Genomic DNA, 57,671 nt, shown 5'->3' on the forward strand with positions numbered 1-57,671 from the left:
CGGGGAGCCCCTCGCCGGGACCGCCGGGCTCTCGGTCCGGCGCGGGCGTACCGAGGCGCTGCGCCGGGTGGACCTCACCGTGCGGCCCGGCGAGACGGTGGCCCTGATGGGCCGCAACGGCGCGGGCAAGTCGACCCTGCTGAACACCCTGGTCGGCCTGCACGAACCGGCGGGCGGCAGCGCCCGCGTCGGCGGTCTGGTCCCGCACCGCACCTCCCCGCGGGAGCTGATCCGCCGGGTCGGACTCGTACCGCAGGAGCCGCGCGACCTGCTGTACGCCGACACGGTCGCCGCCGAGTGCGCGGCGGCGGACGAGGACGCGCGGGCGGCGCCCGGCAGCTGCCGGGCCCTGGTCACCGGGCTGCTGCCGGGCGTCGCGGACCACACGCATCCGCGGGACCTGTCGGAGGGCCAGCGGCTGGCGCTCGCGCTGGCCGTGGTGCTGACGGCCCGCCCCCCGCTGCTGCTGCTCGACGAGCCGACGCGGGGACTGGACTACGAGGCCAAGGCCCGGCTCGTGGGCGTCCTGCGCGGGCTGGCGTCGGAGGGACACGCGGTCGTGCTGGCGACCCACGACGTGGAACTGGTGGCGGAGCTGGCGGACCGGGTCGTGATCCTGGCCGACGGCGAGGTGGTCGCGGACGGCCCGACGGCCGAGGTGGTGGTCTCCTCCCCGGCGTTCGCACCGCAGGTGGCGAAGATCCTCGCGCCGGAGCGCTGGCTGACGGTGCCGCAGGTCCGGGACGCGCTGGCCGGGCCCGGCCGCGCGGCCGGGGAGGGCTCCGCATGACCGGGCCCGGCGCCGCCGCCCGGCGGAAGCCTTCCGCGGACCGGCGGGCGCGGACGGACCGGCAGGCGCGGGCGGTGCGGCTCGGCCCGCGGTCCGTGGCGGCCCTGGCGCTGGTCGGCGCGGTCGGCGTGATGGCGTTCGGCTGGCCGCTGCTGGCCGATTCCGCGTCCGGACTGGCGCACTCCAAGGACGCGCCGTGGCTGTTCGCGGCGCTGCTGCCGCTGCTGGTGGCCGTGGTCGTGGCGACGATCACGGAATCCGGGCTGGACGCGAAGGCGGTGGCGATGCTGGGTGTCCTGGCTGCGGTCGGCGCGGCGCTGCGGCCGCTGGGTGCCGGCACCGCGGGCCTGGAACCGATGTTCTTCCTGATGGTCCTCAGCGGCAGGGTGCTGGGGCCCGGCTTCGGCTTCGTGCTGGGCGCGGTGACCATGTTCGCCTCGGCGCTGCTGACGGGCGGGGTCGGGCCGTGGATGCCGTTCCAGATGCTGTCCATGGGCTGGGTGGCGATGGGCGCCGGTCTGCTGCCCGGGCCGGACCGGCTGCGGGGGCGCCGGGAACTGCTGCTGCTCGCGGGCTACGGGGCCGTCACCTCGGTGCTGTACGGCACGGTGATGAACCTCCAGGGCTGGCCCTACATCAGCGGCCCGGGAACGGGGATCTCCTTCGTCCCCGGCGATCCGCTGAACGAGAACCTGGTGCGCTTCGCGGCGTACTGCCTCGCCACCTCGCTGGGCTGGGATCTGCCGCGCGCCGCGCTGACCGCCGTGCTGACGCTGACGCTGGGCGGCACGGTGCTCCGGTCGCTGCGCCGGGCCACCCGGCGGGCCGCGTTCGAGGCTCCGGCCCTCTTCGCGGACGCGGCGGACACGGGCACCGGCGCCGGTCCCGGCCGCTCCGATGCCGGTGCCGGTCCCGGGCCGCTCTGAGGTCGGCCCCGGTCCCGGGCGCTTCGGCACCGGCGCCGGCCCCGGCCACCCCGGCGCGGGTCCCGGGCACTCCGATGCCGGTGCCGGTCCCGGGCGCTCCGGCGCCGACCTCTCCGGTCCCTGCCGCTCCGGCCCCGGTAACGCCTGCTGCCGGCCGCCCTCCGAGGGCCCGACAGGCCCTTCCAGAGGCGGCCGCTGAGCCTTCCGGAAGACCTTCGCGCGGCACCCTTGCCAAGAGTTACTGGTGAGTTTTACCCTCGGTAACGCCACTGCACTTGGCATGCACTCTTCATTCACCCCGTGCGCACTTCTCGCGGTTTCCGCACGTCCGCAGCTCCCGTACGACCCGCACGACCCGCACCTCGTACGCCCTGCACGACCTGCACTCCTGCACCTCAGCACGTCACGCGCACCGCGCACGTCCTGCACCTCAGCACGTCGCACGCACCGCGCACGTCCGCGTCTCCGCACGTCGCACCGCGCAGGCACCACTCCCCGGCCACGGCCCCGCGCGGTCCGGCGGCGCAGCCCGTCACGCCCATCGACCGAGGGGAAACGATCATGAAGGACGCTCAGGGCGGACACGTCACCGGACGGGTCCGCTGGCGGAAGTTCGCCGCGCTGGCCGTCCCCGGCCTCGCCGTCACCGGGGCCCTCGCGGTCGCCCTGGCCAACGGGGCGCTCGCCGCCTCGTTCGCCGTGTCCGGCCAGCAGTTCAAGGTCTCCGCCGACAGCCTGGAGGGCGACGGGTTCGTCCAGTACGGCAGCGTCGACACCAATGTCCGCGGCGAGCTGCTGCCCGTCGCCGTCACCGGGGTGAAGAAGGCCGAGATCAGCAATCTCTGCCAGTCCGTGCTCACCACCCTGCCGGTCATCGGCGACATCTCGCTGAAGCTCTCCGCGGGGTCCGGCGGGAAGCGGGTCGAGGCCACCGATCTGCTGCTGGACGCCACCTATCTGGCCGGTGACGCCTCGTTCAACAACATCGAGATCGGCCGGGACGCCTCCACCCTCGACAAGGGGCCCGCCAAGGCCCGCGGCATGCAGGACATGTTCGCGCAGCAGGCGGACGACGTCCGGATGACCGGCATGAAGCAGACCGCCTGGGCGACGACCGCCGGCACCTTCCGGCTCTCCGGGCTCAGCATGAAGATCCACAAGGGCAGGACGGAGTGTTTCTGAGGTGCCGGACACCGACCGGAACACCCCCGCCCGGCCCGGTCCGGCACCGGACCGCACGGCCGGCCGCGAACGCGTCGGCCCGCGCGCCCGGTGGCGGCGCTGGCGGCGGAGCCGGCCCTTCTGGGGCGGGCTCGCCACCGTCGTCGCCGGTACGGAGATCTGCCTGATCCCGCTCGCGCCGGTCGAGGTGATGCTGCACCAGGGCATCGCGGGCCTGCCGTCCGTACTGCTCGCCCTGATCATGATCGTGCTGGGGCTGAGCGCCTGGTTCGCACCCCACTACCGCGGGCTCGCGGGCGTCGTCACCGTGCTGCTCGCCGCCGCCGCGCTGGTGATGTCCAATCTCGGCGGCTTCTTCGTCGGCACCCTGCTGGGCATCGCCGGCGGTTCCATGATCTTCGCCTGGCGGCCCGTGCCGTCCCGGGCGGAGGGGGACCCGGCCGGGGACCGGCCGGACGCACCGGGCCCCTCGTCGGGCACCGGCCCGGCCACGGCCACGGCCCCCTGAGGCGGCCGGGCCCGCCCCCGGGCCCGGCCGGTCCTCCGCACCCCCACCCGTACATCCACCCGACACACCCACCCGTACAAGGAGACCCCCATGACGCGACGCTCCTCAACGGCCCGTGCCCTCCTCGCCTGTGGCACCGTCGCCGCCACCGCGGCGGCCGTCGCCCTGACCGGCGCGAGTTCGGCCGGCGCGGCCCAGGACGCCGCCGCAGCGGCCCCCACCACCGTCTCCCCCGCCGGTGACCACTTCGCCGCCACCCTCAGCGGCGATGCCACCTTCACCGCCGGATCGGTGACCGTCACCTGCACCGTCTCCACCTCCGTGCCCACCGACCCCGCGGGCACGGACGCCAACAACCAGATCCCGGCCGCCCCGGGCAACACCAACGCGGACGGCCCGGTCGCCAGCACCATCAATCCGCCCACCTACAGCTCGTGCAGTTCCAGCCTCCCCGGGGTGAGCGTCACCGTCACCACCAGCGGCACCTGGGGCGTCTCGATGCAGCACGGCGACCCGGTCGGCGCCACCCTCACCATCCCGCAGGGCGGCTTCCTGCTGGAGACCAGCGGCCTGGCGTCCTGCACCGTGACGGCCGCCCCCGACGGGGACGCGCCCGTGGCGGCGACGTGGACGAACGGCGAACCGTCGCAGCTCGACTTCACCGACGCCGAGGTCCCGGTGACGGTGGAGGGCGGCTTCGGCTGCCCGACCAGTTCCGAGGTCTCGGTGTTCAACGCGGTCTACGAGGTCACCGATGTGACCGACCCGGCGGCGCAGATCACCGTGACCGGCTGATCCGGCACCTGGCCGGCACCGGTCGTCCCGCACCGGCTGTCCCGGACCGGCGGGCCTGTCGCCGGCCGGACCGTCACCGGCAGGACTGACGTCTGTCCGACCGTCACCGGCCCGACCGTCACCGGCCGGTCTCCGGCCGGCGGCGGTGCAGCACGCATCCGTACGGACCCGGCGCGCGACGGGTCCGTACGGGCGCCGGCCACCACCCCCGAACCTTGGACGCGAACGACGGACCGCGGACCACGGACCACGGACGGCCAACGGCCAACGGCCAACGGAGGACGGCGCGAAAGGAGGACGGCGAAAGGAGGACGGAGGTACGGCACCAGCCCGGTCGCCACACCCGGCCGCCCTCGCGCCCCACCGAACCGTCCCCGCGCTCCACCGACCGCCCTCGCGCTCCACAGACCGTCCTCATGCTTCACCGACCGCCGCCGCCGTATCAGCCGCGCACGGCGCCCCGGCCCACCCGGCCGGTGTCCCGCTCAGTCGTCCTGGCCCGTGGAGCTGCCGGCGAGTGCGGGCCCGGCCGGTGAGCCGGGACCCGGTCCCGCGTCACCCTCCGGCCTCGGTGCCGGGAGCGGCACGGGGCCGTCCGGCGAACGTCCGGGCCCGGACGCGCCCGGCGCGGGCTTCCGTACCGGTGCGGTCCCTGCACCCGCGGTCCCTCCCGGAGTACGCCCTGCCGGAGTACGCCCTGCCGGTGGTGTCCCGGCCCGTGGACCGGCCGTGAGCGGGCTGGCTGCCGTTGTGCCGCGCCCCGCCGAAGACGTCCCGCCCGGCCGGTGTTCCGTGCCCGGGCCGCCCGCGGCTCCGCCCTCCGCCGTACGGTCCTCCACAGCCCGGCCCTGCACAGCTGAGACCTCCACAGCCGGGGCCTCCGCAACCGGGGTCTTCGCAGTCCGGTCCGGCGTTCCGTCTCCCGCCGCCCGTTCACCCGCCGCCCGGTGGTCCCCCGGCGCCCGGTCCTCCGCCGTGCGGCCCGCGAGGACGTGGCGCAGGCCGAAACCCGCCGCCACGACCACCGCGCCACCGGCCGCGTCCAGCAGGTAGTGGTTCGCCGTACCGACGATCACCGCCGTGGTCAGCACCGGGTAGAGCACCCCGAGCAGCTTGCCCCACCAGGCGGGCGCCAGCCGCCAGACCACCACCGCACACCACAGGGACCAGCCGACGTGCAGCGACGGCATGGCCGCGTACTGGTTCGAAATGCCCGTCAGCGCCCCGAAGTCCGGGTTGGACAGGTCCTGCGGGCCGTGGGCCGTGTCGATGAAGCCGAGGCCCGGCATCAGCCTCGGCGGCGCCAGCGGATACGCCCAGAAGCCGATCAGCGCCAGCAGGGTCGCGACGGCCAGGGAGGTGCGCGCCCAGCGGTACATCACCGGGCGGCGCAGGTACATCCAGCCGAGCAGCGACAGCGGCACCAGGAAGTGGAACGTCGTGTAGTAGAAGTTCATGCCGGCCTCGAGCCAGCCGGTGCGCGCCACCACCTGGTTGAACCAGTGCTCGATGTCGATGCGCAGCGCCGCCTCGATGTCGAGGATCTGCCACCCGTGCCCCTCCGCGAGCGCCCGGCCGTCGGGGGCCTGGGAGCGTATGTAGGAGTAGACCCAGTAGCCGACGCGTATGAGCAGCAGTTCCAGCACCAGGTTGGGCCGGCTCAGCGGCTGCTTCCAGAACCGCAGCAGCGGCACATGGCGGAGCCGGGACGCCGGGACCGTGGCGTAGGAAGTGGGCACGGGGCGCCGCCACTCGGGCACGTCCCGGGTGAGGAACGGCACCGCGCAGGCGGCGGCCAGCGCGGCGAACAGCGGAGCGTTGTCGCCGAGGAAGCCGACCACCTGGAGGTTCGGCATCAGGGCGTCCCGGTGCATCGTCATGACCAGGATGACGAGCACCGGCCACACCAGCCGGTCGGCGCCGCGCCGCCCGACCCGGCCCACCGCGGCGAGCAGGATCCACAACTGCTGGTGCTGCCATGCCGTCGGCGAGACGGCGACCGCGACGCAGCCGGTGAGCGCCACGGCCAGCAGCCACTGCCCGTCGGCGGCGTAACGCGCGGCGCGGCGCAGCCCGAGCACCGCGACGGCCGCGGCGAGCGCCAGGAACAGCACGACCTCCACCGGGCCCTGGAGCCCGAGCCGGAGCAGCACCCCGTGCAGCGACTGGTTGGCGAGGTCGTCGGCGGGCGCGCCGAGTCCGGCGCCCGCGACATGGTGCAGCCAGTACGCCCAGGAGTCGTCCGGGGCCGCCGCCCAGGCCAGCGCCGAGCAGCCGGCGAAGGTGCCCGCCGCGACGGCCGCGGCCCGGCGGCGCCCGGTCAGCCACAGCAGCGGCGCGAACAGCAGCACGGTCGGTTGGAGCGCTGCCGCGGCGCCTGTGAGGAGGCCGGTGGTCCGGGCCGAGCAGCGCGGCAGGAAGGCGACGAGCACGAGCAGCACGGGGACGATGCCGGTCTGGCCGAGGGCGAAGGTGTTGCGGACCGGCACCGACAGCACGAGCAGCCCGATCACGGCCGGCACCGCGAACAGCGCGGCGCGCCGCGACGACGGCCCCGGCAGCATCCGCGCGGTGACCATTCCGAGGGCGGCGACCAGCAGCAGGGTGCCGAACGTCCACACCACGCCGAGGCTCTGCTCGGCGGCCCGGGTGAGCGGCGTGAACACCAGGCCCGCGAAGGGCGTTCCGGTGAAGGACCCCGTGTCGTAGAGCGGATCGCCGGCCCGCAGCACTCCGTTCTCGCCGATCCAGGTCGCCAGGTCCGTCAGCCGCTCCTCGGGCGGCAGCCGCAGCACCGCGGCGGCCTGCCGTACGGCCAGCAGCGCCACCAGGAGCCACAGCGCCCCCAGCGTGATGACCGTCCGGGATTCCGCGGGCTGCCACACCGGCCCGCGCCTCTGCGCATTCGCCACGCCCCGTCGCTCCCCCTCCGCCCGCGCCGGCGCGGGCCCACTGATGCGTCCCCCGGGCAGACGCAGGAAACCCTGTGGCCACCTGACTGCCGCCATCCTGTTGCTCGAAACCGAACATTAGATGTGCCGGGCCGGGAATCCCACCTCACCCCCGGGCACACCGCGGTGCCCGGCCGGGCCGGGGCCGTGGGGCAGGATGGGCCCATGAGCATCGTCAAGATCAACGTGCTGAGCGTCTCGGAGGAGCAGCGGGAGACCCTGGAGCAGCGCTTCAGTGCCCGCGCGGGGCTGGTGGAGGACTCCGACGGCTTCGAGTGGTTCGAACTGCTGCGCCCCGTCGAGGGCACGGACCAGTATCTGGTGTACACGCGGTGGCGGGACGAGGAGTCGTTCCAGGCCTGGATGGAGGGCCCGATGAAGTCCGCCCACCAGGGCGGCGGCGCGGGCGGGGAGGGCGGCCCGTCAGGGGAGCGGCCGAAGCCGGCGGCGCGGCAGTCGGCGCTGTGGTCCTTCGAGGTCGCGCACCAGGCGTCGCCGAAGACCTGAGCCGACGCGCCCGGCCGGGTCCGGCCGGGTCCGGCCGGGTCCGGTCCGGTCCGGTCCGGTCCGGTCCGGTCCGGTCCGGTCCGCAGCGGCATACGGGCCGGCCGGGAGCACGGGCCGCGCGTCCGCGGAGTCCTCGTCCTCGTAACCGGCGGCCCGCAGCGCCGGGACGACCAGCGGCGTCGGGCCCGGCACACGGCACACGGCACGACACACGACGCCCGGCGCCCCGCATCCGCGCGCCCGCTCGCCCGCGCGCCCCTCCGTCCGCCGTGACGGCAGGTCCCGTCGCATGCCCGCACAGGTCCCGTCGCATGCCCGCACAGGTCCCGCCGCATGCCGGCACGGGTCCCGGCGCGTACGGACAAGTGCCCCGCCCGGACCGCGGCGCCGGGCTGCCGGGCCGGGTCCACCGAGCGGTTCTGCCGCGAACGCGGAAGGGCCCGGCCGGGTGCACCGCCGCACCCCGGCCGGACCCGGCCTGTGTCGATCCGTCAGAGCCGCAGCAGCCGCTCCGTCAGATCGCGGTAGTCCCGCAGCGCGTTCCGCAGTTCCTCCGTCGCGGCGTTGCCGTCGCCGTTCCCGTCGTGGCCGTGCCAGGAGGCGCGGAGTGCCCGGCGCCGCTCGGTGAGCGAGTCGGCGAACCGCGCCGCCAGGTCGGCGAACAGCGCGTCGGCCTCCTCCACGGACCGCTGCGGGCTGTCGACGAACCCGGTGACCGCCTCCTGGAGGCGCTGCGTCGCCCGGTCCGACTCGTGCTGCGGCAGCACGGGCCCCGGCGCCACGACCGGCCCCGCGCCCGGGCCGCCCTGCACGCCCGGGCCGCCCGCATTTCCGCCACCGCCCGGGCCTCCGGCAGCACCCGGGTCTCCGGCACCACCCGCGCCGGACGCACCGGCCGGCGGGTAGGGCTCGCCGCCGGGCACCGGATACGGCTGCTGCGGCACCGGCCCTCCGGCCCCGTACGGCCCGGCGGCGGGCAGGTCACCGGCCGTTCCGGGTCCGGGCGGCGGCGGCGCCGGGGGCTCGGGCGGAGCGGCCGGAGGCGGAGGCGTCCCCGGCATGTCCGGCGTACCGGGTGCCGCGGCGCCGGGGGCGGGGGCGGGTGCACCCGTGTCCCGGGTGCCGGTCCGCTGCCGGGCGCCGAGGTCCCGGTTGCCCGGTGGCCGGGTTCCGGGTTGCGGGGTGCCGATCGGTGCCGTGGCGTCCGGCCGGGGTTCCCGGGCCGCGAGTTCGCCGGGGTGGGCGCCTTCGGCCCCTTCGACGCCGGACCGGCGGTCGCCCGTCACGCCGGGCTGTCCGGTGTGTTCGGTGTGTGCGGTGTGTTCGGTGTGTGCGGTGTGTGGGGCGCGGTCAGTGCCTTGGAAGTGTTCGGTGCGTTCGGTGGGTTCGTCGCGCCGCATCAGACACCGCCCCTCGGCGAGGTGTCCCGGTCCCGGTGGCCGGACGTCCACGGGGCGTGCAGCCGGTCGGACAGCCGCTTGTTGCCGCCCGTGGCGCCGGGCCGGGCGGCGGGGCGCTCGGCGGCGCCGTTGCCCGTACGGTCGCCGGCCCGGTGCCGGACGTTGTCCTGCGGGTGGGTGCCGACCAGGTCCTCGAAGAGCGCGCGGGCGTGCACCAGGACCTCGCGCAGCTCCTCCGTCCCGGCCCGGCCGGTGCGGGCCCGGGAGGCGACGGCGTGCACCTGGCGGTAGCCGTCGACGTGGTGGGTGTGGTGCACGGACAGGGCCGCGACCTGCTCGTCGTAGTCGTCGGCCGGGTAGCCGCGGTCGCGCACCAGCCGGCCCAGCAGCCGGTCCGCCTCGGCGACGGCCGTCTCGGGCGAGTCGACGAACTGCTCCTGCACGCCCGCCCAGAGCGCGACGTAGCTCTCGCGCGCCTCGGCCGTCAGGGGCCGGGCCCGGAGGTCGCCGTGGCGCCGCAGCCGCTCGGAGAGGTCCTTCTCCGCGGCCTGCGTGTCGCCGTCGTGCCGGGCCACGGTCCGGTCGTACTCGGGACCGAAGCGCTGCCGCAGATTCGTACCGCCGCTCTTCCTGACACGGGGGGCGAGAACGACCGCGACGATGATGACGACCGCCACGGCCAGAACGATGATGATGCCGGTGGACATGTCTTGCCTTTCGCAGAGGTCCTCTCGTGCGAGGCTGTCAACCCGCCGTTTAACCCGGCGACCGGACCGCAAACGCCGTCAGTTCCCCGCGGCCCGCGCACGGGACGGCGGTGCGCCGCGGCCCGCCTTCCCCGGCACGGCGGCCGCGGCCGCGAAACACGGAGGCGGCGCCCACGGAGCCGTAGCAGACTGTCCCCCATGACCAGCACACCCACCGGACGCCGCACCTGGACCGTCGCCCCCGAACCCGTCGGCTCCCCCGACTCCGTGGCGCTGCTGCGCGACTACTTCGCGGAGGTTGCGGGCCGTTACTGGGGCCGGCCCGCGACGGAGGAGGAGATCGACGACGGGGTCACGGGCGAGCACCACAGCGACGATCTCGTACCGCCCGACGGCCTGTTCCTCGTCGCCCGGTACGGCAACGAGCCGACGGGCTGCGCGGGCCTGCGGCTGCTGCGGCCGGGCACGGCCGAACTGAAGCGCGTCTACGTCCGCCCCGGTGCGCGGCGCAGCGGCGGCGGCTCCGCGCTGATGGCCGCCGCCGAGTCCGCCGCCCGCTCCCTCGGCGCGACCCGGATCGTGCTGGACACGCGGCGCGACCTGACCGAGTCGCACGCCCTGTACGCGGCGCACGGCTACGCGGAGATCCCGGCGTACAACCACGGCGTCTTCGCCGACCACTGGTTCGCCAAGGACCTCGGCACGGACTGATACGCCAACGGGCCCGGCGCGGGGCCCGACCGGGGCCGCGCACCCGCTCGCGGGGGCCGTGGCGCACGCCTGGCCGGTGCCCGGACCGGGCGGGCGCCCCCGGCTCGCGCGGCCCGCCGGACTACCGGCCCCGTCCGTCCACCGGCTCCGTCCACCGGCTCCGTCCGCCGGTCCCGACCGTCCACCGGCCCCGTCCGCCGACCCTGTCCGCCGACCCGTCCCGTCCGGCCACCGGACCGCCGCCGTCGCGACCGTGCGCGCGGCCCGCCGAAGCCTGCGCCCGCTCCCCGGGCGGAGCGCTGCGCCCGCCAGGCCACCGCTTCCGTGCGCCCGCCGGACCACCGGGTCAGCTGTGTCCGCCGGTCCGGCCGCTCAGCGCGTTCACGCACTCAGTGCCCTCAGTGCCCTCAGTGCGCTCAGCGGGCTCAGCGGGCTCAGCCGGGCTCAGGCATGGCACTCAGTGCGCTCAGCGGACTCAGTAGTGGTCCACCCGCGCCCCCGGGCCGTGCAGGTGCTGGTGCCCGTTGTGCGGTCGTTCGTCGTCCGAGCCGCACATCTCGGCGTTCAGCTCACGGACCAGTTCCACCAGGTCCCGGGGCCGCTCCGGCCCCCACCAGTCGCCGAGCAGCTCCGCCAGCGACTCCTCGCGGGCCTTCGCCAGATGCAGCGCGACCTCGTCCCCCTTGTCGGTCAGCACCAGCGGCAGCCCCTTCCGCACGGCCAGCCCGCGTTCCTCCACCTGCCGGGCGGCGAGCGTGATGATGCTCAGCGGCACGGTGCTGTGCTCGGCGAGCAGGGCGGGCTCGGCCGAGCCGTAGCGCCGGATGCGCAGCAGCAGCCAACTCGCCCCCGGGTGGAGGTCGTACCCGGCCCGCCGGGTGATGTCGGCGTAGACCTCGCGGCGGCCCTCCCGGCTGCCGAGGTGGGACAGGGCTCGGGCGGCCTCGTCGTGCGAGGAGCGTTCGACGGGGTTGCCGGCCAGGGTCTCGCTCATCTCGGGCGTCCGTACGGAGCCCCGCAGCGGGTCCTCCTTGAGGAACAGCGCGAGCACCAGGGCGACCAGCGCGACCGGTGTCGCGTAGAGGAAGACATCGGTGATCGCGGTCGCGTAGGCGTCGAGCACCCGTGGCCGGAGCGCGGCGGGCAGTTCGGCGACCGTCCGCGGGTCGGCCTCCAGCGTGCCCGGGTCGGCACCGGGCGGCAGCCGCTCGCCCGCGAGCGCGGCGGACAGCTTGTCACCGAGCCGTCCGGCGAAGACGCTGCCGAAGACCGCGACGCCGAACGAGGCGCCGATCGACCGGAAGAAGGTGGCGCCGGAGGTGGCGACGCCCAGGTCCTCGTAGCCGACGGCGTTCTGCACGGCGACCACCAGGATCTGCATCACCAGCCCGAGCCCGAAACCGAAGACCGCGAAGTACAGGCCCATCTCCCACTCGCCGCTCCTCCGGTCCAACTGGTGCAGCAGGAGCAGCCCGAGGGCGGTGACGGCGGTGCCCGCGACGGGGAAGACCTTCCAGCGTCCGGTACGGGTCACCAGCCGCCCGGAGCCGGTCGAGGCGATCAGCAGCCCGGCGACCATCGGCAGCATGTGCACACCGGACATGGTGGGCGTGACCCCGCGGACGACCTGGAGGAACGTCGGCAGGTAGGTCATCGCGCCGAACATCGCGAACCCGACGACGAAACCGATGACGGAGCAGAGCGTGAAGGTCCGGCTCCGGAACAGTTTCAGCGGCAGCACCGGCTCGGCCGCCCGCCGTTCCACGGCCACGAACGCGGCGGTGAGGACGACGGCGAGCACCGCCAGGCCGACGATCTGCCACGAGCCCCAGGCCCAGGTCGTGCCGCCGAGCGAGGTCGCGAGCACCAGGCAGGCGGCCACGGAGGCGATGAGGAAGGTGCCGGGATAGTCGATCCGGTGGCGCTCGCGGTACCGCGGGATGTGCAGCACCGTGGCGATCACCAGCAGCGCGACCAGCCCGACGGGCACATTGATGTAGAAGACCCAGCGCCAGCTCAGATGCTCTGTGAAGAGCCCGCCGAGCAGCGGTCCGAGCACACTGGTCGCGCCGAACACCGCGCCGAACAGCCCCTGGTACCGGCCGCGCTCGCGGGGCGGCACGATGTCGCCGACGATCGCCATGGACAGCACCATCAGCCCGCCGCCGCCGAGCCCCTGGAGAGCGCGGAAGGCGATCAGCTGCGGCATGTCCTGCGCCACCCCGCAGAGCACGGAGCCGACGAGGAAGATCCCGATGGCCGTCAGGAACAGCTTCTTCCGGCCGTACTGGTCGCCCAGCTTGCCCCAGAGCGGGGTCGCGGCCGTCGCGGCGAGGAGATACGCGGTGACCACCCACGACAGGTGTTCCATGCCGCCGAGTTCGCTGACGATCGTCGGCAGGGCGGTCGAGACGATGGTCTGGTCGAGCGCGGCGAGCAGCAGTCCCAGCAGCAGGGCGCCGATCGCCATCAGCACCGACGCCCCGGGTTCGTCCGGGTCGTGTCCGAGCCCGGCGGCTTTCCGCTGTTCAGGGGGCACGGAGTCGCCGGACCGGTCGGCGGGTGCCGTCGCGTCCTCGGCCATGACAGGCCTCCTCGGGTCGGGCTCTGCCGCTCTGGGTGCCCACGACGGCGGCTCCTATCCCACCCGGTCCGCCCCGGCGCTCCGGGACCTCCCGGACGGCGTCCGCGGAACGGGCGGAACCGCACCCTCTGGACCGGCGTTTCTGGGCTTGTCGCACTGGTGTCTGCATAATCACTTCCGTCAGAGGGAGGGGACCCACGGTGACGGCACATCGCTGCCCGGAGTGCGGCTCGGGGCGGACGTCGGACGGCAGGCTCGCCTGCGACTGCGCCGAGCGCGCGTTGGCGGCGGCGGAGGACTTCGATCCGCTCCTGCGCATCCGGCCCTACGTCGACCTGCCCGAACCGGAACAGGACCGGCCGGGCGGCCCGGGCGAGCCCTCCGGCCCGGCCCGGGACGACGACGAGCGGCTGACCGGGGAGGACGGCGGGTCCGGCGCCCCGGCCCGCGACGGTGCTCCCGGGCGGCCCGTACCGGCTCCGGACCCGGCGGCGCCGCCGTTCCGGCAGCGGCTCGCGGAGGAGCGGGCGGAGGGGGCCGAAGCGGCGACCGGGACAGCCGCGTCCGGCGAGTCCTCCGGCCAGTCCTCCCCGCCGCGGCCCGAACTGCGTCCTCGGCTGCGGCCGTCCTCGGCGGAGACCACCGGGGAGCGCGACGGGGACGGCGTACGGGACGGTGCCGACGGCGTACCGGGCGACGGCGCACGGAGCGACGCGGTACGGAGCGACGGCGCCCGGGACGGCCTCGCCGGGCGTGGCGGCCCGGCCGGGCGGGACGGCGAACGGGCCGCCCACGGCGGTGCACCGGCCGCGGGCGGCACGGGACGGACCGGTGACGGCCCGGTGCGGAACGGCGGTGACGCGGGGCGGCCCGGGACGGACCGGGCGGCCGGGGTCGCCGGACCGGACACCGGTGCGGCTGCCCGTTCTCGGACGGCGGGCGCCGCGGCCGGCGCTGTGGGAAGCACCGCGGCCGGAAGCGGTCCGGCGGGCCGGGACACGGCGGACCGGGCCCCGGCGGGCAGCGGCGCGTGGGAGAGCGGCACGGCGGACAGCGCCCGGGCACGCTCCGGGACGGCGACCGACAGGGCGTCCATGGCGGCCGCCGCGGGCGGCCGGACCGCGGACGACGCTCCCGGACCCGCGGAACGGCACACCGCTGAGCCGTCCGGAGCCGGATCCCCGTCGGCCGCCGACGCGGCGACGGCGCCGCTCCCTGCCGTACCGGGCTCCGGCCCCGGCTCCCGGCCGGGCACGACCGACCCGTTCGGCCCCGCGTCCCCGCACCGGGACGACGACGGGGCCCGGCCCTCCGTCGGTGACCCGGCAAGCGGCACCCCGGAGGCGACGGCTCTCCTCTCCCCCGTCCTGTCCCCGGTGGCCGGGCCGGGATCGGCCCCCGCCGGTCCCCGCGAGCAGGATCTGGGGCTGTTCAGCCACGACGACCCGCAGGACGACGTCTGGGACGACGACCAGCCGCCCGCCCGGCAGCGGCGGCGCCGGGCAGCCGTCGTCGCCGGAGGTGCCGTCGCCGTCGCGGCGGTCTGTGTCGGCGTGCTGAGCGCCGGCCTGCTGGGAGGCGGCGACGAGGAGGACCGGGCGGTGCCGAGCGAGACGACCCGGTCCGCGTCGGCCGTACAACCCACGGGGCAGGAACCCGAGAGCCCGTCCCCGTCCGCGTCCTCCGAGAGCGGCTCGCCGTCGGCCTCGGCGTCGGACAGTTCCTCCGCTTCCGCCAGCGCCTCGGCCGCCGTACCGACGGGCCCGGACGGGACACCGTCGGCGACCGAGGGCACGGGGGCGGTCACCGAGCCGACGGACGGCTCCGGCGGCGTGGACGAGGAGCAGCCGGACGACAGCCCGCAGGTGCTCCAGGAGGGCATGGAGGGCCCGCAGGTCAAGGAGATGCAGCAGCGGCTGAACCAGGTGGCCGGCCTGTCGGGGGTGTTCGGCAAGGATCTGCCGGAGGACGGCCGCTTCGACGAGGAGGACCGGGAGCGGGTCGAGCGGTACCAGGAGTGGAACGGCATCCGCGAGGACCCCGAGGGCGTCTACGGCAAGGCGACCCGCCGCTCCCTGGAAAGCCGCACCGAGGAGCCGTAGGGAGCACACCGAGGAGGCGGGGGCGGGCGCTCCGAGGAGCCGTAGGGGGCGCACCGAAAAGCCGTGGGCGGGCGGCGGGCAGGCACGGTCCGGCATGCCTTCTCGCCGGGCTCCGCGTTCCTCCCGGCGCCGACCGGACCTGCCGAAAGCCGGGGCCGCCGCCCGGCCGTCCGCCACCGCCGCGGCCTGCCCGCCCCGGCCTTCCTCACCGGCCTTCCTCACCGGCCTTCCTCACCGGCCTTCCTCACCGGCCCTTCGTCGTACGCACCCCGCGCTCACCGGGGGCCGGGGGCTCCTCGTCCCGCGGGGTGCCAACCCGTCACCCGCCGCCGTACCGGGTACGGACCCAGGGCGCCGCGGCGGGTGCCGCACCGGGCGCCGCTGCCGAGCCTCGGCCGACCGGCGCGCTCCCCGGCTCCACGGGCCCTCACTGCGTAGCCGAGTGCGCCCGGGAACCACCCACCCCAGACCCGAACCGCTCCCTCCAAGGCCCGGCACCGCTCCCTCCGAGCGCCGGAACCGCTCCCTCCGAGGCCCGGGAACCACCCACCAAGTCCGAGGCCTCCTCGCCCCGGGGACACCCCCGGACCCGGGCCCCCGGACCCGGGCCCGCAAACCCGGCCGCACCCCGGCCACAGGCCCTGGCCACGGACCCGGGACGCAAACCCGGGCCGCACCGGGGCCCCAGACCCAGGACGTACCCGGGCCGCGAACCCAAGGCCCAAACCCAAGACCCAACCCGGGACGCAGGCCCTGGCCGGAGGCCCCCTGGCGTCCGGCGCCAGGTTTTTGTATGGTTGAGGAACAAAGTGGTTCCGCCCGCATTCCCTGACCGGCGGGCGGAGCCGCTTGTCTTCTTCCGCACGTCTTGGAGCCACCGATGACGGCCGACGCCTCCGCCACCGCCCTCACCGCCCGGGCCCTGCTGCTCGACATGGACGGCACCCTCGTCAATTCGGACGCCGTCGTCGAACGCTGCTGGCGCCGGTGGGCGGCCGAGCAGGGACTCGACCCGGAGTACGTCCTCGGACGCGTCCACGGCCGGCAGGGGCACGCCACCATGGCGCTGCTGCTCCCCGACCGTCCCGCCGCCCTCAACCACGAGGACAACAAGCGGATGCTGGCCCAGGAGACCGCCGACATGGACGGCGTCGTACCGGTGCCCGGCGCGCCCGCGTTCATGGAGGCGATCGCCTCCCTGCCGCACGCGCTCGTCACCTCCGCCGACCGGGCACTGTCCACCGCCCGGATGGCCGCGGCCGGGCTCCCGATGCCGGAGCTGCGGGTCACCGCCGAGTGCGTGGGCGCGAGCAAGCCGGACCCGGAGGGCTTCCTCAAGGGCGCGGCCGAGCTGGGCTACGAGCCGGCCGACTGCGTGGTCTTCGAGGACTCCGAGGTCGGCATCGCGGCGGCCCGCGCCGCCGGCATGCGCGTGGTGGGCGTCGGCCCGCGGGCGGCCGCCCTCGACCCGACGGTGCACGTACGCGACCTGGAGCAGGTCCGCGTCGAGGCCGCACCCGGCGGACTCCGCCTCACCGTCACGGCCTGAGAGGCCCCGCGCCCCGCCACACCTGCACGTCAGCGGGCTGACCCGCTCCCCGCGGGCCCGCCCCCTCCCGCCCGCGGGCGGCCTCCCGTGGAAGGCGGTGGCTGCGGGCGGCTCACGGGGAACGCGGTGGCTGCGGGCTGTCTCCCGTGGAACGCGGCACGGCCCGTATCTCCTGCCGACGTGTGACGTGGACCGGCTGCCGTGACCGAGCCCGCGCGCACTCCGGGGCCACAGCCCCCACCCACCCGAATCGCTCAGGGGGGATCGCTGCCCCGAGCGAGCCCCAGCCGCGCGCACGCCCGAGCCACAGACCCCACCCGAGCCGTTCCGGGACGATCGCTACCCCGATCCCGACCCCGAGCCCGAGCCCGCGCCCGCTCCCGCGCCGCAGCCCTCACCCCAGCCGTTCCGGGACGACCCCCTCCCCGGCCGCCGCCCCCGGGGCCTCCGGCGGCGGCCGGGAGACGGCCAGCAACGCCACGTCGTCCCGCAGCGAACCGCCGGTGTGCCGCTGGAGATCCTCCCGGATCGCGTCGAGCACACCGTCCGGTCCCGGCGGGGTGGGGCGCGACAGCCGGGGCACCGGGTCGTAGAAGGTCCCGTTCCGGTCGCGTGCCTCGGTCACCCCGTCCGTGTACAGCACCAGCGTGGCGCCCGGCGGCATCCGGTAGGCGTCGACGGGGACGCCGAAGTCCCCGACCGTCGCCAGCCCCAGCGGCAGGGACGCCGCCCCGGGGGCCAGGGTCCGCACCCGGCCGCCGGAGACCAGGAGGGGCGCGGGATGGCCGCGGTTGGCCACGCGCAGCACGTCGAGTCCGTCGTCCAGCTCGGCGACCACCGCCGTGGCGAACGACTCGGACATGGCGCCGCCGTCGTCCGCGCCGAGGCCCTCGGCCCGTTCCTCGAGCCGGCCGACCACCTCCCGCAGGTCCCGGAGGTGGGTGCTCGCCGCCTGGAAGGCGCCCAGCAGCCCGTTGACCGTCCGGACCGCGTCCAGGCCCTTGCCGCGTACGTCGCCGATCAGGATGCGCAGGCCGTAGGGGGTGTGGTGGATCGCGTAGAAGTCGCCGCCGACGGCGGCCTCCCGGGACGCTGCCTGGTAGCGCGCGGCCACCGCCGCCCCGCCCACCCGCGGCGGGGGCTCCGGCAGCACCGCGCGCTGGACGGCCTCGGCCAGTTCGCGGGCGGTGCTCAGCTTGCGGCGGTCGCTCGCCGCCACCCGGTTGATGGCCGCGGCCACCACCGTCAGCAGCACGATGCTGGTGAACCCCACCGCGTACGCGGTTTCGAACTCCCTGCCGTGCAGCCGGAACTCGACGATCCCGATGAGCAGGGCGCAACCGCCCGTCGCCAGCGTCCCGGTGAGGGACAGCAGCGGCGCGGCGATCGCCGGCGCCGCCGCGAGCAGCGGAAAGGCGGAGATCCACGCCGGCAGCACGAAGCCGACCACCGCACCGGCCAGCAGGACGGCCGCCGGGAGCCAGCGGAACCACTCCCACCACGGACGGTGCCACCCGGGCACGCCGCCCCCACCCGCCCGGTCCGCCCACCGTGTCGCGCCCTGGTCACGGACCCGGCGCCAGGCGTCGGCGAGCCCGGGGGAGATCAGCGGACGCATGCGACATCTCCCACGTCACGAGGGTCACGGCACTCCCAGTGTCGGCCCGGTTCCGTGGTTCCGCACGTCGCCGGACGGCTCCGCCCCGCCGGCCCACCGCCCGGCGGCCGTACGCCCTCACGGCGAGACCACCTCATACGGGCCGGCGGCCGTACGCCCTCGTGGCGAGACCGCCTCGTACAGGCCGGCGGCCGTACGCCCTCACGGCGAGACCGCCTCGTACAGGCTGAACGCCGCCAGCGCCAGCATCACCACCGCCGCCACCTTGGTGATCAGCTTCAGCGGCACGTACTTCATCAGCGTCCGCCCGCCCAGGATGCCGATGCCCGCGACCGCCCACAGGGCGAGGACCGCGCCGATGCCGACCGAGACGGGGTCGTCGTAGCGGGCGGCCAGGTTCGCGGTCATGATCTGGGTGAGGTCGCCGAACTCGGCGACGAGGATCAGCATGAAGCCCGCTCCGGACACCTTCCAGAAGCTCTGGTCGGCGGGCTTGCGGATCTCCTCCTCGTCCTCGTCCTTCTTCAGCAGGAGCATCGCGGCTCCGGCCAGGAAGAGCACACCGACGACGGCCTGCACGATGCGCTGCGGCAGCAGGGTGAGCACGCTGCCCGCGGCGACCGCGAGGAGGACGTGTACGACGAAGGCCGCGGCGACGCCGGCGAAGACGTAGGAGGCGCGGTAGCGGGTCCCGAGCATCAGCCCCGCGAGGGCGGTCTTGTCGGGGAGTTCGGCGAGGAAGACGACGCCGAAGACGAGTGCGATGGTGCCGATGCTGAGCACAGCGGTGATTCCCTCAATCGGTCGGGCTGCCGGGCCGGACCGAGAGGACCTGGTCGATTCAGGGGTCGCTTCGGCACGGCAGCGTCTGGACACTGCGGCCGAAGGTCTCGCCGGCAGGTGACCTCGCGGTCCGCTGCCTCCGGGCGCCGGCTCGGTGCTCCGCTAAGTGCGGCCGAGCAGTATGTCGACGGTCCGGCAAAGGGCTACTCCCCTTCTGCTGCGTTCAGCCTACGCGACCTCCCCGGCCGGACGGCCGGGCCCCCCGCCGCGGTGCAGCCGCCCGCGGGCGACCAGTTCCAGCACCAGGGCGACCGCGACGGCCTGCACCGCCATGAGCGCGACCAGCACGAACAGCTGGACCGCCCCGGCCATCACCGGCGAGGCCCCGCCCAGCAGCATCCCGACGAACGCCCCCGGCAGTGTGACCAGCCCCACAGTCCGGGTCTGGTCCAGGCCGGGCAGCAGCGCGTCCGAGGCGGCCGGGCGGGCGATCTCCAGCCGCGCCTCGCGGTCGAGGAGCCCGAGCGCCATGCCCGCCTCCACCTCGCCGTGCCGCGAAGCCAGCTCGTCCAGGGCCCGCCGTCCCGCCAGCACGGTGGCCGACAGCGCGCCGCCGATCAGGATGCCGGTGACGGGGATCAGCGCGATGCCCCTGACCGGTACGAGGCCGGTGAGCAGCAGCGCGGCGACGACGGGCAGCACCCCGGCGCCGATCGGGAGGGCCGCCCACCACCAGGTCCGGTTCCCGGTCACCCGGCGCCCCGCGGTCCACACGGCCACCGCGTACATCAGCAGCAGAAAGCCGAGCAGCAGCGGCACGGCCCGGACCACCCAGCCGATGACGTACGAGACGGCCGCGAGCTGAACGGCGGCGCGCAGTCCCGCCGTGCCCACGGCCCGTGCGTGGCTGCGGCCACCGGGCCCGGTGAGCCGGGCGACGGCGGCGACCCCGGCGGCGGCGACGAGCAGCGCGGCGAGCACGGCACCGAGCACGGAGTTGACCGGCAACAGGGCATCGGCGGCGCGTGACACCCCATCACCCTACGGCCGGTGGCTTGCTCGTACTGGTGTGCGTACCGCGCGGTTCGGCCGGTCGGGTGGCGGGACGTCCGGCCCCTTGATCTGACGTGACCATGTCGTCAATGTGTTACCTGACGCCCCACCGGAGGACACCCGGCGGCGCCACCATGACCGGGTCACACCGGCCGACATCCCCCCACACGCAGGGAGTTCACATGTCCCGTACGCGCTCCACCACCTCTCCGCGCACTATCTACGCGCGTCGAATAGGGCTGGCCGGCGGCCTCGCCGCGCTCGCCGGCACCGTCCTGCTGTCCGGCCCCGCGGCGCAGGCCGAGCCTCCGACCCCGCCGAGCGCATCGACGGCCCTCACCCAGCTCAACGGTCTGACCGTGGAGACCGAGGGCTCCGGCGACGGCTACAGCCGCGACCGGTTCCCGCACTGGAGCTCGCAGGGCGACAGCTGCAACACCCGGGAGGTCGTGCTGAAGCGCGACGGGGAGAACGTCGAGCAGGACGGCTCCTGCGCCGCGACCGGCGGCACCTGGCGCTCCGCCTACGACGACGGGGTGTGGACCCAGGCCTCGGACGTCGACATCGACCACGTCGTGCCGCTCTCCGAGGCGTGGAAGTCCGGGGCCGACGCCTGGACGGACACGGAGCGGGAAGGTTTCGCCAACGACCTCACCCACGCGCAGCTGATCGCCGTCACCGACAACGTCAACCAGTCCAAGGGCGACCAGGACCCCGCCGAGTGGATGCCGCCGAACACCGGCTACCACTGCATGTACGCGCGGATGTGGGTCTCCGTGAAGGACGCCTACGACCTGTCGGTCGACTCCGCGGAGAAGTCCACCCTCGGGGACGTCCTGAGCGGCTGCTGATCCCCGCCGCCGGGCCGCCCCGGCGCCAGGCCGCCCCGCCGCAGGGCCGCCCCGGCGCCGCCGCGGGCCCCGTCCGCGGCGGAATCTCGCCCTCGCCCCCGTCGTTCCGTACGGTACGGAGCGACGGGGGCGGACGGAGGGAGGCGGTCACCATGGCCGGACTGCGGCTGGGACCGCTGCTGCGGTACACGGACGAGCACAGCGCCACGGTCTGGGTCGAGACGGACGGCCCCTGCGAGGCCGAGGTGCGCTGCGCGGACGGCGCGGGCGGCAGCGCCCGCAGCTGGCTGATCGCCGGGCACCACTACGCCCTGGTGACCGTCACCGGGCTGTCCCCGGGCAGCAGCACCCCGTACCGGGTGCTGCTCGACGGCCGGGAGGTCTGGCCGCCGCCCGGCGGTGCCGCGCCGCCGGGTGTCATCCGTACGCTCCCCGCGCCCGGCGACGACACCCCGGTCCGGGTCTCCTTCGGTTCCTGCCGGTGGAGCGCGCCGCCGGCCGCGGGCGCGGGCAGCCGCCTCGGCCCGGACGCCCTCGACACCCTCTCGTCGCGGATGGCCGCCGATCCCGGCACCGAACGCCCGGACGTGCTGCTCCTGCTGGGCGACCAGGTGTACGCCGACGAGACCTCGGCGGCGACCCGGCGCTGGCTGGCCGCCCGCCGGGACCTCGGCGAACCGCCGGGCGACCAGGTCGCGGACTACGAGGAGTACACCCGGCTCTACGACGAGTCCTGGAGCGACCCCGAGCTGCGGCAGCTCCTCGCCACCGTCCCCAGCTGCATGATCTTCGACGATCACGACGTCATCGACGACTGGAACACCAGCGCGGCCTGGCTCGCGGAGATGGAGGCCACCGGCTGGTGGCGCGAACGCCTGCTGTCCGGCCTGATGTCGTACTGGGTGTACCAGCACCTCGGCAACCTCTCCCCCGCGGAGCTGGCGGCCGACCCGCTCTTCACCGCCGTCGCCGGGGCGGACGACGGCACGGCGCTGCTGCGGGAGTTCGCCGCGGCCGCCGCGGACGACCCGGACCACACCCGCTGGAGCTACCGCCGCGATTTCGGCCGCACCCGGCTGCTCATGGTCGACACGCGCGCCGCCCGTGTGCTGCCGGAGCGGCAGCGGGCCATGCTCGGCAAGGGCACGGCCGACTGGCTGCGCGAGCAGGCGCTCGACGACCCGGGCGGCCGCGACCATCTGCTGATCGGCACCTCGCTGCCGTGGCTGCTGCCGCCCGCCGTGCACGCCGCCGAGCAGTGGGACGCCGCCCTGTGCGCCGGGGAGCGCGGCGCGCGCTGGTCGCGCCTCGGCGAGCGGCTGCGGCAGGCCGCCGACCTGGAGCACTGGGCGGCGTTCCCGGAGTCCTTCGACGCCCTCACCGACCTGGTCGCCCGCGCGGGCGGCGGCCCGGAGGCCCCGGCCACGGTCTGCGTGCTCTCCGGGGACGTCCACCACGCGTACGTCGCCGAACCGCGGTGGACACCGGCACGGCAGCCGGCGGCGGGCGTGTTCCAGCTCACCTGCTCGCCGCTGCACAACAGCGTCCCGGCGTCGATCAAGCTCGGCTTCCGCTTCGGCTGGAGCGGCCCGGGCCGGCTGCTGGGCCGCGTGCTGGCCCGGCACGGGCGGGTCCGGCGCCCGGCGATCGGCTGGGACCGCACCGGCGGCCCGTGGTTCGGCAACCAGCTGATGACCCTCACACTGCGCGGCCGCACGGCACGGCTGAAGCTGTACGGGACCCGCCGCGACGCGGACGGCGAGGCCCGGCTGACGACCGTGCTGGACCGGGCGCTGACCCGGGACTGACCCGGGGCCGGGCCGGGATCGGACCGGGATCGGACCGGGATCGGACCGGGATCGGGCCGGGATCGGACCGGGGCCGGGCCGCCCGGCTGCGGACGCATGCCTGTCGTACGGGTGCCGGGTCGTACGGGTGACGGGTCGTACGGGTGACGGGCGGGGAAACACCGGCCGGCGCCCCGGCGGACCGCCCGTGCCGTCACAGGCGTACGCTGTACCGCCGTAAAGCTGTACCGCCGCGAAGGCGTGAAGGCCGCTCCTGCCGCTCCCTGTGACGCGACGACGCGGTCCGGGGGAACGAACGGGGAGTCACGTTGCTGGAAGACCTGGGGTCGTGGACCGGAACCCCGTGGATCTACGCCGTCATCGGGCTCTCCGTGCTCCTCGACGTGTTCCTGCCCGTGCTGCCCAGCGGGGTCCTGGTGATCGCGGCGGCCGCGGCCGCCACCGGCACTCAGGGGGCCGTCGACGCCGCGGGGGTGGCGGGGGCCGCCGAGGCCGCGGCGAGCGCCGCCGCGACGCCCGACGTGGTGCTGCTGGTGCTCTCCGCCGCCACCGCCTCCTTCCTCGGTGATCTCGTCGCGTACCGGCTGGCGTGGCGCGGCGGGGTCCGTTTCGACCGGGCCATCGCCCGCTCCCGGCGGCTGACGGCGGCCCAGGCCCGGTTCGGCTCGGCCCTGGTGCGGGGCGGCGGCGCCCTGGTGCTGCTCGCCCGCTTCGCGCCCGCCGGACGCTCCGTGGTGAGCCTCGGCGCGGGTGCCACGCACCGCCGGGGCCAGGAGTTCCTGCCCTGGTCGGCGCTCGCCGGGCTGACCTGGGCGGCGTACAGCGTGGGCCTCGGCTACTTCGGCGGCCACTGGCTCGGCGCGGGCTGGCCCGGCACGGCCGTCTCGGTGCTGGTGCTCTTCGCGGGCGGCGCGGGTGCCGCGTACCTGGTCCGCCGCCCGGCCGCTCCCACGGAGGCGTGAACCGGCCCCGGGGAGCGTGAACGGGGCTCTCCCCGGAAGACGTGAACCGCACTCCGCCGACCCGGCCGCTCCCACGGAGGCGGCGTGAACCGGGTCCCGGGACCGGCGCGTGCCTCGGACCCGCGGCCGGGGCGGTGCCCCGAACCCGTGGCCCGGGGGCGTGACCCGGGTCCTCATCGCGGTACGTGAACCACGCTCCGCCGCCCGGCCGTTCGCCCGGGGCCGGGTTTCCGCCGGTCCGGTGGGCCGCCGCCCGGCGCACCCACCCGTTCGCCCTGGCCGGGTCGCCGTATCCCGCGGCCGCTTCTAGCGTTCCTCTCACAGAACGTGCCCGCTCCGTCACCCGGACGTGACGGAGGCGCCGACTGCGATGGAGGAGTACGACGATGCCGAAGCCCGTACGACCGATGCGCGGAACCCGCAGCACCCGGGCCGTGACGCTCGCAGCCCTGGGGGCCGCGGCGTCGGTGTCCGTCGCGGTCATCGGCGCCCCGCCCGCCCTCGCCGCCCCGGTCCCGGCACAGCCGGCCGCCGCCCTGTCCCCGGTGGCGGCCCCCGGCGCCGCGGCGGACGCCCCGCCCGGCCCCGCGGCCGTGGCGGAACCGTCCGCCGTGGCGCCGGGCGGCACCGTGGCGCTGGAGATCAAGGGCTGCGGAACCCGCACCGGCACGGCGGCGTCGAAGGCCTTCGGCGAGATCCGGCTCCAGCCGGCGGACCTCCGGGCGAGCCGGCTGTTCGGCAGCGCCACGGTGCGCACGTACGCCGAGCCGGGCAGCCATCAGGTGCGGTTCCGCTGCGGCACCGACGGCCGGGTGGCGACGACGCCCCTCGTCGTGTCGGCCGACGGGGTGGAGGCCGCCGGGAACGACACGTTCGCCGGACTGACCGCGACCACCGGCACGGCCGCCGGCGGAGTGCTGCTCGCGGCGGCCGCGGGCGCCGGGGTCTACGTGTTCCGGCGCCGGGCGAGGGCGGCGGGCACACCGGCGGAGTGACGGGCCGGCGGGACGACGGGGCGGAGTGACGGTCCGACGGGGCGGAGTGACGGTCCGACGGGCAACGGGGCGAGGGACGGGCCGACGCAACAGCGGGGTCGAGGGACGGCCGACGCAACAGCGGGGGCCGAGTGACAAACCGAGGGCGGCGGGCCGAGGGACGGCCGACGCAACGGCGGGAGTCGAGTGACAGGCCGACGGGCCGCGGGTGCCGGGGACGGAACGGCAGGGTGACGGGGCAGGGTGACCGAAGAAGGGACCGCTGCTGGGACGGGGTGACGCCGGGATCGTCCGGCGGACGCACCGGCCGAGTGGCGGACCGGCGAGGATGACGGGGCGGGGTGACGGAGCCGGGTGACCGGCCGGACGGGCCCCGGGGCGGGATGACGGGGCGGGTGCGGGGCCCGACCTGGAACGCCGCGGCGGCGGCCCGGCCCGGGTCGTCCGGCGCACCCCCGCGCCCCCGACATCCGGCGTGCCCCGTGCCCCGGACATCCGGCGCGCCCCGTTCCCCGACATCCGGCGCGCCCCGTTCCCGGGTCATCCCGCGCGTGCCCGCTTCCGGGGGGCCGCCTTCTCCGCCTCGGCCTTCTTCGCGGTGCTCTTCCGGCTCCCGGCCCGGCCCCCGCTCTCGCCTCCGGCCTTGCTCCCGGCCTTGCTCCCCGTCCGGCCGCCGGCCTTCTCGCCGGTGGTCTTCTTCGCCGAGGTCTTCTTGGCGGCTGTCCTCCCCCCGCCCGAAGTCCCGCCCGCCGCGGCCTGTTTGCCCTCCGCGGCCCCCTTGCTCCCGGCTGACCCCTTCCCGGCCGGCGAGGCGGCCTTCTTCGCCGCCCGCCCCCCGGTCCCGGAGCCCTTGGCCCCGGCCTTCCCGCCGCCGGACTTCTTCGCGGCGGCCCCGCGCAGCTCCTTCACCTCTCCGCCGCTCCCCTCCCCGGTCTCCCCGGTCTCGTCTCCGGCCTCCTCGCCGCCCCGCGCGCCGGTGTCGCCGCCGCGGCTCTCCTGAGCGGCCCGGACGCTGTTCTCCAGTGCGGCCATCAGGTCGATCACCTTGCCGCCGGCCTCGGGCGGCCCGCCGGCCTCCGCGGGCTCGACACCCTCCAGCTTGGCGGCGACCAGCGCCTCGACGGCCTCCCGGTACTCGTCGTGCAGCGAGTCGAGGTCGATGTCGCCCAGGGTGTCCATGAGGGTGTCGGCGAGGTCGAGTTCGGCGTCGCGCACGGCCACGTCGGTCTCCGGCGCGACACCGGCGGAGGAGCGGATCTCGTCCGGCCACAGCATGGTGTGCAGGGCGAGGGCGTCGTCGACGACACGGAGCATGCCGAGCGTCTCGCGGCCGCGCAGGGCCAGCTTGACGACGGCGACCTTCTCGCTGCGGGTCAGCGCCTCGCGCAGCAGGACGTACGGCTTCGCGGCGCCGCCGCCGTCGGCGCCCAGATAGTACGACCGGTCCAGCTGGAGAGGGTCGATGGTGTCGGCCGGGACGAAGGCCAGGATCTCGATGGTCCGGGCCGTGGGCAGCGGGAGCGAGGACAGGTCCTCGTCGGTGAGCGGGACGGTCGTGCCGTCGGCCGCCTCGAACGCCTTGGTGATCTCGGAGGTCGACACCTCCTCGTCCTCCAGCTCGCACACCTTGCGATAGCGGATGCGTCCGCCGTCGGCGGCGTGGACCTGGCGGAAGGAGACGGAGTGGTTCTCGGTCGCCCCGAACACCCGGACCGGAATGCTGACCAGGCCGAACGAGATGGCTCCCTTCCAGATGGACCGCACGGTTCACCCCTTTCGCCCCTTTTATGGGATTCTCCATGGTATGTCGCCGATCACCGAGGTGGAGGGGCGGCGCCTGGCGCTGAGCAACCTCGACAAGGTTCTCTATCCGAGCGGTTTCACCAAGGCGGAGGTCCTGCACTACTACGCCACCGTCGCCGACGCCCTCCTCCCCCACCTGCACGACCGCCCGCTGTCGCTGCTGCGCTATCCGGACGGCGTGGCCGGTGAGCACTTCTTCGCCAAGAACGTGCCGCCCGGTGCCCCCGCCTGGGTGAAGACCGCCGACGTACCGCGTTCCGAGGAGAAGACGGCACGGCAGGTGCTCGTCGACGACCTGCCGACGCTGATGTGGGTCGCGAACCTCGTCACCGAGCTGCACACACCGCAGTGGCGGGCCTCCGCGCCCGCCCTCGCCGACCGGCTGGTGTTCGACCTCGATCCGGGCGCACCCGCGGACATCGTCCAGTGCTGCGCGGTCGCGGGCTGGCTGCGCGAGCGGCTGGCGGAGGACGGCCTGACGGCGTACGGCAAGACCAGCGGTTCCAAAGGGCTGCACCTGTACGTCCCGATCGGCCCGCCGGCGCCCTCCCGGGAGGTGACCTCGTACGCGAAGGCGCTCGCGGTCGAGGCCTCACGGGCCCTGCCGGACCTGGTGCTGCACCGGATGACGCGCTCACTGCGGCCGGGCAAGGTCTTCGTCGACTTCAGCCAGAACGCGGCGGCCAAGACGACCGCCGCGCCGTACACCCTGCGCGCCCGGGACACCCCGGCCGTCTCCGCGCCCGTCACCTGGGACGAGATCGGCGCCTGCGACGACCCCGAACAACTGGCCGTACGGGCCCCCGACATGCCGGAGCGGCTGGCGGCCCACGGCGACCTGCTGGCCGACCTGCTGGACCCCGGTTCCGGCCGGCCGCTGCCGGAACTGCGCGCCGACTGAACCGGAGTGCCGCGGATCCGTCCCTGGGAAGCCGGCCCGTTTCCGGTCCCGGTCCCGATGCCGATGCCGGTCCCGATGCCGATGCCGGTCCCGGTCCCGATGCCGGTCCCGGTGCCCGGACGGGCGGACTCCGGCATGCCGGCGGGGCTCTCCCCGGCGGACGGAGAGGCAGACCCGGCGCCCGGACGATCAGCCCCCGGGCACCCGGACCAGCGGTCTCCGCCGCCCGGGCCGGAGCCTCCGGCACCAGGACGGGGACCGGGACCGGGAGCCCGCCGGCGCCCGGACGAACACCGTCCCGGCGCCCCCGAGCAGCCCGCCGGCGCCCGGACGAGCGGTGCCCGGGACTGGGAGGAGAGGTATCCGGGACCGGGAGGAGCGGTGCCCGGGACCCGGAGGAGCGGTGCCCGGCGCCCGGCGCCCGGCGGAGCGGTGCCCGGGACCCGGAGGAGCGGTGCCCGGCGCCCGGCGCCCGGAGGAGCGGTGCCCGGGACTGGGAGGAGCGGTGTCCGGGACCGGCAGGAGCGGTGCCCGGGACCCGGAGGAGCGGTGCCCGGCGCCCGGCGCCCGGCGGAGCGGTGCCCGGGACCCGGACGAGCACCCTCCGGCGCCCGGACCGGCGAGCCCCCGGTCGGCCCGGTCAGCCGGGGGCGCCCTCCTCGTCCTCCCGGACCCGGACGAAGCGCACCGCCCCGTGCCGCCCCGACTCCTCCCGCACCTCGATCAGCAGGTCGCGGCCGACCGGGTGCCACAGCACCTCGCCGAGCATCCGCGCCTCGCTTCCCACATCGCCCGCCACATGGCCGCCGACGACCCGCGCGTCGGCGGAGCCGAGGCGCGGCGACGTCACCGCGCGGCGGCCGTCCGGCAGGTCCACGACCACGGCCTCCGGCCGGGCGGTGCCGCCCACGACCCCGACCAGCTTCGCGTCGGCCGTCTCGCTGTGCCGGACCTTGACCCACCCGGCCCGCCGGGGCTCGTACACGGAGCCGAGCGGCTTGGCGACGATGCCCTCGCTGCCCACGGCGCCCATCTCCCGGAACCACACCTCCGCGACCGCCTTCTCGGCCGTGCCGAACAGCAGTTGCACCGGCGGCTCCGATCCCTCCAGCAGTGTCCTCAGCTCTTCCTGCCGCTTCCGCAGCGGCAGCGCGCGCAGGTCCCGTCCCGGCACGGCGAGCACGTCGAAGACGGCGTACGAGACGGCCGGCCACCGGGAGCGGTCCCGGCTCCGGCGGCGGGCCAGCGCGCCGAACTCCATCCGCCCGCCGACGACCGCGCACAGCTCCCCGTCGAGCACGGCACCCACCGGCAGCCGCTCCAGGGCCCCGGCGACCTCAGGAACCATCGCGGTCAGGTCGAGCCCGGCGCGCGAGTGCAGCCGTACACCGCCCGGCAGGCACCAGGCGACGGCCCGGTAGCCGTCGAGCTTCGGTTCGTACCAGGCACCGCCCCGTATCCCGGTCTCCTCCGGGATGGCGGCCACCCGCTTGGGCCGGACCAGGGACACCGGGGGCCGCAGCACCACGTGTTCGTTCACGCCGCCAGCGTCGGGCATGACGGCTTCAAGCCCGCCCCGACACGCCTGCCCCGGACGGGCGCGGCACCCGGCGGGCGGGCAGGCCCGTCGGGCGGGCGCGGGCTGCCTGCCCGGGACGGTGCGTCCGGCCCCGCCGGCCCGGCGGATCCCGGCCGCCCGGGCACCGCCTCCACCCGGTCCGGACCGGCGGCCGGACCGGACGGCGGCCGCGGCCCGGGTACGCTCCGATCCCCGTGCCGTACGGCGTTTCCGCCACACCGCCCGAGGGGCATCAACTGAGCACACCGGGTAGCCGGATGGAGTTCGCCGGGCCCGGGGCGGGGCCGGAATCCGCCGCTCCAGGCCGGAACGGCGCGTTCCCGCCCCGCCCGCCCGGAGATCCCCGCCACCCGGCTGTCCTGCCCTCCTTGCCCTTCTCCCTCCGTCCTTGTCCTTCTCCCCTCGCCTCCTTCTCCCCTCTGTCCGCCTCTTCCGTCCTCCGTCCGCCTCTTCCCGGCCTCCTACGGCTCCTCCGACACCCGCGACCCGGCCACCCCATCCCTCTCCCACCCCGAAGGGTCCCGTATGGCCACACCCCTGTCCGCCGCGCGACAGCTCGCCGCACTCAAGGCCGAAGGCTGCAAGGTCGTCGAGTACAAGAGCTGGCGCTCCAACAACCGCAACCACAAAGGGTCCTGGGGCCCGGTGCACGGCGTGATGATCCACCACACCGTCACCAGCGGCACCGACTCCTCGGTGGCCCTCTGCTACAACGGCCACTCGTCCCTGCCCGGTCCGCTGTGCCACACCGTGGGCGCCAAGGACGGCACGCTCTACATGGTCGGCAACGGCCGGGCCAACCACGCGGGCCTGGGCGACGACGACGTACTCCGCGCGGTGATCGCCGAACGCTCGCTGCCCGCCGACAACGAGGCCAACACCGACGGCAACCGGCACTTCTACGGCATCGAACTCATCAACCTCGGCAACGGCCGCGACCCGTGGCCCGCGGCCCAGGTCGACGCGGCCGCCCGGTGGGCCGCCGCCCTCTGCCGTGCGCACGGCTGGAACGAGCGGTCCGTCATCGGGCACCTCGAATGGCAGCCCGGGAAGATCGACCCCCGCGGCTTCACCATGAGCAGTTTCCGCACCCGTGTGAAGAATCTCCTCGCCAACCCGCCCGGCACCGGTTCCTCGGAGGACGACATGCCGCAGTACATCAATCTCGGCCGCACCGCGGGCATGCAGCTGTCCCCGGACGTGTGGGACGCGATCGAGTGGGACACCGAGTGGACGGACCAGCCCGGTGACCATGCGACGGGCGGCTCGCAGTTCCTGCACGGCCCGGCCCTCTACACCGGTGAGATCGACATCCGGGTCAGCGGCCTGCCGGTGGGCGAGCAGTTCCAGGTGCGGCTGTCGGAGGTGAACGACGGGGAGTACACCACGAACCACCCGATCGGCGAGCTGATCGGCACCGCGGGCGACACCTTCGCGAAGATTCCCATCACCGGGCGCCTCCCCTCGGGCCGCGGAGCCAGGATCCGGGTCAAGCACTGGCACAGCGAGCCGGTCACCGTGACCGGGGTACTGAAGGTCCTGGTCTGGGCCACCTGACCGCACGTACGGACCCGGATCGCCTGCCCCGCACGGTGCCGGGCCGGGTCCGTACGGGGCCGGGCCCGGTTCGTACGGGGCCGGGCCCGGTTCGTACGGGGCCGGGCCCGGTTCGTACGGGGCCGGGCCCGGTTCTCCGGCCGCGTACGGGAGCCCGGCCGGGCCTCCGACCGCTGCGGGGCGGGTCCTGCCCTGCCTTCCGACCCCGTACGGGTCCTGCCCTGCCTTCCGACCCCGTACGGGGCCCGGCCCGGCCTTCCGACGCCGTACGGAGCCGAGGCCCGGTTCCCCGCCGCGGACCGCAGGAACCGGTTCCCGACCACCGACGGCCGGGCCCGCCCCTCCCCGGGCCCAGCCGCCCCGTACTGCCGTCCCGCCGCCCTGCCACCTCTGTGCAGCCGTCGCACCGCCCCACCACCCCGTACAACTGTCGAACCGTCGCGCCGCCCCGCCGCCTCGTACAACTGTCGAACCGTCGTGCCGCCCCGCCGTCCCGTACAGCGGTCCCCGCGTCCCCGGCCGCGGAATCGCCCTCGCGTCACTCCTTCGGAGGACCGGCGGTCGCCGTGTACAACCGGCCCGCACGCCGCCGGGTCACAGTTCTCGCACCGGGCGAACACCCCGGGTCCGCGACGCTCCGCACCGCCCCGGGACGGCTGTGATCCGAACGTGACCCATTTTCCTTGAACAGCGAACAACCCTCCCGGGCGTTGCGTGTCCAACTAAGTACACACGTCATATACGCAAGGACACCGCTCATGACTTATCCTCACCAGCAGCCGCAGCCCGGTCCGTACGCCCCGCTTCCCCAGCCGCCGAAGCGCACCGGCACGGGCAAGAAGATCCTCATCGGGATCGGCGCCTTCTTCGCCCTGGTCGTCGTGATGGGCGTCGTCACGAGCGGTGGCGAGGAGACCGGGAACGACACCACGGCCACGAGCCCGGCCGGCCGGGACGGCGAACCGGCCGGCGACAAGGCGGCCGACGGCCGGGCGAACGAGAAGAAGGCCGACGCGGAGGCCGAGCCGGAGGCCGCGAAGGACGAACCGGCCGAGAAGAGCCAGGCCGAGCAGTTCAAGGACTTCGTGACGAAGAACGGCACCCCGCAGGAGAAGGAGGCCGCCCGGCACGTCACCAAGGTGCAGGGCGCCGACGAGCAGAACGACTTCCTCGACTCGGCCGAGGTCTACACCGACTACACCGGCGGCCTCATGGGTCCGCACCAGGCCGACGGCAAGCTGCTGGCCTCCGCCTTCGCGGACTGGAAGGACTCCGAGAACGGCCTGGTCACGATCTACGACGCCGACGGCGAGATCCTGTCGAACGGGAACTTCTGAGCGAAAGCTTCCCGAGAGCCGAGCCCCGCTGTGCCCCCAGCACGGCGGGGCTCTCGGCTTGCCGAGGGCCCGGGCACCCGGACACCCGGGCACCGCCGCACCGCCGCACCGGTCCGACGGCATCACCGCCGCACGACCGATGCCCAGAGGACCCCCGCCCGGAGGACCCCGGGCCCTACCCGACGTAACGTCACATCCGCACCCCGGACGCTCCGCACCCCGGACGCTCCGCACCCCGGACGCTCCGCACCACGGACGCTCCGCACCACGGACCCTCCGCACCTCCCGCCGGACACGCGACCGAAGCAGCCGCGCCCCCCACGGGCACACCCGGTCTCCCGTCGGCACCCCGCTCTCCGGAAGTTTTCCGGTAATTCTCGGCAGATCAACACCTCCCGGCCCGCCGCTTCACACCCGCCGCCCGGGCCGCCCGCACCGGCGATGCGCGGGCTGAGCTGTATCGAACAACAGCGGCCGGGGGAGGTGAACGGAACGGTTCCGTACCGGAAACCTTCCGGTAACCCTGCCGACAGGCGCCAGTTCCGGTCAGTACACCGTGGGAGCGGTTCCATCACCCGGCCGGGCCGCCAAGTCGTGGCCTGAACTGCCCTGATACACGCTGCCGAACCGTCCCTCCGCCCGCTCGCCATTTCGAACGGCCGCGCCTGACCAGCGGTTTCGCGGAGGAGGTGATCGGCGGGAAGTGAGTGGCGGTGACCGAGACGGCATCTTTACCGTCATGTTCATGTAACTGTCGCGCCGTTCGTCATTCATCGCACGGACACCCCCCACCCCCACCGGAGGACTCGTCATGGCGCAACTCGCCTTGTTCCTCAGCGATATCGCCGCCGTGAGCCTCTTGGTGTTCGGCCTGTACTTCCGGCGACACCGCCGCCGGGACCTGGTCGTCGCCTACCTCGGCGTCAATGTCGGCGTACTCGCGGTGGCCAGCTCGCTGAGCTCCGGAGGTTCCAGCACCGGACTCGGGCTCGGTATGGCCCTCTTCGGTGTGCTCTCCATCATCCGGCTGCGCTCCACGGAACTCGACCAGCACGAGGTCGCGTACTACTTCTCGGCGCTGGCGCTGGGCATCCTCGGCGCACTGGACACCGGCAACATATGGCGTTCGACCGGGCTGATGGCGCTGATCCTGGTGGTGCTGTTCATCGGTGACCACCCGCGCATGCTGAGCAGCTACCACCGGCAGATCATGGTGCTCGACGCGGCTCTGCCCGAACAGACGGCACTCGTCGCGCACCTGGAACACACCCTCGGCGCCCGGGTCCACGCGGCCGTCGTCCAGCGGGTCGACATGGTCAACGACACCACCGTCGTGGACGTGCGCTACCGCGTCACCCCCGGCTTCCAGGCCAAGGGCGGCACGACCGCCCACGCCGAGAAGACAGCCGGCCCGGCCAACACCGCCACCGCGGTGGCGGTGCGCCCGTGACCGCCGCGCGCCTCGGCCCCGCCCTCGACGCCCTGCCGCCGATCAGCCTGGACGAGTTGATCGAGCGCGCGTCGCTGCAGACCCGCTTCGACCGCAAGTACGTCCTGCCGGTCGACACCGTCGGCGCCCTGCTGGAGCAGCTGCCCGCCGGGACCCGGGTGCTGGAGATCGGCGAGTCCCGCAGCTTCTCCTACCGGTCCCTCTACTTCGACACCCCCGACCTCGTCAGCTATCTGCTGGCCGCGCAGCGCAGGCGCAGGCGCTTCAAGATCCGTACCCGGGTCTACGAGGAGTCGGCCCAGTGCTGGCTGGAGGTGAAGACCCAGGGAGGCCGCGGCGACACCGTCAAGGAGCGGCTGCCGTACGAGCTGGACGACCACGCGACGCTCGGACCCGGCCGCGAGTTCGTCGACACCACCCTGTCGACGCACCGCATCACCGGCAGTCACGCGTTCCACTTCGTCCCGGTCCTGACGACGCGTTACCAGCGCACCACGCTTCATCTGCCGGACACGGACAGCCGGGTGACGATCGACACCGGGCTGGTCTGGGCGGACGGGGAACGCGAGATCCGGCTGTCCGACACGGCGGTCGTGGAGACCAAGACGGGCTCAACGGCCTCCGGATTCGACCGGCTGCTCTGGAGCAACCACTGGCGGCCCGCGCGGATCTCGAAGTTCGCGACGGGTCTGGCCGCGCTGCGCCCAGAGCTGCCCTCGGCACCCTGGCGGCGCACCCTGCGCCGCAACTTCCCGCCGGACAGCGGCCGTCCGGCACCGGCCGACCGTACGGCGGACCGGGAGCCCGGGCCCGGCGGGGAGCGGGGCGGTCCGGCCGGCCGGACAGCGGAGCCGGACCGGGAACGCCGCCGGGACCTGGACCGGGACCCCGACCGGTCGCGGGAACGCCAGGAGGCGCAGAACTGTCTCGACGCGGTGATGACGAGCTAGTCCTCGGGGCCACGGGGCCGCCCTGCCGGCGCGGACGCGGCCCCGTCCCGGCCTGGGACACCACCCCGGCGCGGGGCCCCATTCCCGGCGCGGGGGCCCGTCCCGGCCCGGGGGTCCGCCCCGGCCGGGGGGACTGCCCGGACCGGGCGCGCGGTCCGTGCGCCCAGCAGCACCGGGCCGTACGGACGGGGCGTCGCGAGACGGTGCGGGTCCCGCGAGACGGTGCGGATCCCGGGAGACAACCCGGGCTCCCGGGACACCCCGGTCCTCGCGAGACAACCCAGTCCTCGGGAGGCCCCGAGTCGTCGCGAGAAGCACGGGTCGCCGGGAGACGGTGCGGGTCTCGCCGGACGATGCGAGGTCCGGGCCGGGCCGGGCCGGGCAATCCCCGCTGGACCGGGCGGGGTCTCCGCCGGGGCCGCGCGGGTCTCCGCGGGACGGTGCGAGCCCTCGCCGCACCGCACCGGGGTCTCCGCCGGACCGCACCGGGGTCTCCGCCGCACCGCACCGGGGTCCTCGCCGGACCGCCGCGCGGAAGCACAGATTCAGGCGGAGCACCCGAGCATGTGTGCTCCGGACCGGGGTGGCCGAGCACGGCTGCCCTCACTCGTTCACGAACCGAGGTAAAGCGCTGTGCGAACGAAACGACGCGGCCTGCTGACTCTGCTCGCCGCCCTTGCCATCGTGATGACCGGAGTGACGAGCGCGGACGGCAGTCCCGCTCCACCACCGGGTGACACCGCCGCGCACCCTGCCGCGCACCGCACCGCAGCCGCCGACTCCGCCGCCCGGCAGCAGAAGCAGCAGGCGCGGGCGGAGGCGGACCTGACCGGGGACATCACGTTCTCCGTACCGAGCGGCACCTTCCGGGACCAGGTCTCCGTCGCGCTGAGCAGCACGGTGAGCGGCGCCGAGATCCGCTACACGACGGACGGCGAGCTGCCCACGGCGGACTCCGCCCGCTACTCCGCGCCACTGGAGTTCACGGCCACCACGCAGTTGCGCGCCCAGGCGTTCGTCGACGGGGCGGCGAGCGGCGAGCCGGGCACGGCGCTCTACACCGCCCGCTCGTTCGACGCCGAGCACGATCTGCCCGTGCTGGCGATGGACGCGTACGGAGCCGGGAAGCCGGGCCGCGAGTACGCCGACGTGTCCGCCCTGCTGATGGAGCCCGAGGGCGGTACGACCTCGCTGGCGTCGGCGCCGTCGGTCGCCACCCGGGCCGGATTCCATCTGCGCGGCCAGTCCTCGGCGATGTTCGAGAAGGCCCCGTACCGGCTGGAGCTGTGGGACAACCAGGACGACGACGCCGACCACCCGGTGCTCGGCATGCCCGCGGACTCCGACTGGGTGCTGCGCGGACCGTTCTCGGACAAGACGCTGATCCACGACGCCTTCGCCTACGGCCTGGGCCGGGACATGGGCATGCAGGCCCCGCGCTTCGCGTTCGTCGAGCTGTATCTGAACACCGACGGCGAGCCGATGGCCGAGGACGACTACCAGGGCGTCTACATGATCACCGAGACGATCAAGACCTCACCGGACCGGCTGGACATCCAGGAGCTGAAGAAGACGGACGTGTCGTTGCCGGCGGTCTCCGGCGGCTACGTGTTCAAGTTCGAGTGGTTCGCGTCCGAGGAGCCCACGCTGGAGTGCCCGCGGACCGTGACGAACTGCTGGCAGGACCTGGAGGTGGCGGAGCCGGGCTCGCCGGCACCCGAGCAGGAGGCCTGGCTGACCCAGCACCTGGCCGACTTCCACACGTCGCTGCGGAGCGAGAACCCGTCCGATCCGGAGACCGGCTATCCCGCGTACATCGACACCGCGTCGTTCATCGACCAGATCATCGTGAACGAACTGACCCGCGAACTCGACGCGTACATCCGCAGCACGTACTTCTACAAGGACCGCGGTGAGAAGATCGTCGCCGGGCCGCTGTGGGACTACGACCTGACCTTCGGCACCGGCGGCTACTTCAACAACGAGAAGACGGCGGGCTGGCAGTTCGAGCAGGTGCGGCAGCCGGTGGCCAACGACTGGTTCGTGAAGCTGATGGGCGACCCGGCGTTCGCGGAGCAGGTCGACGCGCGCTGGAAGGAGCTGCGCCGGGGCATCCTGTCCGACGAGCAGCTGAACGCGCGCATCACGGAACTGGCCGCGCCACTGGCGGGCGCCGCCGAACGCAACTTCGCGAAGTGGCCCAATCTCACCGACGCCATGGTCGGACCCTTCAACACCCCGACGGCGGCGACCTGGCAGGGGCATGTGGACCTGATGCGTACGTGGATGACCGAGCGGACGGCCTGGCTGGACACCTCCGGCTGGAGCCCGGACGCGGGCTGACGGCGCGGGCGGCCGCGCGCCGGAGCAGGACGGCCCGGACACCCGGCTCCCCCCGGGGTGCCCGGGCCGTCCCTTGCCCCGGGCCGTCCCCTGCCCCGGGACCTCTCCCGCCCCGGGCCCTCTCCCCCCGCGGGCCGTGACGTGCCGCAGGCGTTCCCTGCCACGGGACGTCCCCCCTTGCCGCGGGCCGTTCCCTGCCGAGGATCCTCCCCGCCGAGGGCGCCCCGCCCCGTCTCCTGCCACGGCCATGACGTGCGACGGGCCGTGCACGTACCGCAGGCGTGACGTGCGACGGACGTGAACGTGCCGCAGGCCATGCCGTGCGACGGACCGTGAACAGCGCAGGCCGTGACGCGCGGCGGACCGTGAACGTGCCGCAGGCCGTGACGTGGGGCCCGGGGTGCCCGCGGCAGCGCCCCGCGCCCCCGTTACCTTGGGTTGCCACTGACCGAGGAGAAGCACCGTGCCGGCCCGCCCCAGCCTTCTGTACGTGACCGACCTGACCTACCGTGCCCGCGGCCGGCGCTACTGCGACGAGGACATCTTCCTGTCCTCCCGGCTGCGCGAGGACTTCGACATCGCCCTGTGCCATCCCCTGGACGCCGCGGCGCTGATGGACGGCTTCCGGGCCGTCGTGGTGCGGAACAGCGGGCCGGTCCTCCACTACCAGGAGCAGTACGAAGCCTTCCGCGCACGGGCCGCGGCGCGCGGCACCCGGGTCTACAACCCGCTGACGGGCCGGGCCGACATGCGGGGCAAGCAGTATCTGGTCGACCTGACCGAGGCCGGGTACCCGGTGATCCCCACCGTCGACCGCCCCGAGGACCTGCCCCTCCTGCCCGGGGCCGGTACGTACGCGGTCAAACCGAAGGCCGGAGCGGACTCCGTCGGCCTCCGCTTCGTCACCGCGGACCAACTCGAAGACGTGACCTGGGACGGCGTGCTGGTCCAGCCCCAGATCGACTTCCGCTACGAGGTGTCGTTCCACTTCGTGGACGACGACTTCCAGTACGCGCTGCACGCGCCCGACCCGGACCGGCGCTGGGCTCTGGAGCCCTACGAGCCCACGGAGGCGGACCTCGCCTTCGCGCGGCGCTTCATCAACTGGAACACCGTCGGGCACGGCATCCAGCGCGTGGACGCGTGCCGCACCCGCGACGGGGACCTCCTGCTGGTCGAACTGGAAGACCTCAATCCCTATCTGTCCCTGGCCCGCGCCCCGGAAGCCACCCGGGAAGCGTTCGTGAGAAGCATGACGGCCTCACTCCACCGATTCCTGAGCGCCGATTCCTGAGAGGCGATTCCCGGGCGTCGATTCCGGATCTCCGATTTCTGGGCGTCGAGGGCCACCGCGCCTGACGGCACACCGCCGCACGGTAAGACCGTCCGCGAATGGAGCCACGCCAAGAGCCCCACCGAGGACTACGCGTACGGTCAGAACGCGTGCACCAGCCTGGCTGCCAACGATCCCCGGAAGGCAGTCTTCAACGCCGACAACCACAAATACTTCGTGGAGTTCGTCTAGCGCGCCGGCGCCCCCGGGCGGCGGCGCGCAGGAAGAGCACTCACGCGCTGTCCGGGCCGCCGCACCACTGTCTGCGGCAGCACCGGCTCCCCACCCCAGCACCGTTTCCGCCACCGGAACCGCTTTCCGTCTCGGCACCGCTTTCCGCCGGAGCACCGCTTTCCGCCCCTGCACCGCTTTCCGCCCCTGCACCGCTTTTTCTGCCGCTGCCCCGGACGTTGCCTGCCGGGCGCACGGCGACTGACCGAGCCCCTTTGACGGATTCAGGTTGACGGATTCATGCGTGCAGGGCGGGCCGGTAGACGAGTTCTTGGATGCTGCTGTCGAGCGTCCGGCTCTCGATCAGCTCGAGGTCGAAGTCGGCCGCACCCCGGAAGACCGGGTCCAGCCCGGTCCGGCCGGTGATCACGGGGAAGAGCGTCACCTGGACACGGTCGACCAGACCGGCGGCCATCAGCGCCCGGTTCATCGACAGGCTGCCGTGCGAGCGCAGCGGCACCTCGGACTCCTCCTTGAGCCGAGCGACGACATCGACGGCATCGCCGCTCACGACCTCCCCGTCCGGCCAGTCGAGGGGCCCTTCCAGGGTGGTCGAGACCACCGTCGTCGGCAGGTTCCTCATCCGGGTGACCCAGGGGTCCCGTACGTCGGAATCCTCGGTGCTCGACGCCAGCATCTGCGCGAAGACCCGGTAGGTGTTGGCGCCGAAGACCATCCGCTGCTCCCCGCCGTAGAGGGCGAGGCGGCGGTCGAGGAGTTCGGGGCCCTGCTTGCCCCAGTAGCCGGTCCAGTCCCCGCCGGCGGCGCCGTAGCCGTCGAGGCTGGAGAAGACGTCGAAGGTGTAGGTCGCAGCCATGATGCTCTCCTCGGGTGCGGTGACCGGTTCCGTGTATACAGACCCGGAGCCGCGGCGAAACTCATCGCAGCAGGGCTCATGGAGTCCGGTTCACCCGAATGCGGCTTCCCCGGACCATGGCCGAACGGCGGCCCCCGGCCCCGGCGCGGCCGGCGACACGGCCCGCGGGAGGAAGAGCGCGCGGCACGCCCGTCCACGAAGCCCGGCCCATTCCCGCCGCCGCCGGCACCGGCACCGGCGAGTGTCGAGTGCGTCGTGCGGCGCGGATCGGCACGACGTCGCTTCCGTGGCCGAACGGCGGCACGAGCAAGGCCCAGGTCACCGGCTGTGCGCCGGATAACCTGGGCCTGTGTCGTGGCGAGTGGCCGATGCGGAACTCGTCCGGCTCGGTGCCGGGCTCACCGGCACCGAGCTGGATGGCGATGCCGGGTGCGCTGCTACCGGCTCAGCCGAAGTTCACGTCGCTGCACATCAGGTAGGCCTGGTCGAGGTGCGAGGCCTGCCAGATCGTGAAGACGATGTGGTGTCCGGAGTAGCCGGACGTCTGGACCGGGAACGTGATGTCGGTCGCCGGGGCGAAGCTGCCGGTCTCCGTGATGAAGTCGAGGTCGTCCCACCCGAGGCTCTGGGTCTTGGGGTCGAACCCCTGCTTGCTCACGTAGACGCGGAAGAAGTCAGCGCCGTGGGACGCCTGGTCGTGCAGGTGGACCGAGAAGTTGTCGCCGACGTCAGTCGTCTTCCACGCGCCCGGCTTGTTCAGGCTCTCGAAGTTGCTCAGGTTGTTGCTGCAGAGCTTGCCGCTCGGGATCCGCGACTCGAACTGGCCGCCGAGCCCGTCCTGGAGCATGCTCATCCAGTTCCACATGGTGTTGGGGTTGGCCTGGAAGGCCTGCCAGCACATGGGGTCCTCTTGCTGCATGGCCGGGTTCATGTGGTCGTCGCCCCACTCCTCCCAGCAGTGGTAGGCGCGGGAGGCCGGGCCGACGACGGAGCCGTGAGCCTGGGCGGTGCCCGACCAGGTCAGCGAGCTGACCAGCACGGCCGCCAGCACGGCGAGCACTTGGAGAGGCCGACGGACAGCCGACCAGGAACGCCTGCCCGATGGGCTTGGCTTACGCATGGGGGGTCTCCATTCCGGTTGAAAAACAGGTGGGAGCGCTCCCACTGTACGTCGCCTGCGTGAAATATCAACGAAACAAGCAAAGTTCCTTGGGACTTGGGAGCCAGTGTGTGCTAAAGGGTCCGTTTTGAGTCGAGGCCACGGGAGCGGCCGGCCGCGCCCCACCCGTGATCGTGGACGTGACCGTGGACGCCAGGCCGCTGTGGGACGGACGAAAAACGACCAAAACTCGTGCCGACCACGGCGCGTGCCGACCACCTCTGCGGCTGCCGACCCGGGCAGCTCGGCCACCCCCCGCCCGGGGGGTCGGCGCGGCAGCGGTGAGGCGGCGTGAGGCCACTGACCCCGCCGCCGCGTCCGGCCGGCTCCCGGGCGGCCCGATCGACGGGGCCGCGCGGTGCCGCCGCCGGCCCACGGCAACACGGCAACACGGCAACACGGCAACACGGCAACACGGCAACAGGATCCAGAAGGCGGCTCAGGATCCCCGGAGTCGGCGCGACGTCTCCGGCGAGCTGTCGATGCGTCGAGTGCGTGGATGTGCGTGGAGCGCGCCGTGCGGCCCGAGTGTCACGGCACCGCTCCCGGCCTGACCGTGCGGCACCCACGAGCAAGGCCCAGGGCGCCGGTTACGTGCCGGACGGCCTGGGCTTTGCCGTGCCGGGTGGCTGGTGGGCGCAGACGGGTTCGAACCATCGACGTCTGTCATCGCCCGGCACCTCCGCACGGCCCAGAGACGGCCCCGCCTACTGTCGCGATGCGTCCTCATCCTCGAACTCGAAGTCGTCCTCGAACTTGGCGTCGGTGTCTAGTGCCGTGGCTTCAGCCCAGCGGTAGTCCCAGGTCATGCGGCTGCTCACCGTAGATACGCTGCCGTCCAGCAGTTCCGCCTTGGCTGCCTTGATCGCCGCGCTTACAGCCGACTCATAGGCGGCTTTCACTCGCGGGCCGTAGATCTTACGGTCCCCCATGTCGAACTCAAGCGTGACCGTCAAAACCTTCCGAGTGCTCATCGGTACCCCTCTCCCCGCGCCCGCTTGAGGAGCACGTTGCAGAGGAGACCCGTCAGCGACAGTGATGGTTGCGCGTGAGATCGGCGGAGCGACTCTGGCCGGTGGCCTGCCCGGTCTGGGGCCAGCAGGTCCAGGTCGGCATGGTGTATGCCCGCACCGTGGTCACCGACACCACCCTGCACGTCTTCGACCACGACGGACACCGCCTGCGGACGGTGCCCCGCACCACCAGCAAGGAGGTGACCCGCTTCAAGGCGTACGGCACGAAGAACCGCACGACAGGCTAGGAACCGGAAAGCATCAACCGACATACATCCGTCAAGCCTCATCTGAAGCTAGACACATGCCGAGGTCGCCCGATCGTGGGCTCTCGGCGCCTCTCGGCTACCGTGCAATCCATGCCCTCCACACTGGACACGCCCCAGGGAGCGGCCGACCTCGCCGAGTCTCTGTTGCCCCCGCTCGGGAACCGCTGGCTGCACACGCAGGCCGTGGCAGCTCGGGCCCAAGAGGCGACCGCGGCTGTGTCCGAGGACGATCGGGATCTCCTCGTCGCCGCGGCCTGGCTGCACGACATCGGGTACGCCCCCGAGCTGCGCGAGACCGGGTTCCACCCCCTCGACGGCGCCCGGCACCTGGAATCTCTCGGGGCGCCTTCCCGGCTCGTGCGCCTGGTCGCCCACCACTCCGGCGCGGTCTACGAAGCCGAACAGCGTGGGCTCTCGGCAGAGCTGGCCGTCTACGAGCGGGAAGACTCCGCCGTCCTGGACGCGCTCATCTTCGCCGATATGACGACGGGGCCGGCCGGACAGTCCTTCGACTTCGACCGACGCGTTGACGAGATTCTGGTCCGCTACGCCCCGGGCAGCGAAGTGCACAACGCGATCAGCAAGGCTCGGCCGTACCTCGGGGCCGCTGTCGAGCGCACGCAGGCCCGGATGACTCGTCAGCCGACGTAGGGCGCCGCTCGCTCGGCCAGGCCCTGGTCGATCCGCATCCGCACCGACGGGTGGATGTTCGGCTCGCCCAGCTTGTCCGAATCCGCGAAGGCGACTTCCTTGCTCCTGCTGCTCGTCCGCAGCCGGCCGCCGATGATGCGGGCGTGAAAGCAGAACACGAACTGCTCGCGGACCTCACCCTCGGCGTACGCCGTGACGTGGGCCGGGTTAGAGGCCAACCAGCTCGGTCACCTCGAGATCTCCGCCCGTCCGTGACACGGCACCTCTTCCGGCCCGGTTCGGCGCAGGAATGAGCAAGGCCCAGGGCGCCGGTTACGTGCCGGACGGCCTGGGCTTTGTCGTGCCGGGTGGCTGGTGGGCGCAGACGGGTTCGAACCATCGACATCTGCTTTGTAAGAGCAGCGCTCTACCACTGAGCTATGCGCCCCCGATGAGCTGACAGCGTACATGGCCCGCACCGTGTGGCCATAAATCGGGCCGTGGGCGGGTGACGGCGTTCCCCCTCGGCGCGGTACCGGGTGCACGGTCGATGTCTCGGGGCGGGAGGTGCGCCGGGGAAGCGGGGTCGGTGAGCCCGTGCCCGAGCGGGTCGCGAGCCGTGCCGGAGCCCGGGCCCGGTCCGGTTCCGGCGGACGCTCGACCGGAGCCGGGCCGGGGACCCACGCCCCCATGGCGGAGGCGGCCGAGGGCCCCACGTCCCCATGAGGGAGCCGGCCGAGGACCCACGCCCCCATGACGGTGCCGGCCCCGAGCCGGAACCCGCACCCCGGGGCGGACCGGTCGACCCGCGCGGCCCGATCGGCGACGAGAAGCCGGAACCCGCACCCCGGTCCTGTCCCGGTCCGGCGCAGAGCCCCGGACCGGGACAGGACCCAGAACCGGGACAGAAATGGGGACAGGAGCCGGGCCCGGAACAGGAACAGGAACAGGGCCAGAAAGGGGAACAGGTGCCGGAACCGGAACAGGGCCCCAGGAACAGGCCCCGGAACAAGCCCAAGGTCCCGCCCCCGCCCCGTGGCGGGGGTTAGCCCCACCACCGATCCGGTGGGCGGCCGGATCCCCTGGGGCGGCGGCGCTCCGTACGGTCGTTCCAGAGTCCTTCCCGTACGTCATCCGAGTTCAGCAGGAGATCATCGTGGCCCCTCAGCAGCCCGTCCGGTGTGCCGGTCGTTCCGCCCGTGCGCGCGCCCGTGCCCGTGCTCTGGCCGTCGCCTCCGGTGTGCTCGTCACCGCCTTCGCCCTGAGCGGGTGCGGGACCGCGGCGGCGGACGACGACGAGCCCGAGCACCGCGCGTTTCCGTACAGCGGGAAGACGCTGAGGATCGACGCCGACAACACCTCCCTCGATCTCGTCCCGGCGGATGTGGACGAGATCGAGGTGACCCGGTGGTTCGACGGGTGGACCGCGATCGGCGGGGACGTGAAGAAGGTCTGGGAGGTCGAGGGGGACACGCTCCGGCTCGGCATCGACTGCCAGGGGCTGATCGACAACTGTGACTCGCGGCACCGGGTGAAGGTGCCCCGCGATCTCGCGCTGACCGTGGACAACGACAACGGCGCGGTCGTCGCCAACGGTTTCACCGCCGACCTGGACATCACCTCCGGCAACGGATCCGTGCGGGTCGGTGACCCGACCGGCCGGCTCGACCTGAAGAGCGACAACGGCCGGGTCGAGGCCACCGGTGTCGCCTCCCGCGACGTGGCCGCCAGCTCCGACAACGGGCGGGTCGAGCTGGCCTTCGCCGAGGTCCCCGACCGCGTCGACGCCAAGAGCGACAACGGCCGCGTGGGCATCCGCCTGCCCGACGGCGCCTACCGGGTCGAGGCCGAGGCGGACAACGGTGACGTCGACATCACCGTGCCCCGCGACGACCGCAGCGAGCATCACGTCACCGCGCGCAGCGACAACGGCGGGATCTCGGTGCGAACCGCGAACTAACCGGCCCGTGTGTTCGTTCCTCCCAGGTGGGACAATGTTCCCAGCCGGGTCGGGGCGGACCAGCACGGGAGAGGGATGTGACGGCGAGACATACGCGGCCGTACGCGCAGCGAGCACGCCGTCGATTCCCCACGGCCGGTGAGCCGGAGCCCCCGGCCGCCGCCGCACGACCTGCCGCCCCGCGGCCCGTCGCCCCGCGCCTGGTCGTGCCGCCGGGCGCCGCACCGCCCCCCGCGATACCACCACCCGCTGGTCCGGCAACCGGTCCGCCGCGGCGCGGCAGCAGCTCCCGCGGACCCGCGCCGGTGCCGGTGCCGCGGACGCCGGTGCCCCCGCCGGCCCTGCTGCTGCCCCTCGCCCTGCTGCCCGTGCTCCTCGCCGCCCTGCCCGCCGCCTTCACCGGCGGCGGTACGCGCCGCTGGTTCGGCGGGCGCGGCGACAGCCAGCGGGCCGGGGCGCAGGCCGCGAAGGACGACGCCGCGGCCGCCTTCTACGAGCTCGACTCCGCCCAGCGCGACCTGCGGATCTCCATGGAGACGATCACCGCCGTCGACAGTTCGCCCGCCGCCCGCAAGGCCGCCGAGGACTTCCGCGTCCTCGGGCAGCGCATCGACGAGGTCAGCCACCACTACATCACCGCCGTCGACTCCCACGACCTCGACCGCGACGACCTGGAGGCCTCCGCCGCGTCCCGCGCCCGCGCCGACCTCGTACGGGCCAAGGACGACCTGCGGCGGGTCAAGGCCGATCTCGACCGGTTCGCCCAGGGGCTGGGACCGCTGCTGGACAAGGCCGAGACGCAGCTGGCCCGGCTGGCGCCCGCCGTCGAGCGCGCCCGGCAGTCGCTGCTCGCCGCCACCCGGGCCCTCGACGCCGTGCGCGCCTCCGGGCTGCGCGCCGACGACCTCGCCGCGCGGCTCGCCGCCCTCTCCCCCGAGCTGACGAAGCTCAACGAGGGCGCCGGGCGGCACGGCGTGCCGGAGACCCTGCACCGCGCCGACGACGTGCTGCGCAAGGCCGAGGCGGTGCGCAGCGAGGCCGAGCAGCTGCCCGCCCGGGCCGCCGAGATCGACCGGCGGCTGGTGTCGCTGCGCACCCGCGCCCAGGCGATCACCACGCGTTCGGCGGGGGTCGAGCCGATCCTCAGCGAGCTGCGCCGCCGCTACAGCGCGGCCTGCTGGCAGGACCTCCAGCCGGTGCCGGACGAGGCGGCCCGTACGGTCGCCCGCGCCGAGCAGAAGCTCAAGGAGGCGCAGGCGGCGCGTGACGAGCAGCGCTGGCCGGACGCGACGGCCCTGCTGAGCACGGTGCGGGCGCTTCTGAACGACACCGACGAGGCCGTGTCCGCGGCCGGTGACCGGCTGCGGCGGCTGGACGAGGTCTCCTTCGACCGGTCCAAGGAGGTCGAGCGGACCCGTTTCGCGATCCGGGACGCGCAGCGGCTGGCGATGGCGGGCCGCAGCACCCCCGACCCCCGGCACGCCCGGCCGCTGGACGACGCGGTCGCCCGGCTGGAGCGGGCGGAGGCGGGGCTGGAGGGGCGGCACCCGGACTGGTGGCACTTCCTGACGGAGACGGAAGCGGTGCGGCGTACGGTCGCGCGGGTGGTGAGCGAGATCCGCGAGGAGCGGGGCGCGGGGGCGTAGGAGTACGCCGGGGCGGGTTCGGCTCGGCTCCGGGCCGCCCGGGCGGCCCCGGGACGGCCGTGGCGCTCCGGCTCGGTCCCGTACGCCGGGCGGTTCCTGCCCCCCCGCCCGGCTTGCCACGGGCGGGTCCGCCGTGCAGGAGTCCCCCGAGGGCGACCGCCGCGGCTCGGTCACCCGGCGTTGGATTGTTCCTGCCCCGCGGGGCTGCCGGGGTTGCCGGGCAGCCCCGCGGCGGGGCCGGCCAGGTACCGCAGCAGTCGCCCGTACGCCTCCGGGCGGACCGGCGGCAGCTCCGCGCGCGTGTCCGTCCGGCTCGCCGCGGCGGCCCGGGCCCTGTGCTCCCGGTCGGTGTACTCGCGCAGCAACCGCCGGTATTCGGATTCCCGCGCACGGTACGCGTCGTCCCGGTCACGCAGCCGCGGGGCCCATTGCAGCGCGGCGACGAAGACGCCCAGACAGAGCACCACGAAGCCCAGCGCCGCGAAAAGCTCCGAGAAGTCGAACTCCTCCGGCCGTTCCGGGCCGCCCCGCCACTCGCCGTCCTCCAGGCGGACCGGTCCGTCGTCCGGAGGGGCGGCCTCGCCGGCCAGCCACGCCTGCATCAGCAGTACGCACCCGAGGCCGGCCAGGCGGCCCGCCCCCTTCACCATGTCCTCGAAACCGCCCGGCGGCAGCCAGTCCCGGGGCCGCAGGAAGGGCGGCTGGTACGCCAGGCCGAGCGGCCCGGCCCGGCGGCTGCCGAGATACGACCACACCGCGCTGACCGTGGCGATCTGCAGGCACACCATCCCCACGGCCCGGGGCGAGTCACCGCGGCCGAGCCACAGCCAGTACCCGGCAGCGGTGAGCAGCCCCCACATGCCGTACCAGCCGATCGCCCGCCGGACCGCGCGGGAGCGGGTGCCGGGCCCTGTTCTCGCCGTCTCCGCCGCGGCCCACGCGCTCTCCAGCCGGAGCCGTTCCGTGCGGGCCGCCTCCGCCTCGCGGGTGAGTTCGTCGTGTGCCGCCCGGCGGCGCCGCTCGACGGCCGCCTGCTGTTCCTGCTGCCGCTTCCGCTCCCGCTCGGCGCGGCGCCGGTCGGTCTCCTTCTGCCGTTCGGCGCGTTGCCGCTCCGCGTCCTGCTGTCGCCACCGCCGGCTGAGTTGCTCCGCGGCCCGGTGGTCACGGAGCGCCGCTTCGGCACACATCCAGCGGGTGAACAGTCCCAGCGGTGTGTCCGGGCCGCCCGACGCCGCCAGGAGATCGTCGTACCAGAGCCAGGGTCCGGGCGGCGGGGTGCGGCTCTCGGCCTGCGCACGCAGGGCGGCCTCGGCGGCCGGATGGTCCAGGACGGTCAGCAGGGCCGGCAGCCGGGCACCGGCCGGCGCGTGATCGCCGGCCGCCTGCCGCCACCGGCTCCACGCCTTGTCCCATCGGCCCTGGACACCCTTCAGCCGGTTCAGCTCGCGGAAGTCCGCGAGGACACCGAGCAGCCCGTGGTTCTCGAGCGCGTCGGCGACGAGGCGGTCGTCACGGCTTCCCCGCCCCGGGCCGCTCAGACAGGCGGCCACCAGACGCTCGACGGTGACGCGTCGGCCGAGGTGAACGGCTTCCCCGTCCGGGTCCAGCCAGCGCAGGAGATGCAGGAGCTTCATCGAGGGCGGCAGGCTGTCGTTGGTGAGCCTCCGGTCGATCAGCTCGGCCCTGCCGTCGGCCCGGTCCTGCGCGCGGAGCCAGTTCCGCAGCTCCAGCCAGCCCTCGGACGGGACCTGTGGCGTGCCCATGCGATGGAAGAACTGCCGCTGGGCCTTGTCCCCGTGTGCGCGAATGGTGGCCGCCAGCTCGTGCGGGGTCTCATGGCGGACCCCCGCCAGCTCCAGCGCGGCGCGGGCTGGTGCTGTGGCGGGAGCCGACAGGCGCCCCCGGGCGGCCGGTGTCCCGGTGCGGGGTGTCCTGCCGGTCAGGCCGGTGAGGGTGGCGGCGAACTCGGGGTCGTGCAGGAGTCTCGCGCCGGGCACGGCTTCGAGGCGGCCGTGCTGCCAGGCGCTCTGGTCCCCGACCACCACTCCGACGAGCAGCCCGTCGGCGAACACGGCCGCTCCGGACATGCCCGACCAGGGGGACGCCCCGGCAGGCGGGGTCGTGGTGAGGTCCAGGGCGTACCGGTCGCGGACCATCGAGGAACCGGGTTTGAGTACGCACACGGCCTGGTCGGTGTCGAGCCGCCCGTCGTCGGTCACCTGAACGGTGGGGAAACCGATCATCTGGCAGCCTTCGACCGGCTCCAGACCGGACAGTTCCGCCCAGGTCACGGGCTCCATACGGGCCGCGGTGCCCGGCGGGACCAGCGGGGCCCCGGCCAGCAGCAGTGCCGCGTCACAGTCCGAGGTGCCGCTCCCCCAGACGAGCCGGCAGTCCTTCCAGCCGGTGCCGTTGATCGCGACAGCGCGGCCGCCGGGGCTGTCGCCCACGACGTGGCGTGCGGTGAGGACCAGGTTCGGTGCCAGCAGATAGCCGCTGCCCCGGCGGCCGGCCCGGACGGCGACGATGCGCGCCGGTTCGGGCCCCCGGCCGCCGCTCGGCCTCGGGCCGGCCGGGCTGCCGGGGAGGACGGTCACCGGCGCCGCACCGCGGTCAGACCGGAGGCGTCGGCGTCATCGGCCGACGAGATGTGCAGATTGCCGCCGGTGGGGTCTTTGGCGGTGAGCGTCAGACAGACCCGGTGCGTTCTCGTTCGCCCGGCCGCCGCCTCGCCCTCGGCGGAGGCGACGAACGCCCGTACTCCGCCCCGGAGTTTCGCGTCCCGTCGCAACTCGACGAGGAACTCCATCTCGATGGGCCCCACTTCGAACAAGATCTGCTGGTCCCCCGCTTGGGCGGCGGCCCGCAACAGCTGATCGCGCAGCGCCCGGACGGCTGTCTCCAGATCGATCTCGTCGCCCTTGAAACTCAAGATTGCCCCTTCCCCCAGGTGTTGGCAGCCCGAGCGTTGGCAGCCCTGAGCGGCAGGGTAGTGCTCCGGCACTCCGTCGTCCGCACACATGGCGGTTTCGGACGGACCGGCCCCGGCCGGTCGTGCAGGCGGCCCGGGCAGCACCCCGCTCGGTGGTGCAGGCGGACCGGGCAGCACCGCCGGTCGTGCAGGCCGTCCCGGCAGCACCCCGCTCGGTGGTACAGGCGGTCCCGGCAGCACCATCGGTGGTGCAGGCGCCGCCCGTACATGCCGCCCCGGCAGCACTCCGCACGGTGGTGCAGGCGGTCCCGGCAGCACCGCCGGTGGTGCAGGCGCCGCCCGTACATGCCGCCCCGGCAGCACTCCGCACGGTGGTGAGCGCACCCAACGGTCACCGGTGCGGCGGGTGGGCAGACGCCCGGGAGAGCCGTGGCCGAACCTCTGGACCACAGCTCTCCGGCGCCGCTATACCCTGGCGGCATGCCTCGCTACGAGTATCGCTGCCGGTCCTGTGGTGACACCTTCGAGCTGAGCCGGCCCATGGCCGAGTCCGCCGATCCCGCCGTCTGCCCGGACGGGCACGCGGACACCGTCAAGCTGCTGTCGACCGTCGCTGTCGGCGGTACGGCCGCCAGGGGCGCCGCCGCTCCCGCCGCGCCCTCCGGTGGCGGCGGCGGGTGCTGCGGGGGCGGCTGCTGCGGCTGAGCTGCCGCCGCCCGGATCGCGTCCTTCCCGCCGGGCACCGACATCCTGCCCGCCCGCACCCGGCTTCGGCCCGCCGGGCACCGATGTCCGGCGCGCCGGCCCCGCAGCCGGGCCCGCCGAGGGCCGGGCCCGGGCGGAGACCGCGGTCCAAGGCCGGCGGCCGCCCGGACCGGGTCCGGGGTCCGGGGTCCGGGGTCCGGGGTCCGGGGTCCGGGGTCCGGGGTCCGGGGTCCGGGGTCCGGGGTCCGTCAGATCTTGCGGGCCAAGGTCAAGCCGTCGGCGATCGTCAGCATCACCGACTCCACCCGCGCGTCGTCACGTACGTGCTCGTTGAACGCCCGCGTCGCCCTCCCCGATGCCGTCCTCGCCTCGGGGCCGGTGACCTCGCCGTGGAAGAAGACGTTGTCGACCACGATCAGCCCGCCGGGCCGGACCCTGGGCACCAGTTCGTCCCAGTAGGCGATCTGGCTCTCCTTGTCCGCGTCGATGAAGACGAGGTCGATCTCCGGTTCGGCGGGCAGCGCGCGCAGCGTGTCCAGGGCCGGGGCGACGCGCAGGTCGACACGGTCCGCCACGCCCGCCTTCTGCCAGGCCGTGCGGCCGTGCGCCGTCCACTCCTCCGACACGTCGCAAGTGATCAGCCTGCCGTCCGGGGGCAGGGCCTGCGCCATGCACAGCGCGGAGAGGCCCGTGAACGTGCCGACCTCGACCACCAGCCCGGCCCCCGTCAGCTTCACGAGGAACGCCAGCAGCGGGCCCTGGTCCTCGGAGACCTGCATCTGGGCACGCTCGGGAAGCAGTTCCCGGGTGGTGGTCACCAGTTCCCGCTGCACCGTGTCGAGCGGCGGATTGTTGGCCAGTACGTAGTCGTAGAGCTCCGGGGTGAGCGGGGTGACCTGGTTCGGGTCCAGCGCGCCGCGCCCGCCCGTCCCGGTCCGTCCCGTGCTGTCCTGCGCGTCAGTCATGCGGTCATCCTCACCCACGCCCGGGCCTCGCGCAGCAGGGATTCCACGATCGCCTCGCCGGCCGCCGCGCCCCGCTCCGACAACGCCGTGACGTGCGGCGCCGACCAGCCGGTGTCGGCCAGTTCGCCGTGGCCCGGGCGCCAGCCGGCGTCGCCCGCGAGCAGCAGATCGGCGTCCAGGAGCGAATCGCCCGCCGTGAGGACCCGGGAGGCGCCGGCGCGCCGGGCGGCCTCGGCGACGGCGGCGCTCTTGGTGAGCGGCTTCGGCACGGCGTAGATCTTCCGGCCCTGGAGGGACACCGTCCAGCCCTGTCCGTCGGCCCAGTCCGCGAGGTCCTTGACCCAGGTGTCGGGCAGCAGGTCGCGCTCGACGACCAGATAGGCGAACAGGTCCTCGGCCACCCGTTCCTTGAGCAGCCAGCCCGGATCGGCGGCGCGCAGCATGTGCTCGCGTACGGCGGCGAGCGGCGCGCAGCCGGCGTCGAGCGAGTCGCGCACCCGCCGCTGCCAGTCCGGGTCGGACTCGCCGTCGACCAGGAGGTGCCCGCCGTTGGCGCAGATCGCGTACGGGGGCGGCGGGCCGGGCAGCCGGATACGGCCGTACTGCTCGCGGGTGCGGGTGGTGGTCGGCACGAAGACGGCGGTGCGGGCGAGGTCGGCCAGAAGTCCGGCGGCCCGCTCGGTCAGATACGACAGCGGCTTGTGCTGGTACACCTCGACGCACAGCAGGCGCGGCGCGAGCGCGTCGGGCATGTCCAGGGCGAGGGCGGCGGCGGAGTAGACGAGGGTGCGGTCGAGATCGCTGGCGACCATGACCGGGCCGGAGCCGGACCCGGCCTCGGAAACGGGGCTCCCGCCGGACCCGGGACCGGACCCGGAAACGGGGCTCCCGCCGGACCCGGGACCGGACCCGGAAGCAGGGCTCCCGCCGGACCCGGGACCGGACCCGGGGCCCGGGCCGGGTCCACGGCCCGGGGGCGTAGCTGCACTCATGCCGGTGCGGGAGCCGGAGCCGGAGCCGGAACCGGAGTCGGAACCGGGGCCCGCGCCGGTGCACGTTCCCGTGCTCGTACTGCCGCTCGCTCCCGTGCTCCGGCTGCCGCTGCCGCTCGTGCCCGCTCCCGCTCCCGCGCCCGTGCTGCCACTGGTGCCCGTGCCCGCACTGCTGCCGCTCGTACGAGTGCCCGTGCTCGGACTCGTACTGCCGCTCGGACGAGTGCCCGGGCTCGTACTGCCGCCCGTACCCGTGCCCGTGCCCGTATTCGTGCCGGTCCCGGTCGCCGGTCCGCCCGTGTCGGTCATGCGGAGGTGACCGCCTTGCCGTCCGCGCCCGTCGCGCCGCGCGTGTAGCGGGGGTGGATCAGACCGACGCAGCTGTACGGCAGTTCGTCGGCCTCCTCCACGGGCACCCCGCGCTCCTCGGCGAGCAGCCGTACGTGGTCGAGGTCGGCGCCCGCGCCGCGCCGGGCCAGGATCCGCCAGGGGACGCGGCGCAGCAGGACGCGGGTGGTCTCGCCGACGCCGGGTTTGACGAGGTTCACGTCGTGGATGCCGTACTCCTCGCTGATCCGTTCGACGGCGGCCCAGCCCTCCCAGGTCGGCGCGCGGTCTCCGGAGAGGAGTTCCTTCGCGGCGAGGGCGGCGGACTCGGCGACCTCGGCGAAGCGGGCGGTGACGGTGTCGAGGAAGTGTCCTGAGAGGTCGGCGCCGGCGAGTTCGCGGTAGAACTTGCCGCCGTGGAAGTCGCCCGGGCCGACGAGGTCCGCGCGCAGCACGGTGCGCGATATGAGCCCGGAGACGGTCGAGTTGAGGCAGGCGGAGGGGATGAGGAAGTCCTCGCGGGTGCCGTAGGTGCGGACGCAGCCGCCGGGGTCGGCGAGTACGGCGATCTCCGGGTCGAAGCCCGTGATACCGGTCTCGCGCGAGAAGTCCTCGATCGCGGCGGAGAGTTCCCGGGTGATGGCGCCCTTGCCGGTCCAGCCGTCGACGAACACGACGTCGGCCGGGTCGTGGTGGGCGGCGAGCCAGCGCAGCGCGGTGGTGTCGATGCCGCGGCCCCGGACGATGGAGACGGCGTAGTGCGGCAGTTCGGTGCCGTGCGCGTGGTGCGCCCAGCGGCGCATCAGGATGCCCACGGGGGTGCCGGCGCGGGCGAGTGACACCAGCACGGGCCGGCCGGTGCCGCGCGCCGCGCCCTCGGCGAGCACGGTCCCGGTGACGGTGCCGACGGCATGGGCGATACGGGCGGCCGAGGCGTCGAGCGCCGAGTGGAACAGCCGCTGGTAGCGCTCGCCCGGCTGGTACTCGACGGGCAGCGACTCGGCGTAGTGCGCGCCGCCCCGTTGGACGGCCTCCTCGCGCTCCTCGGTGGGCGCTTCCAGCGCGACACCGGAGAGGTCCTGGAGCAGCCAGCCGACCTCTTCCGGCGCGTATGAGGAGAAGGCGGGGCCGCGGAGGGGTTCGGGCAGCATGCGGGGTACGACCTGTCGGTGCGGGGCGGGTGTTGCGCGGCGCGGGGCCGCGGGCCCGGCGGACCGGGCCTCGGTGAGGTCCGAGGGGGCGTACGGAGAAGCGTTCGCGGGGGCGTGCGCCCGGGCGTGCGCGGGAACGTACGAGGGCACGACCGCGAGCAGCACGCGGCCGGTGTGGGCGGCGAGCGCGGCGGCGAGGCCGTCCGGGGCGTGCAGCGCCGGGGTGTCGGCGGCGGAGTCGACCACGGCGACGACCGCGTCGAAACGGCGGGCGGGATCGCGGCCGGGGGCGACGTTGTAGGCGTACCGCTCGCCGGGTCCGTCGGCGGGGTCGTCGTGCGCGGGGAAAGTGATCCGGGTGCGGACGGCGTAGCCGGGGTCGTCCACGGCGAGGACGGGCGAGCGGGTGGTGGTCGAGGAGCGCACCTCGGTGCCGTCGCCCAGCGCGTCCTGAAGGGCCTCGGCGATCCGCAGCGGTGCGTACATCAGCTCCTCGCAGCCCAGTACGAGTACGCGCCGGGGGCGCTGCTCCGTCCCGCCGGGCGCGGCCGCGTGCGCGGGGGCCGTGCCGGGCGGGACCTCGCCGGGCGGCCCGTCGCCGGGCGGTGTGCCCAGGGCGGCGGCGATCCGGGCGGCCATGCCGGGCAGCGCGGCTTCCAGGGTGGCCCGGTGGGCCGGGGTGAAGCCGTGCCGGCCGCCGTCGGGCAGCCCGGCCGGCCAGCCGAGGTCGACACGGCGCACGGCCGGATGCCGGTCACCGGGCGCGTCCGGTGTGCCGGGAGCCGGGCGCGGGACCGGAACCGCCCCGGACGGAACCCCGGGCCTGCCGCCGCCCGGCTCTCCGCCATGCTCTCCGCCCGGCTCTTTGCCCAGCTCTTTGCCAGGCCTTCCGCCCGGTTCTCGGCCCGGAGGCACGGCCCCGGCCGCGGGCTCGCGCCCGGGAGCCGTTGCGGGCGCCTGTCCGCAGGCCGACTCGGGAGCTGTTGCGGGCGCCTGTCCGCAGGCCGACTCGGGGGCCGCTGCGGGCGCCCGTCCACGGGCCGCATCGGGCGCCTGTCCGCGGACCGATTCGGGAGTCGTTTCGGGCGCCTGTCCGCAGGCCGACTCGGGGGCCGCTGCGGGCGCCGCTTCGTGGGCCGCCACCAGTGCCTGGCCGCGCTTCAGCACGTCCTCCGGGAGCCGCACCGTGCCGGAGGCCAGGGCGACCAGGTCGACCCGGGCGCCCAGCTCCGCGGCGAACTCCGTGAGCGCGTCGCGGTGTTCGGCGCCGCGCATGTCGACCAGGGCGACGACGACGTACCGCTCGCGCGGGAAGCGCTCGTGCAGCGCCCTGATCGTGTTGAGCACCGTCCGGCCGGTCGAGAACTCGTCGTCCACGAGCACCAGCGGCCCGTCCCCCGCGAGCAGCTCCGGGTCCTCGGGCAGCAGCAGGTGCGAGGTGGCGTGGCTGTGCTCCTCCTCGAAGCCGCCGACCGGGGCGACGCCGGGCACCGGCCGCCGGGTCGAGTGGAGGTACGGAGCGAGTTCCAGCCCGTCCGCGACGCTGTGCCCGAGCCCGGTCGCCGTCTCGGCGTAGCCCAGGACGACGGCACGCGCGGCGTCCCCGTCGCCGAGCAGCGCCCGCACTTGGCGGCCCAGGCCCACCCCGGCCCCGTGGACCACGGCCGGGCGCTGCGGCACGTGCTTGCCGAGGACGTTGGAGACCAGCAGGTGAGCACGCTTGGGATTGCGCCGCAGCGCGAGGCCGAGCAGGTCCCGCAGGCCGGGCCCGGCCGGGTCGGGGGCCGTTTCGGTCAGGCCGACGCCGAGCCGCCCGGCGACCCACTCGCCGGACCATGTGTGCCGTTCCATGCCCTGGATGCCCCGTTCCTCTTCCCAGCTCCGTCGTGCGCCGTGCGCGCCGTTCCTCCGCGCCCCGGCCGCGCCGTCCCGCCGTGCGCCAAGTCTCCCAGCCCGGTGCGGGCCGCTCTCCGCCGGTCCTCCGGCCGGTCCTTTCTCCGGTTCCCCCGCCGGCCCGTCCCCCGGTCCTCCCGCCGCCCCTTCCCCCGGTCGCGTCATCCGAGCGCCGCGGCCGCCGCGAGCAGTTCCACGAAGCTCACGTCCTCCCGGGCCACTCCGAAGATCTCCGCGCGCAGCAGCGTCCGTTCGGCCCAGGCGCGGTGCGGCTTCACCTCGTTCATCTTGTTGGTGTACGCCGACCGCAGCACTCCGCCGCCGTTCGGCCCGGGGCGCAGGATGTCCTGCGCGTCGCTGTACTCCTCGTGGCTCACGACGGACAGCGCGTGCACGGGCGCGACATGCGAGGGATGTATGCAGGTCTTGCCCTGGAGGCCGTTGGCGCGGTCGAGTTCGATCTCGCGGAGCAGGCCGTCCATGTCGTGCTCGATGAGGGAGCTGCGAAGTTCCTCGGCGCGCCCGGAGAACGGGCTGTGCCGCAGCTGCGGTTTGAACATCCGCTCCTGGAGCCGGAAATACTCCCAGACCGGCCCGGTGACGGTGAAGCCGGTGCCGTCGGCCCGTCCGAGGGTGTTGACGACGTCCGCGATGACGGAGGCGACGAGCTGGACGTCGTACGCCGTCATGTCGGGTGACCTGCGCAGCCCGTACGCCGAGCAGAAGTCCGTCACGCCGAGGCGCAGCGCCAGCACCCGTTCGCGGTACTTGTCGACGGACCGCCGGATTCCGGCGAGGGTCTCGGCACGGCTCTCCAGATGCAGCAGCTCCGGGGACTCCAGGACGGGCATGGCGAAAAGCCGCCGTCCGGACAGGGTCTCCGCCTCGGTCAGCGCCTCCAGGAACGGAACGCCCCGTTCCTCGGTGAACTTGGGGAGTACGAATCCGGACAGCAGCCGCACCGCCGGGCCCAGCCGCTTCACCAGGTCCGCGATCTGCTCCGGTTCGCGCACCCGGACGAACAGCAGCGGCAGCTCGTCGCCGCGTTCCTCCAGGTCGGTGAAGCTCTGGACGAGGTTCTCCTCGGCCCCGCCGACCTCGGAGTCGTCGATGGAGTCCTCCAGGCACAGCACCATGGAGACCAGACCGCGGCCGGTCTGCTTGAGCACGTCCTCCGCCAGCCGGGGGCGGGTCGCCGGGCTGTAGAGCGTCGCTCCGAGCGCGAGCGCCAGGGTGCGAGCCGGGGAATCCTGCGTGAACGCGGCCGGTTCCCGGTGGAACAGAGCCTCCCTGGTGCCCGCCGGCACGTGCCCGAAGTGGCGCATTGGACTCCCTGCGATCTTGTGACGTTGTGACGCGATCTGGCCGGTAATCGTACGTTGGTCCGACGGTCAAGAGTTTCCCAAGGGCATGAAAATCTCGTAACCCGCGCGCGTCCGGGCCGTGTCGGGCTCCGCGCCAACCCGTCTTTCCCGTCGGGTCCCGGCCACTCCCGGCAGGCACCCGCGTTGTCCCGGAGGTGCCCGGGAGGGCAGGATGACGGCCATGACGCACGCGATGTTGAAGGGGTCGAACATCCCGCTGGACGCGACCGCCGTGCGGACGGTGCTCCGCTGGAATCCCGGCCCCCGGGTGCCCGATGTCGACGCCTCCGCCCTGCTGCTCGGCGGGGAGGGCCGCGTGCGGACCGACGAGGACTTCGTCTTCTACAACCAGCCCCGGCACCCCTCCGGCCTGGTCCGCCATCTGCCCAAGAAGCGGCTCGCGGAGGGGATGACGGACACCGTCGAGGCGGACCTGTCCGCGCTGGAGGCGTCGGTGGACCGGGTGGTGCTGGCCGCCTCGTCGGACGGCGGGACCTTCGGCGACGTACCGGACCTGCGGGTGCTGCTGTACGACGCGTCGCCGGGCACCCCGGCGGACGCCGACCCGATCGCGGTCTTCGACGTGCGGCCGGAGACGGGTGACGAGTCGGCGCTGATCTGCGGCGAGTTCTACCGGCGCGGCGACGCCTGGAAGTTCCGCGCCCTCGGCCAGGGGTACGACACGGGGCTGATCGGCCTCGCCACGGAGTTCGGCATCTCGGTGGACGAGAGCGACGTGGCGGAGGGCACCGTGCCGTCCGGCGGTCCCGGCCCGATGCCCGCGTCCGGGCCCGCGCCGTCCGGCCCGCCGCCCGCGCCCGGCACGCCCCCGGAGGCCGTCACCCAGCCGCACCCGGCGTCGTACGGCTGTCCGCCGCCCCCGCCGCCCGCGCACCCTCCGGCGCCCGCGGTGCCCCCGGCCGCGGCCGCCCAGGCCCCGCCGGCCGGCGGTCCCGCGTACGGCTACCCGCAGCACCCGGCGCCCGCCTACGGCTATCCGCAGCACGCCGCCCGGGTGCCGCCGCCGGACCCGGCGTTCACGCTGCCGCCGCAGGGGCCGCAGTTCCAGCCCGGCCGCTGAGCCGCGCCCGGGCCCGCCCGGAAGCGGCGGAGGCGGCCCGGGCGGCGGTCAGACCTTCTCCTTGTAGCCCCTGCCCCACTGGAGCCCCCAGCCGTAGAGCCGGTCCAGCTCGGCCTGGAAGCCGTAGACGTACTTGACCTCGCGGCGGACGATCAGCTCGTCCTTGACGTTCTCGATCAGCAGCACGGCACAGGAGCGGGCCTGTGGTGCGCGCTCGTCGAGGCTGATCTCCAGCCGTGGCCCGTTGCTGGGGTAGAGGGTGACGACCGCCTGGGTGCGGTCGAAGGCGGGGGTGCCGTCGTAGATGTAGACGAAGACCAGCAGCCGCTTGATCTCGTCCTTGTGGTCCAGATTGACGTAGATCGTCTCGCCGGAGGAGCCGCCGAACCGGTCGTCGCCGCTGAGCTTGACGTACGGCGGTGCGTTGACGTCGCCGAGGAAGTTGCCGAGCGGCTGTACGACGCCCTTGGTGCCGTCCTTCAGCTCGTACATGCACGCCAG

The 57,671-nt window shown here is 74.4% G+C and carries 47 protein-coding genes, 1 tRNA gene and 1 pseudogene (1 of these 49 running past the window's edge); 28 read left to right on the forward strand and 21 right to left on the reverse strand.

The genetic code is table 11. The features are described 5' to 3' along the window. The 5 genes from GCU69_RS29390 to GCU69_RS29410 form a co-directional block, all read left to right on the forward strand. The coding region (locus GCU69_RS29390) for an energy-coupling factor ABC transporter ATP-binding protein (protein WP_156207707.1) at positions 1-790 on the forward strand (790 nt) is incomplete at its 5' end. Then, the gene (locus GCU69_RS29395; RefSeq protein ID WP_156207708.1) at positions 787-1,716 is read left to right on the forward strand and encodes an ECF transporter S component; all 930 of its coding nucleotides are present in this window, start codon (positions 787-789) and stop codon (positions 1,714-1,716) included. The genes GCU69_RS29390 and GCU69_RS29395, both read left to right, overlap by 4 nt. Positions 1,717-2,277: 561 nt before the next feature. Then, positions 2,278-2,898: a DUF6230 family protein gene (locus tag GCU69_RS29400; protein WP_156207709.1), complete on the forward strand. Its 621-nt coding sequence runs from the start codon at positions 2,278-2,280 to the stop codon at positions 2,896-2,898. Between the two features lies 1 nt (position 2,899). Beyond that, the gene (locus GCU69_RS34190) at positions 2,900-3,406 is read left to right on the forward strand and encodes a DUF6114 domain-containing protein (RefSeq protein ID WP_235978781.1); all 507 of its coding nucleotides are present in this window, start codon (positions 2,900-2,902) and stop codon (positions 3,404-3,406) included. 90 nt (positions 3,407-3,496) lie between these two features. Continuing rightward, a complete protein-coding gene (locus GCU69_RS29410; protein ID WP_098751696.1) occupies positions 3,497-4,201 on the forward strand; it encodes a hypothetical protein in 705 nt (234 codons plus the stop codon). A gap of 956 nt (positions 4,202-5,157) precedes the next feature. On the opposite strand, the pseudogene GCU69_RS29415 reads toward GCU69_RS29410, so the two are convergent. Further along, positions 5,158-7,086 (reverse strand): annotated as a pseudogene (locus GCU69_RS29415) (bifunctional glycosyltransferase 87/phosphatase PAP2 family protein); the annotation flags it as partial. A gap of 231 nt (positions 7,087-7,317) precedes the next feature. On the opposite strand from GCU69_RS29415, the gene GCU69_RS29420 reads away from it, so the two are divergent. Beyond that, positions 7,318-7,659 (forward strand): antibiotic biosynthesis monooxygenase family protein, encoded by a 342-nt coding sequence (locus tag GCU69_RS29420; RefSeq protein ID WP_156207711.1) that lies wholly within the window; start codon positions 7,318-7,320, stop codon positions 7,657-7,659. 491 nt (positions 7,660-8,150) lie between these two features. Here GCU69_RS29420 and GCU69_RS29425 read toward each other — a convergent pair whose 3' ends face one another. Together GCU69_RS29425 and GCU69_RS29430 are read right to left on the reverse strand one after the other, a co-directional pair. Further along, a complete protein-coding gene (locus GCU69_RS29425; RefSeq protein WP_156207712.1) occupies positions 8,151-8,603 on the reverse strand; it encodes a hypothetical protein in 453 nt (150 codons plus the stop codon). Positions 8,604-9,058: 455 nt separating this feature from the next. Further along, positions 9,059-9,766 (reverse strand): hypothetical protein, encoded by a 708-nt coding sequence (locus tag GCU69_RS29430; RefSeq protein WP_156207713.1) that lies wholly within the window; start codon positions 9,764-9,766, stop codon positions 9,059-9,061. Between the two features lie 198 nt (positions 9,767-9,964). Here GCU69_RS29430 and GCU69_RS29435 point away from each other — a divergent pair, with 198 nt between their 5' ends. After that, positions 9,965-10,477: a GNAT family N-acetyltransferase gene (locus tag GCU69_RS29435; protein WP_156207714.1), complete on the forward strand. Its 513-nt coding sequence runs from the start codon at positions 9,965-9,967 to the stop codon at positions 10,475-10,477. A gap of 475 nt (positions 10,478-10,952) precedes the next feature. Here GCU69_RS29435 and GCU69_RS29440 read toward each other — a convergent pair whose 3' ends face one another. Continuing rightward, entirely contained in the window at positions 10,953-13,061 is a 2,109-nt protein-coding gene (locus GCU69_RS29440; protein ID WP_156207715.1) for an MFS transporter, read from the reverse strand. A gap of 200 nt (positions 13,062-13,261) precedes the next feature. Between GCU69_RS29440 and GCU69_RS29445 the strand changes: the two genes are divergently transcribed. Then, positions 13,262-15,163 (forward strand): peptidoglycan-binding domain-containing protein, encoded by a 1,902-nt coding sequence (locus tag GCU69_RS29445; RefSeq protein WP_156207716.1) that lies wholly within the window; start codon positions 13,262-13,264, stop codon positions 15,161-15,163. Between the two features lie 880 nt (positions 15,164-16,043). Further along, positions 16,044-16,712, forward strand: a complete 669-nt coding sequence (locus tag GCU69_RS29450; RefSeq protein WP_156207717.1) for an HAD-IA family hydrolase — start codon at positions 16,044-16,046, stop codon at positions 16,710-16,712. 394 nt (positions 16,713-17,106) lie between these two features. Here the strand turns inward: GCU69_RS29450 and GCU69_RS29455 are convergent, their stop codons facing one another. From GCU69_RS29455 to GCU69_RS29465, 3 genes are all read right to left on the reverse strand, one after another. Next, the gene (locus GCU69_RS29455; protein WP_156207718.1) at positions 17,107-18,330 is read right to left on the reverse strand and encodes a PP2C family protein-serine/threonine phosphatase; all 1,224 of its coding nucleotides are present in this window, start codon (positions 18,328-18,330) and stop codon (positions 17,107-17,109) included. Between the two features lie 201 nt (positions 18,331-18,531). Continuing rightward, positions 18,532-19,113: a TMEM165/GDT1 family protein gene (locus tag GCU69_RS29460; protein ID WP_098755101.1), complete on the reverse strand. Its 582-nt coding sequence runs from the start codon at positions 19,111-19,113 to the stop codon at positions 18,532-18,534. A gap of 228 nt (positions 19,114-19,341) precedes the next feature. Continuing rightward, positions 19,342-20,145, reverse strand: coding sequence for an ABC transporter permease (locus tag GCU69_RS29465; RefSeq protein WP_235978782.1), 804 nt, complete (start codon positions 20,143-20,145; stop codon positions 19,342-19,344). 203 nt (positions 20,146-20,348) lie between these two features. On the opposite strand from GCU69_RS29465, the gene GCU69_RS29470 reads away from it, so the two are divergent. The 4 genes from GCU69_RS29470 to GCU69_RS29485 all read left to right on the forward strand — a co-directional run bounded on the left by GCU69_RS29470 (position 20,349) and on the right by GCU69_RS29485 (position 24,782). After that, on the forward strand, positions 20,349-21,017 hold the full coding sequence (locus GCU69_RS29470; RefSeq protein ID WP_098755102.1) for an HNH endonuclease family protein: 669 nt from the start codon (positions 20,349-20,351) through the stop codon (positions 21,015-21,017). A gap of 152 nt (positions 21,018-21,169) precedes the next feature. Continuing rightward, positions 21,170-22,825 carry an alkaline phosphatase D family protein gene (locus tag GCU69_RS29475; RefSeq protein ID WP_156207719.1) on the forward strand — a complete coding sequence of 552 codons (1,656 nt, stop codon included), beginning with the start codon at positions 21,170-21,172 and terminating at the stop codon, positions 22,823-22,825. 308 nt (positions 22,826-23,133) lie between these two features. Beyond that, the gene (locus tag GCU69_RS29480) at positions 23,134-23,787 is read left to right on the forward strand and encodes a DedA family protein (protein WP_098755104.1); all 654 of its coding nucleotides are present in this window, start codon (positions 23,134-23,136) and stop codon (positions 23,785-23,787) included. A 386-nt stretch (positions 23,788-24,173) separates the two neighbouring features. Beyond that, complete coding sequence (locus GCU69_RS29485; protein ID WP_156207720.1) at positions 24,174-24,782, forward strand: hypothetical protein; 609 nt, start codon at positions 24,174-24,176, stop codon at positions 24,780-24,782. Positions 24,783-25,322: 540 nt separating this feature from the next. On the opposite strand, the gene ku is transcribed toward GCU69_RS29485, so the two are convergent. Next, positions 25,323-26,546 carry a non-homologous end joining protein Ku gene (gene ku, locus GCU69_RS29490; RefSeq protein WP_156207721.1) on the reverse strand — a complete coding sequence of 408 codons (1,224 nt, stop codon included), beginning with the start codon at positions 26,544-26,546 and terminating at the stop codon, positions 25,323-25,325. A 40-nt stretch (positions 26,547-26,586) separates the two neighbouring features. Here ku and ligD point away from each other — a divergent pair, with 40 nt between their 5' ends. Continuing rightward, positions 26,587-27,486: a non-homologous end-joining DNA ligase gene (ligD, locus tag GCU69_RS29495; protein WP_098753839.1), complete on the forward strand. Its 900-nt coding sequence runs from the start codon at positions 26,587-26,589 to the stop codon at positions 27,484-27,486. Between the two features lie 640 nt (positions 27,487-28,126). Here the strand turns inward: ligD and GCU69_RS29500 are convergent. Then, positions 28,127-29,026, reverse strand: coding sequence for an ATP-dependent DNA ligase (locus GCU69_RS29500; RefSeq protein WP_170315969.1), 900 nt, complete (start codon positions 29,024-29,026; stop codon positions 28,127-28,129). 564 nt (positions 29,027-29,590) lie between these two features. Here GCU69_RS29500 and GCU69_RS29505 point away from each other — a divergent pair. From GCU69_RS29505 to GCU69_RS34885, 7 genes are all read left to right on the forward strand, one after another. Then, on the forward strand, positions 29,591-30,622 hold the full coding sequence (locus GCU69_RS29505; protein WP_098753876.1) for an N-acetylmuramoyl-L-alanine amidase: 1,032 nt from the start codon (positions 29,591-29,593) through the stop codon (positions 30,620-30,622). Between the two features lie 758 nt (positions 30,623-31,380). Beyond that, positions 31,381-31,959 carry a hypothetical protein gene (locus GCU69_RS29510; protein ID WP_235978783.1) on the forward strand — a complete coding sequence of 193 codons (579 nt, stop codon included), beginning with the start codon at positions 31,381-31,383 and terminating at the stop codon, positions 31,957-31,959. Positions 31,960-32,770: 811 nt separating this feature from the next. Then, a complete protein-coding gene (locus GCU69_RS29515; RefSeq protein WP_098753877.1) occupies positions 32,771-33,409 on the forward strand; it encodes a DUF4956 domain-containing protein in 639 nt (212 codons plus the stop codon). Next, positions 33,406-34,359 carry a polyphosphate polymerase domain-containing protein gene (locus GCU69_RS29520; RefSeq protein ID WP_156207722.1) on the forward strand — a complete coding sequence of 318 codons (954 nt, stop codon included), beginning with the start codon at positions 33,406-33,408 and terminating at the stop codon, positions 34,357-34,359. The genes GCU69_RS29515 and GCU69_RS29520 overlap by 4 nt, the downstream gene beginning before the upstream one ends. 633 nt (positions 34,360-34,992) lie before the next feature. Next, positions 34,993-36,702 (forward strand): CotH kinase family protein, encoded by a 1,710-nt coding sequence (locus tag GCU69_RS29525; RefSeq protein ID WP_218038002.1) that lies wholly within the window; start codon positions 34,993-34,995, stop codon positions 36,700-36,702. A gap of 463 nt (positions 36,703-37,165) precedes the next feature. Next, positions 37,166-37,996, forward strand: coding sequence for an ATP-grasp domain-containing protein (locus tag GCU69_RS29530; protein ID WP_156207723.1), 831 nt, complete (start codon positions 37,166-37,168; stop codon positions 37,994-37,996). A gap of 27 nt (positions 37,997-38,023) precedes the next feature. After that, the gene (locus GCU69_RS34885; protein ID WP_368730912.1) at positions 38,024-38,227 is read left to right on the forward strand and encodes a M35 family metallo-endopeptidase; all 204 of its coding nucleotides are present in this window, start codon (positions 38,024-38,026) and stop codon (positions 38,225-38,227) included. A gap of 277 nt (positions 38,228-38,504) precedes the next feature. Here GCU69_RS34885 and GCU69_RS29540 read toward each other — a convergent pair whose 3' ends face one another. The 3 genes from GCU69_RS29540 to GCU69_RS29550 all read right to left on the reverse strand — a co-directional run bounded on the left by GCU69_RS29540 (position 38,505) and on the right by GCU69_RS29550 (position 41,216). Then, positions 38,505-39,083: a dihydrofolate reductase family protein gene (locus tag GCU69_RS29540; RefSeq protein WP_156207724.1), complete on the reverse strand. Its 579-nt coding sequence runs from the start codon at positions 39,081-39,083 to the stop codon at positions 38,505-38,507. A gap of 445 nt (positions 39,084-39,528) precedes the next feature. Continuing rightward, positions 39,529-40,203: a lytic polysaccharide monooxygenase gene (locus GCU69_RS29545; RefSeq protein WP_176604677.1), complete on the reverse strand. Its 675-nt coding sequence runs from the start codon at positions 40,201-40,203 to the stop codon at positions 39,529-39,531. A 746-nt stretch (positions 40,204-40,949) separates the two neighbouring features. Beyond that, a complete protein-coding gene (locus GCU69_RS29550; protein ID WP_156207725.1) occupies positions 40,950-41,216 on the reverse strand; it encodes a hypothetical protein in 267 nt (88 codons plus the stop codon). A gap of 74 nt (positions 41,217-41,290) precedes the next feature. Between GCU69_RS29550 and GCU69_RS29555 the strand changes: the two genes are divergently transcribed. Then, complete coding sequence (locus GCU69_RS29555) at positions 41,291-41,503, forward strand: hypothetical protein (RefSeq protein WP_156207726.1); 213 nt, start codon at positions 41,291-41,293, stop codon at positions 41,501-41,503. A gap of 111 nt (positions 41,504-41,614) precedes the next feature. Further along, positions 41,615-42,175 (forward strand): HD domain-containing protein, encoded by a 561-nt coding sequence (locus GCU69_RS29560; protein WP_156207727.1) that lies wholly within the window; start codon positions 41,615-41,617, stop codon positions 42,173-42,175. On the opposite strand, the gene GCU69_RS29565 is transcribed toward GCU69_RS29560, so the two are convergent. Next, positions 42,163-42,393, reverse strand: coding sequence for a hypothetical protein (locus GCU69_RS29565; RefSeq protein ID WP_156207728.1), 231 nt, complete (start codon positions 42,391-42,393; stop codon positions 42,163-42,165). The two genes, GCU69_RS29560 and GCU69_RS29565, sit on opposite strands and share 13 nt — an antisense overlap. Positions 42,394-42,527: 134 nt before the next feature. Beyond that, positions 42,528-42,602 (reverse strand) — tRNA-Val (locus GCU69_RS29570). Between the two features lie 708 nt (positions 42,603-43,310). On the opposite strand from GCU69_RS29570, the gene GCU69_RS29575 reads away from it, so the two are divergent. After that, positions 43,311-44,114 carry a DUF4097 family beta strand repeat-containing protein gene (locus tag GCU69_RS29575; RefSeq protein WP_235978784.1) on the forward strand — a complete coding sequence of 268 codons (804 nt, stop codon included), beginning with the start codon at positions 43,311-43,313 and terminating at the stop codon, positions 44,112-44,114. A 326-nt stretch (positions 44,115-44,440) separates the two neighbouring features. After that, positions 44,441-45,760, forward strand: coding sequence for a hypothetical protein (locus GCU69_RS29580; RefSeq protein WP_235978785.1), 1,320 nt, complete (start codon positions 44,441-44,443; stop codon positions 45,758-45,760). Between the two features lie 170 nt (positions 45,761-45,930). On the opposite strand, the gene GCU69_RS29585 is transcribed toward GCU69_RS29580, so the two are convergent. Further along, positions 45,931-48,357 (reverse strand): trypsin-like peptidase domain-containing protein, encoded by a 2,427-nt coding sequence (locus GCU69_RS29585; RefSeq protein WP_156207730.1) that lies wholly within the window; start codon positions 48,355-48,357, stop codon positions 45,931-45,933. Continuing rightward, complete coding sequence (locus GCU69_RS29590) at positions 48,354-48,692, reverse strand: trypco2 family protein (protein WP_098755109.1); 339 nt, start codon at positions 48,690-48,692, stop codon at positions 48,354-48,356. The genes GCU69_RS29585 and GCU69_RS29590 overlap by 4 nt, the downstream gene beginning before the upstream one ends. A gap of 480 nt (positions 48,693-49,172) precedes the next feature. Between GCU69_RS29590 and GCU69_RS29595 the strand changes: the two genes are divergently transcribed. Continuing rightward, a complete protein-coding gene (locus GCU69_RS29595; RefSeq protein ID WP_098755108.1) occupies positions 49,173-49,397 on the forward strand; it encodes an FmdB family zinc ribbon protein in 225 nt (74 codons plus the stop codon). 248 nt (positions 49,398-49,645) lie between these two features. On the opposite strand, the gene GCU69_RS29600 is transcribed toward GCU69_RS29595, so the two are convergent. Continuing rightward, positions 49,646-50,362, reverse strand: a complete 717-nt coding sequence (locus GCU69_RS29600) for an O-methyltransferase (protein ID WP_156207731.1) — start codon at positions 50,360-50,362, stop codon at positions 49,646-49,648. Next, a complete protein-coding gene (locus GCU69_RS29605) occupies positions 50,359-51,174 on the reverse strand; it encodes an HAD family hydrolase (protein ID WP_156207732.1) in 816 nt (271 codons plus the stop codon). Before GCU69_RS29605 ends, GCU69_RS29600 begins: the two co-directional genes overlap by 4 nt. 178 nt (positions 51,175-51,352) lie before the next feature. Here GCU69_RS29605 and GCU69_RS29610 point away from each other — a divergent pair, with 178 nt between their 5' ends. Beyond that, positions 51,353-51,673 (forward strand): hypothetical protein, encoded by a 321-nt coding sequence (locus tag GCU69_RS29610; protein WP_156207733.1) that lies wholly within the window; start codon positions 51,353-51,355, stop codon positions 51,671-51,673. On the opposite strand, the gene GCU69_RS29615 is transcribed toward GCU69_RS29610, so the two are convergent. Together GCU69_RS29615 and GCU69_RS29620 are read right to left on the reverse strand one after the other, a co-directional pair. After that, complete coding sequence (locus GCU69_RS29615; protein WP_156207734.1) at positions 51,660-54,683, reverse strand: phosphoribosyltransferase; 3,024 nt, start codon at positions 54,681-54,683, stop codon at positions 51,660-51,662. The two genes, GCU69_RS29610 and GCU69_RS29615, sit on opposite strands and share 14 nt — an antisense overlap. A gap of 203 nt (positions 54,684-54,886) precedes the next feature. Next, positions 54,887-56,050 (reverse strand): HpcH/HpaI aldolase/citrate lyase family protein, encoded by a 1,164-nt coding sequence (locus tag GCU69_RS29620; protein WP_156207735.1) that lies wholly within the window; start codon positions 56,048-56,050, stop codon positions 54,887-54,889. A gap of 220 nt (positions 56,051-56,270) precedes the next feature. Here GCU69_RS29620 and GCU69_RS29625 point away from each other — a divergent pair, with 220 nt between their 5' ends. Continuing rightward, complete coding sequence (locus GCU69_RS29625; RefSeq protein WP_156207736.1) at positions 56,271-57,170, forward strand: TerD family protein; 900 nt, start codon at positions 56,271-56,273, stop codon at positions 57,168-57,170. Positions 57,171-57,218: 48 nt separating this feature from the next. On the opposite strand, the gene GCU69_RS29630 is transcribed toward GCU69_RS29625, so the two are convergent. Continuing rightward, positions 57,219-57,671, reverse strand: the 3' portion of a protein-coding gene (locus GCU69_RS29630) for a TerD family protein (RefSeq protein WP_098751708.1). The gene runs 279 nt beyond the window's last position; only the last 453 of its 732 coding nucleotides appear in the window; the start codon falls outside the window, past its right edge — the gene reads right to left on this strand; the stop codon is at positions 57,219-57,221.

It is taken from the genome of Streptomyces lycii (genome assembly GCF_009735685.1).
GTDB lineage: Bacteria > Actinomycetota > Actinomycetes > Streptomycetales > Streptomycetaceae > Streptomyces > Streptomyces lycii.

Bases quoted from the DNA above. Each gene is read 5' to 3' on its own strand.
- GCU69_RS29395 (WP_156207708.1), top strand. From the start codon at position 787: ATGACCGGGCCCGGCGCCGCCGCCCGGCGGAAGCCTTCCGCGGACCGG.
- GCU69_RS29610 (WP_156207733.1), top strand. From the start codon at position 51,353: ATGCCGGTGCGGGAGCCGGAGCCGGAGCCGGAACCGGAGTCGGAACCG.
- GCU69_RS29615 (WP_156207734.1), bottom strand. From the start codon at position 54,683: ATGGAACGGCACACATGGTCCGGCGAGTGGGTCGCCGGGCGGCTCGGC.
- GCU69_RS29470 (WP_098755102.1), top strand. From the start codon at position 20,349: ATGTCCCGTACGCGCTCCACCACCTCTCCGCGCACTATCTACGCGCGT.
- GCU69_RS29605 (WP_156207732.1), bottom strand. From the start codon at position 51,174: ATGGTCGCCAGCGATCTCGACCGCACCCTCGTCTACTCCGCCGCCGCC.
- GCU69_RS29600 (WP_156207731.1), bottom strand. From the start codon at position 50,362: ATGACTGACGCGCAGGACAGCACGGGACGGACCGGGACGGGCGGGCGC.
- GCU69_RS29450 (WP_156207717.1), top strand. From the start codon at position 16,044: ATGACGGCCGACGCCTCCGCCACCGCCCTCACCGCCCGGGCCCTGCTG.
- GCU69_RS29430 (WP_156207713.1), bottom strand. From the start codon at position 9,766: ATGTCCACCGGCATCATCATCGTTCTGGCCGTGGCGGTCGTCATCATC.
- GCU69_RS29400 (WP_156207709.1), top strand. From the start codon at position 2,278: ATGAAGGACGCTCAGGGCGGACACGTCACCGGACGGGTCCGCTGGCGG.
- GCU69_RS29485 (WP_156207720.1), top strand. From the start codon at position 24,174: ATGCCGAAGCCCGTACGACCGATGCGCGGAACCCGCAGCACCCGGGCC.
- GCU69_RS29560 (WP_156207727.1), top strand. From the start codon at position 41,615: ATGCCCTCCACACTGGACACGCCCCAGGGAGCGGCCGACCTCGCCGAG.
- GCU69_RS29475 (WP_156207719.1), top strand. From the start codon at position 21,170: ATGGCCGGACTGCGGCTGGGACCGCTGCTGCGGTACACGGACGAGCAC.
- GCU69_RS29440 (WP_156207715.1), bottom strand. From the start codon at position 13,061: ATGGCCGAGGACGCGACGGCACCCGCCGACCGGTCCGGCGACTCCGTG.
- GCU69_RS29545 (WP_176604677.1), bottom strand. From the start codon at position 40,203: ATGCGTAAGCCAAGCCCATCGGGCAGGCGTTCCTGGTCGGCTGTCCGT.
- GCU69_RS29505 (WP_098753876.1), top strand. From the start codon at position 29,591: ATGGCCACACCCCTGTCCGCCGCGCGACAGCTCGCCGCACTCAAGGCC.
- GCU69_RS29620 (WP_156207735.1), bottom strand. From the start codon at position 56,050: ATGCGCCACTTCGGGCACGTGCCGGCGGGCACCAGGGAGGCTCTGTTC.
- GCU69_RS29540 (WP_156207724.1), bottom strand. From the start codon at position 39,083: ATGGCTGCGACCTACACCTTCGACGTCTTCTCCAGCCTCGACGGCTAC.
- GCU69_RS29510 (WP_235978783.1), top strand. From the start codon at position 31,381: ATGACTTATCCTCACCAGCAGCCGCAGCCCGGTCCGTACGCCCCGCTT.
- GCU69_RS29515 (WP_098753877.1), top strand. From the start codon at position 32,771: ATGGCGCAACTCGCCTTGTTCCTCAGCGATATCGCCGCCGTGAGCCTC.
- GCU69_RS29550 (WP_156207725.1), bottom strand. From the start codon at position 41,216: ATGAGCACTCGGAAGGTTTTGACGGTCACGCTTGAGTTCGACATGGGG.
- GCU69_RS29435 (WP_156207714.1), top strand. From the start codon at position 9,965: ATGACCAGCACACCCACCGGACGCCGCACCTGGACCGTCGCCCCCGAA.
- GCU69_RS29595 (WP_098755108.1), top strand. From the start codon at position 49,173: ATGCCTCGCTACGAGTATCGCTGCCGGTCCTGTGGTGACACCTTCGAG.
- ligD (WP_098753839.1), top strand. From the start codon at position 26,587: ATGTCGCCGATCACCGAGGTGGAGGGGCGGCGCCTGGCGCTGAGCAAC.
- GCU69_RS29410 (WP_098751696.1), top strand. From the start codon at position 3,497: ATGACGCGACGCTCCTCAACGGCCCGTGCCCTCCTCGCCTGTGGCACC.
- GCU69_RS29420 (WP_156207711.1), top strand. From the start codon at position 7,318: ATGAGCATCGTCAAGATCAACGTGCTGAGCGTCTCGGAGGAGCAGCGG.
- GCU69_RS29625 (WP_156207736.1), top strand. From the start codon at position 56,271: ATGACGCACGCGATGTTGAAGGGGTCGAACATCCCGCTGGACGCGACC.
- GCU69_RS29455 (WP_156207718.1), bottom strand. From the start codon at position 18,330: ATGCGTCCGCTGATCTCCCCCGGGCTCGCCGACGCCTGGCGCCGGGTC.